Consider the following 56,869-nt stretch of genomic DNA (forward strand, 5'->3'; position numbering starts at 1 on the left):
TCCTGGTGTTCATCATGATGGGGATCTCGTACTACTACGTGCGCCAGACCGTCAAGGAGGAAGAGCTGTGAGCACCCTCAACCCGACCGTCGCGGGGACCGCCACGACGGCACCTCGGTCCTCGGGGAGCGGCCCGCGCAAGACCCGTGAGGGACAGCGCAAGAAGGTCTCGAACGTCGTCTACAGCGTGATCGCCGTGATCGTCTTCGCGGCCTCGGCGTTCCCGGTCTACTGGATGATCAACTCGTCCTTCCTGCCGACGAACATGATCCGCAGCACGGACCTGACGTTCTTCCCCGGCTCCTCGTTCACCTTGAAGAACTACGAGGACGCGATCTTCAACCAGGAGCGCGCGCCGTTCCTGCCCGCCCTGGGCAACTCGGTCATGGTCACGTTCTTCGTCCTGATCGTGTCCATGGTCCTGGCGTTCCTGGCGTCGCTCGCCGTGACCCGGTTCAACTTCAAGGGCCGCAAGGCGTTCATCATCGCGATCCTCGCGGTCCAGATGATCCCGGGCGAGGCCATGATGATCTCGATCTTCCGGATCATCGACGGGTGGCAGCTCCTCAACTCGATCATCGGCCTGGGCATCGTCTACCTGTCGGGCGTCCTGCCCTTCACGATCTGGACGCTGCGCGGGTTCGTCGCCGGGGTCCCGGCCGAGCTCGAGGAGGCAGCCATGATCGACGGCTGCTCGCGCGCCAAGGCCTTCTGGCGGATCACGTTCCCGCTGCTGGCACCGGGCCTCGTGGCGACCGGCGTCTTCGCGTTCATCCAGGCCTGGAACGAGTTCGTGATGGCGCTGATCATCATGACCCGTCCGGAGTCCATGACGTTGCCGCTCTGGCTGCGCACGTTCCAGCAGGCCACGCAGGCCACCAACTGGGGCGGCCTGATGGCTGGCTCGGTGCTGATCGCGATCCCGGTCGTCATCTTCTTCCTCATCGTCCAGGGGCGGATGACCGGCGGTCTCGTCTCAGGTGCGGTGAAGGGCTGACGTGAGCGAGGTGAGCACGGCTGCCTCGTCGCTCGGCGAGGCAGCCGCACTGCCGGGCGGCCATTCGGTCGGGCTGGATGTCGGCGGGACCAAGGTCCTGGGCGTGCTGCTCGGACCGGACGGAGCGATCGAGGGGTCGGTCAAGCTGCCGACCGTCCGCGGCCCGCAGGGCGTGGTCTCGAGCGCGGCCCAGGCCGTCAGGTCCTTGACGGACGCGGCGGGCCTCGCGCCCGCCGCGCTCGCGGGCCTCGGCCTGGGCGTGCCCGGGCTGGTCGACCCGCAGAGCGGATCGGTGATGCACGCGGTGAACCTCGGGATCGAGGGCGAGCCGTTCGGGCTGGCCCGCGAGCTCTCGGCGCTCTTCGGCGGGATCCCGGTGGACGTGGACAACGACCTGAACGTCGCGGCGCTGGGTGCCTCGCACGCCATGGGCCCCGAAGGTCAGGACCTGGCGTTCCTCGCGCTGGGGACGGGGCTCGCGGCAGGCATCGTCCTGGGGGGTGAGCTCCGACGAGGCGTGAGCGGGGCTGCTGGTGAGATCGGACACATCCCGATCAATCCAGAGGGTCCCCTGTGCGCGTGCGGTCAGCGGGGCTGCGTCGAGACCTATGCTTCGGGGACCGCGCTCAGTGCGCGGTGGCCCTCGAGGTTCGGTCGCCCGGCCCCCGCGGAGCTCTTCGAGGCGGCAGCGGCCGGAGACTCGGAAGCGCTGAGGATCAGGGACGAGTTCGCCGCAGCGGTGGCGAGCGCGATCCGCATCCTCGAGCTGACGGTCGACGTCCGGCACGTCGTCCTCGGGGGAGGGGTCACCGGTCTCGGCCGCCCTCTCCTCGACGTGGTGCGCAGCGCGCTCGTCGCGCAGTCGAGCACGTCGCCGTTCTTGTCCTCCCTGGAGCTCGAGAAGCGTGTCTCTCTGGCTCCGAGTGATGTGCCCGTTGCCGCGGTGGGAGCAGCCATCGCCGGCCGTAGGAAGGTGTCCTGATGGAAGTTGTCATTGCCCCCGCCGATCAGCTCGCGGTGCTCGCCGCAGAAGCGATCGACAAGCTGGTCCGCGCGACCCCGACCGCGGTCGTCGGCCTGGCCACCGGCTCGAGCCCGCTGAAGGTCTACGACGAGCTGGTCCGGCGCCACACCGAGGAAGGTCTCTCGTTCGCGCAGGCCAGGGCCTTCATGCTCGACGAGTACGTCGGCATCGCGGAGGACCACCCGGAGCGCTATCGCAACGTCATCGAGAAGGAGATCGCCTCGCGCGTCGACTTCGCCCCCGGTGCGGTGCAGGGGCCCGACGGCAACGCCGAGGACCTGGTCGCCGCGTGCGCCGACTACGAGCACAAGATCGTCGACGCCGGTGGCGTCGACCTGCAGATCCTCGGGATCGGCACCGACGGGCACATCGCGTTCAACGAGCCCGGCTCGTCGCTCGCCTCGCGGACGCGCATCAAGACGCTGACCGCACAGACCCGTGAGGACAACGCCCGCTTCTTCGGCGACGACCTCGCCCAGGTGCCTCAGCACTGCCTCACGCAGGGGCTGGCGACCATCATGTCTGCCAAGCACCTCGTGCTCCTCGCCTCGGGCAAGGGCAAGGCGGAGGCCGTGCACCAGCTCGTCGAGGGCCCCGTGTCGGCGATGTGGCCCGCGACGATCATGCAGATGCACCCGCACGCGACCGTCCTCGTGGACGATGCCGCGGCCTCGCGCCTGCAGCTCGGTGACTACTACCGCCAGACGTTCCTCTCGAAGCCGGAGTGGCAGGGTCTCTGACCCCAGCCCTCCGAAGCCTCCCCTCCTGGGAGGCCGCACGACAACCCGCCGACCCTGGTCACGCCCCTGACCTGGGTCGGCGGGTCTCTTCTTCCCCGACGTAGACTCGAGACCATGATCGAACCCTTGACCATCCCCACCAGCGGGCCCGCCGCAGGCAGCCCGGCCGGACCGGAACCGCTCGTTCCGGACAGCGACCCGAACGGCGGGACGTCGACGAGCGTCCTCGAGCGCACGGAGACCACGGCCGAGGTCGAGCCGGGGGATCACGAGCGTTTTGCGCACTACGTGCGCAAGGAGAAGATCATGCAGTCGGCGTTGTCCGGCAAGCCCGTGATCGCCCTGTGCGGCAAGGTCTGGGTCCCGGGTCGAGACCCCAAGAAGTTCCCGGTCTGCCCCACGTGCAAGGAGATCTACGACGGCCTTCGCGCCCCGCAGGACGGCGAGGGTGATTCCGGCAAGTGAGTGGACAGCCTCTCTCGAACTCGTCCGCTCGCCCGTCCTCGAACCTTCCCCCCTCAGCCCCGCTGGGGGCCTCGTCGGCCGCTGCCTCCCACCTGTCGCCCGCGTTCCCTCGGCGCGCCCCGTGGGGCACGGCGTCCAAGCTGCGCGCATGGCAGGCCGAGGCGCTCGAGCTCTACCGCGCACGTGCGCCGCGTGACTTCCTCGCGGTCGCGACCCCTGGCGCCGGCAAGACGACGTTCGCGCTGCGCGTCGCGACCGAGCTCCTCGAGCAGGGGGTCGTCCGGCGCGTGACGGTCGTCGCGCCCACCGAGCACCTCAAGCACCAGTGGGCCGACGCGGCCGCGCGTGTCGGGATCCGCATCGACCCGAACTTCCGCAACAGCCAGGGCCGCCACGGCGCGGGCTACGACGGGGTCGCCCTGACGTACGCCCAGGTGGCCGCCAAGCCGGCGCTCCACACGGCGCGCACCGAGGCCGAGCGGACCCTCGTCATCCTGGACGAGGTCCATCACGGCGGCGACGCGCTGTCGTGGGGAGAGGCGGTCCGGGACGCGTTCGAGCCGGCCACCAGGCGCCTGGCGCTGACCGGCACGCCCTTCCGCTCGGACACCGCGGCGATCCCGTTCGTCACGTACGAGCGGGGGCCGGACGGGATCCGGCGTTCGTCGGCCGACTACACCTACGGCTACGGCGACGCGCTGCGCGACCACGTGGTGCGGCCCGTGATCTTCCTGTCCTACTCAGGGCAGATGCGGTGGCGGACCAAGTCGGGCGACGAGGTCAGCGCCCGTCTGGGCGAGGCGCTGACCAAGGACATGACGGGCCAGGCGTGGCGGACCGCGCTGGACCCGGACGGGGAGTGGATCCCCTCGGTCCTGGCCGCGGCGGACAAGCGCCTGACCGAGGTCCGTCGGGCGATCCCCGACGCGGGCGGCCTGGTCATCGCGACCGACCAGACCGACGCCCGCGCCTACGCCGGGCACCTGGCGCGCATCACGGGGAAGTCGCCCACGGTCGTGCTGTCCGACGACGAGGGTGCGAGCGGGCGGATCGACGAGTTCTCCGACGGTGACGCCCGGTGGATGGTGGCGGTCCGCATGGTCTCCGAGGGTGTCGACGTGCCACGGCTCGCGGTGGGCGTGTACGCGACCTCGACCGCGACGCCGTTGTTCTTCGCGCAGGCGGTAGGGCGGTTCGTGCGCGCCCGACGCCGCGGCGAGACGGCGTCGGTCTTCCTCCCCAGCGTTCCGCACCTCCTGGCGCTCGCCAACGGCCTCGAGCTCGAGCGGGACCACGCGCTCGACCGCCCGCTCACGGCCGAGGAGCAGGGGGACATGTACAACCCCGAGGACGCGCTCATGGCGGCGGCGAACCGGGAGGACAAGGCGTCCGACGACCTCGCGGACGGCATGCAGGGCTCGTTCCAGGCCCTCGAGGCGCAGGCCTCGTTCGACCGCGTGCTGTTCGACGGCGGAGAGTTCGGGACCGAGGCCGACGTCGGGTCGGACGAGGAGCAGGACTTCCTGGGGCTGCCCGGCCTGCTGGACGCGGACCAGGTCACGAGCCTGCTGCGTCAGCGCCAGGCCGACCAGATGACGGCTCGCTCCAAGAAGGCCAAGAGCTCGGAGGCCGAGCGCAGCGAGCTCGAGCACCGGCGCGCCGCCGAGCTGCGCAAGGAGCTGTCCCAGCTCGTCGGCGCCTGGGCGCGCCGGAGCGGGCAGCCGCACGGCACGGTCCACACCGAGCTGCGTCGGCGGTGCGGGGGGCCGGAGGTCCCGCTCGCGACGGTCGCCCAGCTCGACGCGCGCGTGGCGGTGCTCCGCGGCTGGTTCGTGGGCAAGAAGTAGCGACCGTCGTCGCGGGAGCACGTGCTCCGTGACCGCAGAGGGCCCGCATGCTCGGCGAGCGTGCGGGCCCTCCGGCATCGAGACGTCAGGTCGTGGTTGACCGTCCGGCCCGCCGAGAGAGCCCGTTCACCCGTCGGGAGCGACCGGGAGCCGGGGCACACCGGCAAGCCCGGAGCGCCGCCGCCGTCAGGACCTGACGCGCGCTCAGTCGAGCCGGCGGACGACGGTCGGCAGCGCAGGGTCGCCCGCGGACAGTCGCCGGGCGCCGCGGGGGAGCTCGGCTCGTGCCTCGGCATGGCGTCTCGCCGCGTTGTGCACCCCGTACGCGCCGATCCAGCGGGAGTCGACGGCGCCGTCCACGACGAGCGGGACGTGCAGGGGACGCAGGTCCTCGTCGTCGGCAGGTTCCCAAGCGGTCACGGCCTCGTCGGGTCCGGTGACGAGGACCTCGGCGACGGCTCGCCCGTCGTCGCCGAACTGGCGGGCGGCGGACTTGCGCCCGCCCGTGCTGGTCTTGGCGGTCGACGCCTTGGCGACGGGCTGCAGGATCCCGTCGGCGTCGGCGCGCGACACGAGCTTGTAGACCATGCCGCAGGTCGGGGCGCCCGAGCCCGTCACGAGCGAGGTGCCCACGCCGTAGGCGTCGACGGGCGCCGCCGCGAGCGCCGCGATCGCGTACTCGTCGAGGTCGGAGGTCACGGTGATCCGGGTGTCCCGGGCGCCCAGGCCGTCGAGCTGCTTGCGGACCTCGACCGCCTGGATGCCGAGGTCACCGGAGTCGAGTCGTACGGCCCCGAGCCCGGTCCCGGCCGCCGCGATCGCGTTCTTGACGCCCTGGCGGACGTCGTAGGTGTCGACGAGGAGGGTGGTGCCCGTCCCCAGGGAGGCGACCTGGGCCGCGAAGGCCGAGGGCTCGTCGTCGTGCAGGAGCGTGAACGCGTGCGCGGCGGTGCCGATCGTCTCGATCCCGTACCGGCGCCCGGCCTCGAGGTTGGACGTGCCCGCGAACCCCGCGACGGCCGCGGCGCGGGCCGCCGCGACGGCGGCGTGCTCGTTCGCGCGACGCGAGCCCATCTCGAGGCACGGGCGTTCGACGGCGGCGCTCGTCATGCGCGAGGCGGCCGAGGCGACCGCGGAGTCGTAGTTGAGGATCGAGAGCACGAGCGTCTCGAGCAGCACGGCCTCGGCGAACGTGCCCTCGACGACCATGACGGGGGACTGCGGGAAGAACACGTCGCCCTCCGCGTACCCCGTGATCGAGCCCGTGAACCGGTAGCCGGCGAGGTAGTCGAGGGTGCGGTCGTCGACCACGTCCGCCTGGCGGAGCCAGTCGAGCTCGAGGTCGGTGAACCGGAACGTCGCGAGCGACTCGAGGACGCGGCCGGTCCCGGCGAGCACGCCGTAGCGGCGGCCCGCGGGCAGGCGTCGCGTGAAGACCTCGAAGAGGCAGTGCCGCTCGGCGGTGCCGTCGGCGAGCGCGGCCTGGAGCATGGTGAGCTCGTAGCGGTCGGTCAGCAGCGAGGACTGGGCGGAGGGTGCGAACGGGGCATGGTGAGCGGCCGGGGCGCCGGTGCCCGGGCGGTCTGCGGGACTCATGTGCCCAACCTAGGGCAGAAGCGGCCCGAGGGGCGTGCGCGCCTGCTCCCACGGACGCGCGCCCGGTCCACAGCGTCGCCGTGCACCCCGCGTTCAGCCCTCCCACCTGCGCATGGACGGCGCGCGGTGCGAGGTGGGGCACCGCATAGAGTGGGGTCGTGACTGGAACGGCGACAGCGGGGCCTCGCCTCGACGAGGAGATCGACACGCGGGAGGGGCTCTCCCTCGCCGACACCTGGGTGACCCTCGTGTGGAACGACCCGGTGAATCTCATGAGCTACGTCAGCTACGTGTTCGAGAGCTACTTCGGTTACAGCCAGCAGAAGGCCAAGACGCTCATGCTCCAGGTGCACCACGAGGGTCGGGCGGTGGTCTCGTCCGGCGGGCGGGAGAAGGTCGAGGTGGACGTGCAGGCGATGCACGAGTTCGGGCTGTGGGCCACGATGCAGCGGAGCGGGGAGTAGTGCGCCCGTTCCGTCGGGCACGCCGCGGCTACGTCGCGGAGCTGAGCGCCGCCGAGCGGCTCGTCCTCGCGCACGTCGTGGGTGACGTCGTCGAGCTGTTGCAGGAGCAGGCGGGCCCCGGGAGCGAGGAGGCCGCGGCGCCGTCGGAGGCGGCGACCATCGAGGGCGTCGCGCCGCTCACCGCGCCCCCCGAGGAGGTGCGCGCGCCCACGGATCCCGCGGTCCGCCGTCTGCTCCCTGACGCGGCGCCCGAGGACGCGGGGGTCTCGGCCGAGTTCCGGCGGTTCACCCAGGGCGACCTGGCCGCCGAGAAGTCGCAGCGGCTGCTGCTGCTCGCGGACCTCCTGCTCGCGGGAGACCCGCAGGACGCGGAGGTGCTCACGCCCCTGGTCGTCCGGCCCGACGACGCACGTCGCGTCGCGGGGGCCCTCACCGACGTCCGGGTCGTCCTGGCGGAGCGCCTCGACCTGCGCACCGACGACCAGGTGGAGGACCTGCACGACGAGGTCCTCGCGCGCGAGGCCGCCGACGTCGAGGAGGACGAGGGCGTTCCTGACGCCGCCCGGCGGTTCCTCGCGAGCGTGTTCCTCATGTCCGGCTGGCTCCAGGAGTCGCTCGTGGACCTGATGCTGGCCGAGGTCCGCCGCTCGCCCCGCTGAGCCGTACGCGCCATGTAGCACGCTTGTAAGTCACTCGCCACATTTCTGTCAAGATGCGCAGAGGGTGAAGTGGTGCCAGGATTGTCCTTGTTGAACCGGGACGTCCGCGTCCCGGCCGAGAGAAAGAGGGACAACATGCCTACGTGGCTCATCATCCTGCTCGTCGGAGTCGTGCTGCTCGTGTTCGGTGTGGCCGTCGAAGCAGCGAAGTTCCTGATCTGGCTCGGCATCATCGTGCTCGTCGTCAGCCTCGTCGTGGGGCTGGTCGGACGGGGCAAGGCGAAGGTCTAGGCATCCCGGGCCGCCGTCCTGACAGGCGGGCCCGGGACCAGGACCGGAGGGCGTCGCACGCACGTGCGGCGCCCTTCGTCGTGCCTCGTGGTCGCCTGTGTTCGGTGACACAGAGGGCGCCGGGGCGCCGGGACCACCGAACCGGCGTGGGCGGCACTAGGCTCGACCCCGTGAACGACGCACCCATCGGCATCTTCGACTCGGGAGTCGGGGGACTCACCGTCGCCCGCTCGATCCTCGACCAGCTGCCGAACGAGTCGCTGCTGTACATCGGGGACACCGCGAACAGCCCGTACGGGCCCAAGCCGCTCGCCGCGGTGCGCGCCATGGCGCTCTCGATCATGGACCAGCTGGTCGACGAGGGCGTCAAGATGCTCGTCATCGCGTGCAACACGGCGTCGTCCGCGGTGCTGCGCGACGCCCGCGAGCGCTACACCGCGCGCTACGGGATGCCCGTCATCGAGGTCATCCTGCCGGCGGCACGCCGCGCGGTCGCCGCGACCCGTACGGGGAACATCGGCGTGATCGGGACGCGGGGGACCATCGAGTCGCGCGCCTACGACGACGCGTTCGCCGTGGCCCCGGGCCTGCGGCTCACGTCCCAGGCGTGCCCGGAGTTCGTCCGTCTCGTCGAGGCCGGGGTGACCTCGGGCCCCGAGGTCCTGGAGATCGCGCACGAGTACCTCGCCCCGGTCCGCGCTGCCGGGGTCGACACCCTGGTGCTGGGCTGCACGCACTACCCGCTGCTCGCGGGCGCCATCTCGTACGTCATGGGCGACGAGGTCACGCTCGTCTCGAGCGCCGAGGAGACCGCCAAGGACGTCTACCGCACGCTCGTCGCGCACGGCCTGGAGCGTTCGCGCGAGGCGGGCGCCCCGCGCCACCGCTTCCGTGCGACGGGCAGCGCCGAGCCGTTCGACCAGCTCGCGCGTCGCTTCCTCGGGCCCGAGGTCTCGCTGGTGGAGGCCGTCTGATGCGGCTGGTCGTCGTCGGCTGCTCCGGCTCGTTCGCCGGCCCCGACTCTCCCGCGTCCTCGTACCTGGTCCAGGTGCCCGGCACCGACTCACCGGACGGGCGGGAGTGGAACCTCCTGCTCGACATGGGCAACGGTGCGCTCGGCGCGCTCCAGGGCATCCTCGACCCGCGCCGGCTCGACGCGATCGGCCTGTCCCACCTGCACCCCGACCACTTCGTCGACGTGTGCGGTCTGTACGTGTACCTCAAGTACCACCCGGACCGGCTCGCCGCGGCGGCGGGTACGGCCGCGGAGACGGTCGTGGTGGCGCAGGCGGCGACCGACGGGTCCGTCGCGCAGGACGCCGCGGCCACCCTGCCGGTCTGGGGCCCCTCGAACACGGCCGAGAGGATCGGGGCGACCTACGGTCTGGAGGCGGGGGAGTCGCTCGGGTCCCAGTTCGACTTCCGGGCGTGGGTCCCCGGGCAGGTGGTCACGGTCGGTCCGCTCGAGATCGAGCCGTTCCGCGTCTACCACCCGGTCGAGGCCTACGGCGTGCGGGTGACCGGGCCCTCGAGCCTGGTCCCGGGGGAACGGGTCACGCTCGCGTACACGGGGGACACGGACTTCTGCGACGGCGTGGTCGAGCTGGCCCGGGACGCGGACCTGCTCCTGGCGGAGGCCGCCTTCCACGAGGGGCGGGACGACGCGGTCGACCGCGGCATCCACCTCACGGGCAGGCGGGCGGGCGAGGTCGCCACGGCGGCGGGCGCGAAGCGCCTGGTCCTCACGCACCTGCCCGCGTGGAACGACAAGCAGGCCGCCCGCGACGAGGCCACCGCGGTCTACGACGGTCCGGTGGACCTGGCCGCGACGGGCCGGGTCTTCACGCTCTGAGCCCGGATAGGCTGGCTCCATGACTTCAGCCTCCACCTCCCAGACCGTCCGCGCGGACGGCCGCGCGCCCGACGAGCTCCGCCCCGTCACGATCACCCGGAACTGGCTCGACGCCGCGGAGGGCAGCGTGCTCGTCGAGTTCGGCCGCACGCGCGTGCTGTGCGCGGCCTCGTTCACCGAGGGCGTGCCGCGCTGGCGCAAGGGCTCGGGCCAGGGCTGGGTCACGGCCGAGTACTCGATGCTCCCGCGCGCGACCAGCACCCGCAGCGACCGTGAGTCGGTCAAGGGCCGCATCGGCGGGCGCACGCACGAGATCTCGCGCCTCATCGGCCGTTCGCTGCGCGCCGTGATCGACGTCTCGGCGCTCGGCGAGAACACGATCGTGCTCGACTGCGACGTCCTGCAGGCCGACGGCGGCACGCGCACCGCGGCGATCACGGGCGCGTACGTCGCGCTCGCCGACGCCGTGACCTGGGGCAAGAAGCACGGCGCGATCAAGGGCGGCAAGAAGGTCCTCACGGACTCGGTGTCGGCCGTGAGCGTCGGCATCATCGACGGCACGCCCATGCTGGACCTGCCCTACGTCGAGGACGTGCGCGCGGACACCGACATGAACGTGGTGGTCACGGGCTCGGGCGACTTCGTCGAGGTGCAGGGCACGGCCGAGCACGCGCCGTTCAACCGCACCGAGCTCGACGTCCTGCTGGACCTCGCGCTCCACGGGACGTCCGAGCTCGCGATCATCCAGCAGCTCGCGCTCGACGAGGCGTCGCGGTGAGCGCTGCGTCCGGCGTGAGCGTCCCGGCCGGCGCATTGCTCGTGCTCGCGACCCACAACGTGGGCAAGCTCGCCGAGCTGCGGGCCATCCTCGCGGCCCAGCCGGGCCTCGACCTGCCGCCCGAGGCCGTGGTCTCGGCGCGTGAGGTCGGTGCGCCCGAGCCCGTCGAGGACGGCGTGACGTTCGCGGAGAACGCGCTCATCAAGGCGCGCGCTCTCGCTGCGGCGACCGGCCTGCCCGCCGTGGCCGACGACTCGGGGCTCGCGGTCGACGTCCTGGGCGGTGCGCCGGGGATCTTCTCGGCGCGCTGGTCCGGTCGCCACGGCGACGACCAGGCGAACCTCGACCTTCTCCTCGCCCAGCTGGGCGACGTTCCCGCCGGGCACCGGGCAGCGGGCTTCGTGTGCGCAGCCGCGCTCGTGACGCCCGACGGGGGCGAGTGGGTGCGCACGGGCGAGATGCGCGGCACGCTCCTGACCGCCCCGCGCGGCGAGGGCGGGTTCGGGTACGACCCGATCCTCCTGCCCGACGGCGAGACCCGCTCTGCCGCCGAGCTGTCGGCCGCGGAGAAGAACGCGATCAGCCACCGGGGCAAGGCGTTCCGCGCTCTCGCGCCCCAGGTCGTCGCGGTGCTCACCGGGACGACGGTCGACGAGGTCCAGGTCCAGCAGCTCGCCTGAGCGGTGTCCGGCCGTGGCCCGCCTGATCGCAGGCGGGGGCCCGGTGCCAGGCCACCAGACGTGTCGGCCGAGAACGTCCGAGCGAGCGTGACCCCACCCGGGTCGCGCTCGCTCGGACGTCCGAGCCGCACGTCGAGGACGACGTTCCGTGCGCTCGACCACGACGTCGTGGCCACGAAACTCGTCAGAACGATCTCGACCTCGTCCTGGGCGCCAGGGGGGCAGGGCATCGAGCGGTGACCCGGTGCCGGTGCCCGGTCACGAGACGGGCTACCTGCCCCCGCGCCGCCGGGCACTCCAGACCGACGGACTGCCCTACCGGCGCCCGCGGACCGTGAGCACGAGGAGAGCGACGAGTCGCCAGCCCACGAGCGTCGCGAGCAGGAACGCCGCGGAGACCACGAGGAACGCGCTCGCGAGCCCCTCGCCCGTGGCCCAGCGCAGCGTCATCCCCACGACCCACGTCGTGACCCACAGCACGACCCCGGTCGGCCAGGCCGCGAGCGGCCACCGCCACGCGCGCAGCAGGACCCAGCCCGCCGCGAGGCCCACGAGGAAGGGCCAGGCGATCGACAGGACCGCGGTCAGCGGGCTGTCCGCCGAGTGCGTCGCCCGGCCGCCTGCCGCGAACGCGAGGACCGCGACGACGTCGAGCACGACGGCCAGGGCGACGACACCCGTCCGGACGGTCGGGCGGGGCGGGCTCGGGGCGGTGGCAGGCGTCGAGGTCATGGCCACGACGCTACCGGAGCGCGCCCGCGCCACGGTCCGCCGCCAGGTGTTGCGCGGGCCACGTCCACGGGCCGGGACGTGGCGCGGCAGGAGGGAAGGGCGCGCCTGCCCTTCAGGTCCCTCTAGGGTTGACCCGTGCACCTGGCTGTCGACGACCTCTCCTTCTCCTACCCCGGACGCCCCGTCCTCTCGGGCGTCTCCCTGCGCGTGGCCCCCGGCACGCGCCTCGGCGTGGTCGGTGAGAACGGCAGCGGGAAGTCGACGCTCCTGGGCGTCCTGGCCGGGACGCTGCCGCCGAGCGGGGGCGAGGTGCGCCGTCAGGGCTCGCTCGCCGTCGTCGAGCAGGAGCTCGTCCCGCTGCCCGGCCAGACCGTGGGCGACCTGGTCCGCGAGAGCCTCGCGACCGTGCGGGCCGTGGGAGCAGAGCTCGACGCCGTGACCCGCGACTTCGACCACGAGCACGGCAGCCTCGCCGAGCTCTCGGACGTGCTGGCCCGCGCCGAGCACCTGGCCGTGTGGGACGCCGACCGTCGCGTCGAGGTCGCGCTGTCCCGGCTGGGCGCGTGCCGCGACCCGCACCGCGAGCTCGCGACGCTCTCGGTCGGCGAGCGCTACCGCGTGCGCCTCGCGTGCCGCCTGGCCGAGCGCAGCGACCTCCTGCTCCTGGACGAGCCGACCAACCACCTCGACACGAGCGGCATCGACTTCCTCACGGGCGAGATCGTGGCCTGGGGCGGCGGGATCGTCATGGTCACGCACGACCGCCAGCTGCTCGACGACGTCGCGACCGAGATCCTCGACCTCGACCCGGCGATGGACGGCAAGCCGGTCCTGTACGGGCAGCCGGGCTACCTCGCCTACCGCTTCGCCAAGAACCAGGCCCTGCACCGGTGGCGTCAGCGCTACCGGGCAGAGCGCAAGCGCGCCGAGAAGCTCGCCGAGCGCCTCGACGCGTCGTACGAGGGGCTCTCCGACGAGTGGCGTCCCGCCAAGGGCAGCCAGAAGCACCGTCGCGCGACGCACGCGCGCATCCACGTCAAGGCCGCGGACCGGCTCGTGCAGAAGCTCGAGGCCGAGGCCGTCGAGGTCCCCGTCCCTCCGCTCGAGCTGCGCTTCCCCGACCTGCTGGCCATGTCGCCCGGGTGGGCCCCCGACCTGCCGCTGCTCGAGGTACGCAGCCCGCGCGTCGACGCAGGGCCGCGCGAGCGTCCGGGCGAGCCCGGCGGCCTGCCCGACGACGGAGACGGCCCGGCTCCCGCTGCCGTGCCCACGGGCGCCCGGCTCGACCTGCCCGGGACACGCATCGCGATCCCGCCGTCGGGGCGGCTGCTGATCACCGGGCCGAACGGCTCGGGCAAGTCGACCCTCCTCGCGGCGCTCGCGGGCACGATCGATCTCGATCGGGGCACCCGCTCGGTCGCCGAGGGCGTGCGGGTCGGGATCGTCGCGCAGGAGGGCCCCACGCTCCCGGCCGGCGCCGAGGAGCGCACGGGCTTCGAGGAGTACGCGCAGGAGGCGCTCGACCTGCTCTCGGCGGGCACGCTCGACCCGGACTACCTGGTGCCCGTCGCGTTCCTGGGGCTGCTGACCGAGGAGGACCTGGACCGGCCGCTGCGCGAGCTGTCCGCAGGGCAGCGGCGTCGCTTCGACCTGGCTCGCGCGCTGCTCGCCGTGCCGCACGTCCTGCTGCTCGACGAGCCGACCAACCACCTCTCGATCGACCTGGTCGACGAGCTGACCCAGGCGCTGCGCGTCACCCCCGCGGCCGTGGTGGTGGCGACGCACGACCGCCGGATGCGCGAGGACTTCGCGGACTGGCCCACGCTCGAGCTCTAGCGCGCGCCGCTCAGAACCCGTTCTCGGGGTCTCCCAGGAGCTGGGCCACGTGGTCGGGGACGTAGTTCGCCAGCTCGCGCGGGGGACGCACGTAGCTGCTCGACGCCCGGGGCCGGTCGGGCAGCTCGACCTTGTCGTGCGGCACGTCGACGTACGGGATGGTCGAGAGCAGGTGGGCGATCATGTTGAGCCGGGCGTTCTTCTTGGAGTCCGACTCGACGACGAACCATGGGCTCTCGGGGACGTCGGTGTGCACCATCATCTCGTCCTTGGCACGCGAGTAGTCCTCCCAGCGGTGGATCGACTCCAGGTCCATGGGGCTCAGCTTCCACTGGCGGACCGGGTCGGACAGCCGGGAGCGGAACCGCTTGAGCTGCTCGGCGTCCGAGACGGAGAACCAGTACTTGCGCAGCAGGATCCCGTCGTCGATGAGCATCTGCTCGAAGACCGGGGTCTGGCGCATGAAGCGCTGGTACTCCTGAGGCGTGCAGAAGCCCATGACCTTCTCGACGCCTGCCCGGTTGTACCAGGAGCGGTCGAACAGCACGATCTCGCCCGCCGCAGGCAGGTGCGCGATGTAGCGCTGGTAGTACCACTCCGAACGCTCGCGCTCGGTGGGCGTCGGCAGGGCGGCGATCCGTGCGATGCGCGGGCTCAGGTACTGCGTGATGCGCTTGATCGTGCCGCCCTTGCCCGCGGCGTCGCGGCCCTCGAAGATCACCACGACCCGCGTGCCCGTGGCCTGCGTCCACTGCTGGAGCTTGACGAGCTCCGCCTGGAGCCGGAACAGCTCGGCCTCGTAGACCTCACGGGACAGGGACGGGCCCTTGTTCTTCTTCGACTTCTTCTTCGACGTCTTCGACATGGCGACACGCTACCGCCGGCAGGAGGCGGCTCCGGAAGGCGCGCGAGCCGGTTCGCCCGGCCGTGCGGGTGAAGGTCCGCAGGCGCCGACGGCGCGCGGGACGAACAGGCGTCAGTCCGGTGCGGGGGCGGGCTTCATCCGCCGGTCGACCAGGCCCAGCAGGGCCGCGAGGCCCAGGAACACCACGGCCACGACCCCCGTGTTGAGCACGGCCTGCGGGTACCCGATCTCGGTCACCTCCATGAACGGGTAGGGGTACCAACGGGTGAACGCGCCCTGCACGAAGATGTAGACGATCCATGCGAGCGGCGCGACGACCGACCACCAGATCGTCGCGGAGTCGATGCGCGGGCGGGGGCCCACGACGAGCCACCCGACGACCGCGAGCAACGGACCGGCCTGGTGCATGAACAGGTTCGTGAAGAGGCCCGCGACGCTCAGCTCCTGCAGCCCGGCGAGCACCGTGTTGTAGACGATCCCGGTCACCGCGATGCACAGGAGCGCATCGAGCCGGGCGATGCGGAACACGCGCCCGTCGCGTACCGGGTTCACGAGGAGCATCGCGCTCGTGACCCCGACGAGAAGGTTCGACAGGATCGTGAAGTAGCTGAAGAAGTGGACCACGAGCGTCGCGGTCGAGTCGCCGGCCTCCGGGCCTCGGCCGAGGGTCGCGAACAGCTCCCACACCACTCCGGTCAGCGTCATGGCCGCGACCACGCCGTGCCACCAGCGGGCGGCCGTCACGCCACGCCACCCGGTGCGGGACGGCGTGGCGACCTGCGCGGCGCTCACGTGAGGCGGCCGACGTACGCCATGGCCTGGCGCAGGAGCGTGCCCTGACCGCCGTGCATCTCGAGCTGGACCTGGTCGCTGCACGCCTGCTCGGGCGTGAGCCACGCGAGCTCGAGCGCCTGCTGCTGGGGCTGGCAGTCGCCGGAGACCGGCACGACGTACGCGAGCGAGACCGCGTGCTGCCGCGGGTCGTGGTAGCCCGTGATGCCGGGCGTGGGGAGGTACTCGGCGACCGTGAACGGCTGCGGGGAGGCCGGGACGTGGGGGAGGGCCACAGGTCCCAGGTCCTTCTCGATGTGCCGCAGCAGGGCGTCGCGGATCCGCTCGTGGTACATCACACGGCCGGACACGAGCGCCCGGGTCATCTGACCCTCGGGGGTCACGCGCAGGAGCAGTCCGACCGCGACGACGTCGCCCGAGTCGTCGACCCGGACCGGGACGGCGTCGACGTAGACGAGCGGCAGGTGCGACCGTGCGGCCGCGAGGTCCTCGGCGCTCAGCCACCCGGCCGGCTGGGGGAGCTCACGGGAGAAGTCGTCGGGCGGGAAGTCCGCGGTGTCCGTCACCCGACTGTTCTACCACCCGCGCCCGTCCCGTGCCGCTGCACCGCAAGGCACGGGACACCGGCAGGAGGGGCGCCGCGGCGTCTCGTCGACCGAGCACCGCGACGCCCCACCGACCGGGCGCTCAGAGGGTCGGAGGACCCGCCACCGGCTCGGCGAGCCGGGCGATGAGCTCGACGAGCAGGCGCTCGCCGGCCGCGGACGGCAGCGCCTCGACGAGCGCCAGGAGCGGGGCCATGGGGCCCGTGCCGGGCTCGGGCGCGTCGCCTCCGCGCGTGTCGGCGCCACCCAGCACCGTGCGCTGCACGAGTTCCCAGGCCGTGGCCGAGTCGAGCGACCCGAGCGCCGCGACCGCCTCGGCGGGCTCGACGCCCGGTGCGAGCGTCGAGAGCAGTCCGGTCAGCACCTGCTCGGGGTCGGGTCGCGGTACACCGCGGACGGCGTCGGCGGCCGCGAGGAGCGCGCCACCCAGCTCGTCGACCACGCCCACCGTCACCGGGGTCACCGTGAAGTGCGTCGTGTGCGGCAGGCGCGAGCCGTCGGGCTGCGTGAAGCCCGGCTGGGGCTGGAGGACGAACCCGCTCGCCCGCACCGCGTCCGACCACACGTGCGGGTCGACCCGTCGGTCGGCAGGGACCGACTCGTCGGTCGCGACCGCCACGAGCGGTCCCACGGGGTGCCCCACGATCCGCAGGCCCTCGATCGACCCGAGCACCTCGCGCAGCGCGCTCGTGGCCACGGCGCAGCGTGCGGTCACGGCCCGGTAGCCGGGCTCGCCGAGCGCCTGCGTCACGGCCCACGCCGCGGCGAGCGGCCCTGCCGACTTGGAGCCCATGACGGTCGAGTTCACGACGGGGTAGCCCGGCCAGCGCGTCGTCGCGAACAGCTGGTGGCGCTGGCGGTCGCGGTCGCGCGTCAGCAGGACGGACGTGCCCTTGGGGGCGTAGCCGTACTTGTGGATGTCGGCCGAGATCGAGGTGACCCCCGGGACGCGGAAGTCGAAGAGCGGGACCTGGGCTGCGTCGTCGGGCCAGAAGGGCAGGACCCACCCGCCCACGCACGCGTCCACGTGGACCGGGACGCCCAGGGCGCTCGCGGCCGCCGCGACCTCCTCGACGGGGTCCACGACCCCGTGCGGGTAGGAGGGCGCGGAGACCACGACGAGCGCGACGTCCCGTCCGTCGCCCACGGCCGCGGCGAGGGCCGACGGGACTGCGCGGCACGTGACCGGGTCCACCGGGACGAGCACGAGCTCGAGCCCCAGGTAGGCCGCGGCCTTGTGGAACGCGGCGTGGACGGTCGTGGGGGCGACCACGCGCAGCGCGAAGCCGAGCGTCCCGACCGTGCGCGGCGCGCCGTCGGCCTGCGCGGGCTGGGCGGCGAGGAACGCGTCGCGCGCGGTCTTGACCGCCAGCAGGCAGCTCTCGGTCCCGCCGGACGTCACGGTCCCGACGACGCCGCTCGCGTCCCGCGCGCCGGTCCCGTGCAGCATGTCGCGCGCGAACGCCACGAGCTCGCGCTCCATGACCGCGACCGAGGAGAACGTCGTGGGGTCCAGGGCGTTGAGCGGCTGGACCGCGCGGATCGCGTCCCCGGCGAGGGCGTCGAGCTCGGACAGGTCCGGGTCGTAGACGTAGGAGAGCACACGGCCCCCGTGCGTCGGGGCGTCGGCCGCGCGCAGCGCTGCGAGGCGGTCGAGGATGCCCTCGGTCCGCAGGACGGGCGGGGCGGGCAGGGGGGTGGCGTCAAGGGCGCTCATGCGCGGCGGACTCCTCGGTGGGCACGTCGATGTCGCCCCTGCGCAGTCGATAGCGTACGAGGGCGACGAGGCTCAGCGCGACAAGAACCGCCGGGACCAGCGAGAACGAGAGCGCGATCCCGTCGATCGCTGCCGTCGACTGCTCGGGTGTGAAGCCCGCGCTCGAGGACTGGTAACCCGTGACCCACTGCACGAGGCTCAGCAACGCGGCGCCGAACGCCATGCCCGTCGTCTCGCCCGCGGTCCAGACCCCGCTGAAGGCACCGCCGCGATCGGACGCGCCCTGGCCCGTCATGGGCACCGTGCGCGCGTCGTGCGCGATCACGTCGGGGAGCATCGCGAGCGGCAGCGCCTGCATGCCCGCGTAGCCGACGCCCGCGAGGGCCGTGGGCAGGTAGACCCACGAGCCCGGGGCCCAGGCGAGGGGCACCATGCACAGCGTCGCGAGCGCGAACAGCGCGCTCGCCAGGACGAAGCTGCGCTCCTTGCCCACGCGGCGCGCGAGCCGGTTCCAGAGCGGCATGACCAGCAGTGCGGGGGCGATGAGCGCGGCGAACAGCAGGCTCACCGCGAGGTCCGACTCCAGGACGTACGTCGCGACGTAGTTCGCGGCCGCGAGCATGAGTCCCGTCGCGAGCGCCTGCAGGAAGAACGCCGTGAGGAGCACGCGGAAGGGCTGGCTCCTGCGCAGGGTCGAGACGGCCTCGGCGACCGCGATCCGGAAGGCGCCGAGCGCCGAGGCCGCTGCCACCGGGGCCGCGGCCTGCGCGCCCGGGGGGAGCTGCACCGTCGGGCCGGACGCCCGCGCGCCGCGCGGGGCCACGCGTGACGCCACGAACATGCCGGCCCCGATGACCAGGCCCGCGACCACCCCGAGGGTCAGGTACCCGGACAGCGAGCTCGTCTCGCCGCGCAGCACGGGACCGCCGGCGCCGAAGAGCAGGATCGCGAACGCGAGCGTCGCCACGCGCCAGCTGATGAGGCGCGTGCGCTCGTCGTAGGTCGGGGCGATCTCCGCGGGCAGCGCGATGTAGGGGACCTGGAACATCGAGAACGCCGTGGCCGCGAGCAGGAACGCGACCAGGACCCAGATCGAGGCGGCCACGGTCGACGCCCCTGCGGGCACGGCGAACGTCAGCGCGAAGAACACCGGGATCGCGACCGCACCGATCGTCATGAAGCGCCGCCTGGACCCGGTGCGGACCAGGTCGCGGTCGCTGCCGTACCCGATGAACGGGTCGATCACGACGTCCCAGACCTTGGCGCCCGTCACGACCAGGCCCGCGACCGCGGCCGGGACGGCGAGCGCGTCGGTCAGGTAGTACAGGAGCATGAGGCCCGGCAGCGTGCCGAACCCACCCGTGCCGACCGAACCGATGGCGTATCCCGCGATCGTGCGCGGCCTGAGGCGTTCCACGCGCCACAGCCTAGACGTGACCTCGCTCACGGCGACGCAGGCCAGGCCGACGGCGGTCGTGCGACCTGCCAGCACGCGCGGACTCCCACCCGCCGCGCCGGGAATACCGGGCCCCGACCCGTTGCTGCACCTGGTGAACCCCTCAGGAAGGACCTTCATGGCAACCCAGGAACTCACCGGCGCCACGTTCGAGCAGACCATCAAGGACAACGACATCGTCCTGGTGGACTTCTGGGCGTCGTGGTGCGGCCCGTGCCGCCAGTTCGCCCCGGTGTTCGAGGCATCCTCGGAGACCCACCCCGACGTCGTGCACGGCAAGATCGACACCGAGGCCGAGCAGGGTCTCGCGGCCGCCGCGAACATCACCTCGATCCCGACGCTCATGGCGTTCCGCGAGGGCGTGCTCGTCTTCTCGCAGCCCGGCGCGCTTCCCGCGCCCGCGCTCGAGCAGGTCGTCGAGGCGGTCAAGGGCCTCGACATGGACGACGTCCGCGCCCAGATCGCGCAGGCGCAGGCCGCCGGGTCGAACGGTCAGGCGGACGCCTGACGCTCCGGCTCACGCAGCTCGACGAAGGACCCCGGCTCCGGCCGGGGTCCTTCGTCGTCCCGGGGGGCGCCGGGTCTCAGGACGTGGGCCCGACGGACGTCGGCCCGACGGGCGTCGGGCTCGGCAGGGCCTGCCGGGCGGCCTCCTGCGCGGCCTCTTGCGCGGCCTCCTGCGCGGCCAGGTCGCGACGGCGCCGGGCCGCGCGGTCACGGACGGTCGCCGACGGCTCGGGGAGCTCGGCGGCGAGACGTTCGAGCCGTGAGAGCCAGCGCTCGCGCCGCGCGGGCGAGACCTGGGCCACGCGCGAGTGGTTGACCCACCGGACCCGTCGGACGCCGAGCTGGCCGAAGACCCCGCGGGCGACGACCCGCTGGACGGGGGCGCCGAACCAGGTGCGGTAGAGCGGCCCGGGCGTCGTCATGGTCGTCACGAGCGTGACCCCCGACAGCCCGAGCAGGCCCCGGAGCGCCCCGACCCGGTTCTCGGTGTACGCGAACCCGGGCACGAGGACCTTGTCGAAGAAGCCCTTGAGGCGCGCGGGCATGACCTCCCACCAGACCGGGTGGACGAGGACGAGGTGGTCGGCCGCGGCCAGCCGCTCCTGGTACCCCGCGGCCTGCGGGTCGACGGTCCGCCCCTCGCGCCATGCGCCGAGGTCGGCCCGTCGGACGACGGGGTCGAAGTCGTCGAGGTCGAGGTCGATCACGTCGACCTCGTGCCCGGCGGTGGTCGCGCCCCGGATCGCGGCGGCGGCGAGCGCGCGGCTGTAGCTGCCCTCGTAGGGGTGGTCGATCACGAGCAGGACGCGCATCGGACTCTCCTTAACGTTGTTCGATCTAACAGCGTTAGAGTTGCTGAACATCGTTAAGGTGTCAAGGTGTGGTGGTCCGGACTCGCCGGACGCGCGAGGAGGGTGGGCCCATGGCCGAGAGGCTGGACCGCGAGCGCGTCGTGCGAGCAGCGCTCGCGCTGCTCGACGAGGTCGGCCTCGACGGGCTGACGCTGCGCCGGCTCGCCCAGGACCTGGGTGTCAAGGCGCCCGCGCTCTACTGGCACTTCGCGGGCAAGCGTGACCTGCTCGACGAGATGGCGGCCACCATGCTGCGCGACCTCGTCGCGGGGGCGGCCTGGGACGAGGCCGTGGCGGCTGGGTCCCCTTGGCAGGACTGCGTGCGCGAGTCCGCGACCAACCTGCGCGAGATGCTGCTCTCGCACCGCGACGGGGCGCGGGTGTTCGGCGGGACCTTCGTCACCGACGAGTCGCTGCGGGGTGCGGTCGAGGTGCCCATGGGCATCCTCACGGCGGCAGGGTTCGGGCCCGACGACGCCGCGCGCGCCTGGGGGACGCTGCTCGCCTTCGTCCTAGGCTTCGTCGCCGAGGAGCAAGCGGTCGACCGTCGTGAGCTCGACCCCTCGCAGGCGGCCGCGTTCGAGGAGAGGTTCGGGTTCGGCGTCGACGTGATCGTGGCGGGGCTCGCGGCGCGGCTCGGCTGAGGGTCGTGCTCGACGCTGCCGCTGCGCCGGCGATGATCCTGCCGCTGCGCTGGCGACCCGCGGTTGCCCGGGGGATCGTGGAGGGGAGCGTGGGCGCGACGGGGCGCCCGCCCGACGATGACGGAGGACGTCATGAGCGGCTCGGTGGCGCGTATCACCCAGATCAGTGCACGGTCCGACGTGAGCTTCGACGACGCGGTCACGACCGGGATCGAGCGGGCGAGTTCGACGCTGCGCAACCTCACGGGTGCGTGGGTCAAGGAGCAGAAGGTCGAGGTCAGGGACGGGAAGATCGTGGCCTGGCAGGTCGCGCTCGAGGTCACGTTCGTCCTCGACTGAGCCCGGTGCTCCACCGGGGGGCCGTTCGCCACGCACGGGCGTGCCGACTTGACCGGCGGGCCGGGGTGGGGCTATTTGACCCTGCGCCAGGGATTCCGTAATCTTGAACGTCGGTGCGCTCGGTGCGCACTGGTCCCGTGTGCCCATGGACAGGTCGCACTCGCACGCCACGGTGTGTTGAGTCCTGCCAAGACGACCAGACATGGCGAGCACGCCAAGACTAGAAGAGATGAGCAACAACGTGGTGTACGCGATCGTCAAGGCCGGTGGCCGCCAGGAGAAGGTGTCCGTCGGCGATATCGTCGTCGTCGACCGTCTGTCGGCTGGTGCCGGACAGTCCGTCGAGCTTCCTGCGATCCTGCTGGTGGACGGGGAGAAGGTGACCCACGACGCTGCGGCGCTCGCGAAGGTCAAGGTCACTGCTGAGGTCGTCCGGGACGAAAAGGGCCCGAAGATCACGATCCTCAAGTACAAGAACAAGACCGGCTACCGCAAGCGCCAGGGTCACCGTCAGCAGCTGACCCGCCTCAAGGTCACCGGCATCAAGTGACTTCCCTCGGTGGCTCGTGAGAGCCGCCGCAGGTGATCCCACCCCCTCTTCTTCCAGCACGAAAGCAGGTTCGACATGGCACACAAGAAGGGCGCGAGCTCCTCGCGCAACGGTCGTGACTCCAACGCCCAGCGCCTCGGCGTGAAGCGCTTCGGTGGCCAGGTCGTCAGCGCCGGCGAGATCATCGTCCGCCAGCGCGGCACCCACTTCCACCCGGGCAACAACGTCGGTCGCGGTGGCGACGACACGCTGTTCGCCCTGACCGCCGGTGCCGTCCAGTTCGGTACGCGCCGTGGTCGCAAGGTCGTCGACATCGTCTCTGCCGAGGCCTGATCCACGACGCAGCACATGCTTGACAGGAGGGGCGCACCGACGCGGTGCGCCCCTCCTGGTGTTCTTCCCCCCGCTCGAGAGGACCCTTTCCATGGCCACGTTCGTCGACCGCGTCGTTCTGCACGCCTCCGGCGGTGACGGCGGAAACGGCTGCGCCTCCATCCGTCGGGAGAAGTTCAAGCCGCTCGCCGGCCCCGACGGCGGCAAGGGTGGGGACGGTGGGAGCGTGCGGATCGTCGTCGACACGCAGACCACGACGCTCCTCGAGTTCCACCACTCTCCCCACCGCCACGCCGCGTCCGGGACCCAGGGCATGGGCGACTACCGCGCGGGCTCCAACGGCGAGGACCTGATCCTGCGCGTGCCCGACGGCACCGTGGTCAAGGACCGTCAGGGGAACGTGCTCGCCGACCTCATCGGCGAGGGGGCCGAGTACGTCGCCGCCGCCGGTGGTCGCGGCGGCCTGGGCAACCACGGCCTCGCGTCCCCGCGCCGCAAGGCCCCGGGCTTCGCACTCCTGGGCGAGCCCGGCGAGGAGGTCGACTTCGTCCTCGAGCTCAAGTCGATCGCGGACGTCGCGCTCGTCGGCTTCCCGAGCGCGGGCAAGTCCTCGCTCGTCGCCGCGATCTCCGCCGCGCGCCCCAAGATCGCCGACTACCCGTTCACGACCCTCGTCCCGAACCTCGGCGTCGTCCAGGCCGGCGAGGTGCGCTTCACGGTCGCCGACGTCCCGGGCCTCATCCCCGGCGCGAGCGAGGGCAAGGGGCTCGGCCTCGAGTTCCTGCGCCACATCGAGCGCACGGCCGTGATCGTGCACGTGCTCGACTGTGCGACGCTCGAGCCCGGTCGCGACCCGATCTCCGACCTCGAGGCCCTCGAGGCCGAGCTGGCCGCCTACTCGGGCGACCTCGACGGTTCGGGCGTCGTGGGCGGGCTCCCGCTCAACGAGCGCCCCCGCCTCGTCGTGCTCAACAAGATCGACGTCCCCGAGGCGCGCGAGCTGGCCGACCTGGTCCGGCCCGACCTCGAGGCCCGCGGCCTGCAGGTCTTCGAGATCTCGGCGGCGAGCCACGAGGGCCTGCGCCAGCTGACCTACGCGCTCGCCGGGCTCGTCGACAAGGCGCGACGCGAGACCCCGGCCCCCGCTCCGGCCCGCACGATCCTGCGCCCCAAGGCCGTCGACGACGCCGGGTTCACGGTCACCCGCAAGAACGCCGGCGACGGCACGTTCTACTTCGAGGTCCGCGGCTCCAAGCCCGAGCGCTGGGTCCGCCAGACCGACTTCGCGAACGAGGAGGCCGTCGGCTACCTCGCCGACCGTCTGGCCCGCCTGGGCGTCGAGGAGAAGCTCTTCAAGGCCGGGGCCGTCGCGGGCGACGAGGTGCGCATCGGGTCCGAGAAGAACGCCGTGGTCTTCGACTGGGAGCCCACGCTCATCACGGGCTCCGAGCACCTCGGCGGCCCCCGTGGCACCGACCTGCGCTTCGACGACCACTCGCGTCCCACGCGCAACGACAAGCGTCGCGAGTACAACGAGCGCATGGACGCCAAGGCAGAGGCCCGCGCCGAGCTCTGGACCGAGCGCGAGTCCGGCCACTGGACGGACCCCGAGAAGGACTGACCGTCCGCTCGGCGTCAGGTCACGACGTCCGCCCGCAGGGCGGGTACGGTCCCTCGGGTCCGTGCCCGCCCTGCGGCGTCCCGGTCGAGCGACGACCACCGCCCTGGCGGGGCGAGCGCGGGAGGGGAGCGACGTCGTCGGGCCCACGTCGTCTCACGGCGGGGTGTCACACGGTGAAATGACGCCCCGTCCCGGCGCCCGGCGCGCGATGATGTCCCGGTGAATGCGCTCTCCGCACGCTCCCAGGTCGCCACGGCCCACCGGGTCGTCGTCAAGATCGGCTCCTCCTCGCTCACCGGACCGGACGGGCACCTCAGCGTCCCGGCCCTGCACGCGCTCGTCGACGTCATCGCCGCGCGGCACGCCGCGGGCGGGCAGGTCGTGCTCGTGACGTCCGGGGCGATCGCGGCGGGGATCGGGCCGCTCGGCCTCAGCGCCCGACCACGCGACCTCGCCACGGCCCAGGCCGCGGCCTCGGTGGGCCAGGGCCTCCTGGTCGCCCGGTACGCCCAGGCGTTCGCCGAGTACGGCATCCGCGTGGGGCAGGTCCTCCTCACGGCCGAGGACACCATCCGCCGCGGGCACTACCGCAACGCGCAGCGCTCGCTCGAGCGTCTCCTGGACCTGGGGGTCGTGCCCGTCGTCAACGAGAACGACGCGGTCGCGACCGACGAGATCCGCTTCGGCGACAACGACCGTCTCGCCGCGCTCGTCTCGCACCTGGTCCGCGCCGACGTCATGGTGCTGCTGACCGACGTCGACGGGCTCTACGACGGCCCGCCCTCGCGCCCCGGTACCCAGCGCATCCGCGAGGTCCGCTCGCCGCTCGACCTCGAGGGCATCGAGGTCACGGGACGCGGCAGCTCGATCGGGACGGGCGGCATGCTCACCAAGCTCGAGTCCGTGCGCATCGCGACCGGCTCGGGGATCCCGGTCGTGCTGACCAAGGCCGCGAACGCCGAGGGTGCGCTCGCCGGGCGCGAGGTCGGGACCTGGTTCGCCGTCACGGGCAAGCGCACCACGCGCCGACGCCTGTGGCTCGCGCACGCCGCGCGCACGCGCGGGCGGCTCGAGCTCGACGAGGGGGCCGTGACCGCGGTCCTGGGCGGGCGGGCCTCGCTCCTCCCGGCGGGCGTCGTCGGGGTCACGGGCGACTTCGACGCGGGCGACCCGGTCGAGCTCGTCGCACCCGACGGGCGAGTGATCGCGCGGGGGCTCGTGGCTTTCGACTCGACCGACATCCCCGACCTCCTCGGGCGCTCGACGCACGAGCTGCGCGACAAGCTCGGCGAGGGCTACGACCGCGAGGTCGTGCACCGCGACGACCTGGTGCTCGTGGGGCGCAGGCGCAAGGCGTCCTGAGGGCAGGCAGCGCCGCAGGGCGCGGGCGCGGCGCCCGGTCCCACGACGGGGCCCGGAGACCTGGAACGGTCTCCGGGCCCCGTTTCTCGTTTGCAATGTCTCATGGAGTGGGACGCCGCTCTCACTCCTTGACTACATGGCGCCGGGAGGCTTTCCTGTGCGGCAGGTGAAGAGCGCCAGCGCCAAGACCCGGCTCGCTGGTCAGCAACCCTTCGATGTGACGGGGTGCTCCGGGCAGGACCTGACCGCGCCGACAGGTCGCGGTAAGCACACGACGTGACGAACGACCCCGTCCACGGGTTCCTGTGGCGTGCCCGGGGACGGGCGGGACCCGCACGTCGTCCGACCGAAGGACGCACCACCGTGAGCCAGAGCACCCCGGCGATCTCCTCGCTGGCCTTCCTCACCCCCGGGAACTTCCCGGACGACGACCCCTACAGCGGCCTCGAGGCGACGCTACGGCTGTTCGAGCGCGCCGAGGCCTGGGGGTTCGACGGAGCGTGGGTCCGCCAGCGGCACCTCGAGCACGGGATCTCGTCGGCGACGGTCTTCCTCGCCGCCGCCTCTCAGCGCACCTCCACGATCGAGCTGGGCACGGGCGTCATCCCGATCGGCTACGAGAGCCCGTTCCGCCTCGGAGAAGACCTCTCGACCGCCGACGTCCTCTCGCAGGGGCGCCTCCAGGTCGGCCTCAGCGCGGGGCGTCCGCCGCACGCCGACCTCATCGGCGACCTGGTCTTCGACGGGGACTGGGAGTCCCACGACTTCTCGCACGCGCGCATCGAGCGGCTCGCGGCGAACCTGTCGGGCGGCTTCATCGGTGACGAGGACACGGTCGTGCACTCACCCGGGAACGTGCAGCGCCCCCGGCTCCAGCCGCACAGCCCTGGGCTCGTCGACCGCCTCTGGTACGGGGCCGGCTCGCGCCGGTCGACCGAGTGGGCATCGCGCAACGGCCTCAACCTGCTGACCGGGAACATCGTGGCGGGCGAGGAGTCCGACGACTTCGTCACGGCCCAGCTCGCGAACCTCGCCGCGTACCGCGCGGGGCTCGGCGGAGGGCGATCGACGAGAGTCGCGCTCGGGCGCGTCGTCGTGCCGACCGACAGCGCCGACGCCTCGTCGCGCCGACGCTACCGAGCCTTCGAGGAGTCGCGGCGGGCCCGGACCCTCGCCCCGCAGGGCGAGCGCCGGACGCTCTTCGCGCCCGATCTCGTCGGCCCGAGCGAGCAGATCCTCGAGCGGCTCGTGGCGGACGCCGTCGTGGGCGAGGTCGACGAGCTGCGTCTCGAGCTGCCCTACGAGTTCAGCGACGAGGAGTACGAGCAGATCCTGCACGACGTCGCGACGCTCGTCGCCCCAGCCCTCGGATGGACGCCGACCACGAGCCGTGACAGCTCGACGGTGGCCACGGGCGCGGCCGCACCGGGGTCGTCGGCCGCTGCGCGCCCGGTCGCCGTCGTCGGCGCCTGACGAAGGAGGAGAACCACCATGGGACGCTATCTCGCGACGCGACTGGCCCAGGCGGTCGGCGTGCTCTGGGCCGCCTACACGGTGTCCTTCATCGTGCTCTACGCCCTGCCCGGCGACCCGGCCCAGCTCATGGCCGGGGCCGACGCCAACGACATCACCCCCGAGCAGCTCGACGCGCTCCGCGCCGAGCACGGCCTGGACCGCCCGCTCGTGGTCCAGTACTTCTCCCAGCTCGCCGGGCTGTTCCGCGGGGACCTCGGCCAGTCGATCAGCACGGGACGGCCCGCCGCGGACCTCATCGTCGAGGCGATCCCGCCGACCGTGCAGATCGCCGCAGCCGGGCTGCTGCTCGCGATCGTGCTCGGTGGGGGGCTGGCGATCGCCGCCACCTACACCCGGTTCCGCGGTCTCGGGCAGCTCCTCCTCGGGCTGCCGCCGCTCGGGGTCGCCATCCCCGCCTTCTGGTTCGGCCTCCTGCTCATCCAGTGGTTCTCCTTCACGCTGCCGATCTTCCCCGCGATGGGGAACAAGGGGTTCGCCTCGATCGTCCTGCCCGCGATCACTCTCGCCGTGCCCACGGGGGCGACGATCGCCCAGCTGTTGTCCAAGAGCCTGGCGACCACGTTGCGCGAGCCCTACATCGACGCGGTCTGGGCCAAGGGGGCCGGGCGCCCGAGGGTCTTCTTCTCGCACGCCCTGCGCAACGCCGCCCTTCCCGCGCTGACGATGACCGGCCTGATCGTCGGCCAGCTGCTCTCCGGGACGGTCGTCACCGAGACCGTGTTCTCCCGACCAGGTCTCGGACGCGTGACCGCCTCCGCGGTGCAGACCCAGGACATCCCGGTCGTGCAGGGGATCGTGATCTTCGCCGCGGTCGTGTTCGTGGTCTCCAACCTGCTCGTCGACCTCGCCTACCCGTTGCTCGATCCCCGCGTGGTGACCGGGCGTCGACGGGGCACGACCACGCCCCGGGGGACGTCCGGGCGAGGCGGCGTCGCCCCGGCGAGCGAGGTCGGACCCGCCCGATCGTCGACCTCCGAGGTCGCCGTCCTTCACGGAGGTGCAGCATGACCGACACAGTCCTCGCCCCGCACGAGAAGACCGTCCTGCCGGACGGAGGGACGCTCGAGGGTGCCGCTACCGTCGGGGGCTCCGGTTCCGGCGCCGGCCCCGGCGGAGCCGAACCGTCACGACGGGGCCGCGGGCTGTCGAGTCTGCTGTCGACCCTCGGGTTCGTGGTCCGACGTCCCGGGCTGCTCGCCGCAGCGGTCTGGATCGTCGTCGTCCTGCTCGCGGCGTTCGCCCCGGCGCTGCTCGCGCACTCCGACCCGCTGACCGGGGTGCCGGCCGACAAGCTCCAGCCGCCCTCCTCGGCGCACTGGTTCGGGACCGACCAGCTCGGCCGCGACCTCTACTCGCGCGTGGTCCACGGCACGGCGCTCACGCTCCAGGCCTCGCTCATCGCCGTCGGGCTCGGCCTCGTGGTCGGATCGACGCTCGGTCTGCTCGCGGGATTCTTCGGGTCCTGGGTCGACGACGCGGTCATGCGGGTCGCCGACGTCCTGCTCGCGATCCCGAGCCTGCTGCTCTCGCTCGCCCTCGTGACGGTCCTCGGCTTCGGCACCGTGAACGTCGCGATCGCGGTCGGGCTGGCCAGTGTCGCGAGCGTCGCACGCATCATGAGGTCCGAGGTCGTGCGCGTGCGCAGCTCGGCGTACGTCGAGGCGGCGCAGGCCTCGGGGAACCGCTGGCACCGGGTGCTGCTGCGGCACGTCCTGCCGAACTCGGCCGGACCCGTCGTGGTCCTCGCGACCCTCGAGCTCGGCACGGCGATCCTCGCCGTCTCGTCGCTCAGCTTCCTGGGGTACGGGGCGCCGCCCCCGGCCCCCGAGTGGGGGCAGCTCGTCTCCACCGGGCGTGACTTCCTGCGCAACGCGTGGTGGCTCACGACCCTCCCCGGGCTCGCGATCGTGCTGACCGTCCTGTCGGCCAACCGCATCTCGCGCGCCCTCGACACGGAAGGACGGCGGAACCGATGAGCACGGACCGGAGCGCACCGTTGCTGCGCATCGACAACCTGGCGGTCGAGTACCGCGCACGCCGCGGGACGGTCGCGGCCGTCCGGGACGTCTCGTTCGACGTGCTCCCCGGAGAGACCGTGGCGGTCGTCGGGGAGTCGGGCTCGGGGAAGTCCACGACCGCGCACGCGATCGTCCAGCTCCTCGCGTCGTCCGCGGCGATCACGCACGGCCGGATCGTCTTCCAGGGGACCGACCTGGCGACGGCCTCGCCCGCGACGCTGCGCGCGTTCCGTGGCCGGCAGATCGGGCTCGTCCCGCAGGACCCCACGGTCTCGCTCGACCCGGTCAAGCGCATCGGCCACCAGGTGGCGGAGGTGCTGCTCGTCCACGGTCTGGCCGACCGCCGGTCCGCCAGGTCGCAGGCGGTCGAGGCACTCAGGGCCGCAGGGCTCGAGGACCCGGAGGTACGAGCACAGCAGTACCCGCACGAGCTCTCCGGTGGCATGCGCCAGCGGGTCCTCATCGCGATCGCGATCATCGCCGAACCCGCGCTGCTGATCGCCGACGAGCCCACGAGCGCTCTCGACGTGACGGTCCAGCGACAGATCCTCGACCACCTCGCGGCACTGACCCGACGGACGGCGACGAGCGTCCTCCTCGTGACTCACGACCTCGGTGTGGCAGCGGACCGGGCTGACCGGATCGTCGTCATGTCGCAGGGGCGGGTCGTCGAGGTCGGCACCCCGCGCGAGGTGCTCGAGCACCCTGAGCACCCCTACACGCGAGCACTCCTGGCCTCGGCCCCGAGCCTCAACGCGCACGGTGAGCTGCGTCGGACGGCGACCCCCTTGCCGCGTTCCGCGCGCGAGCGGACGTTCGGCGGACGTGCCGGCGACCCGTTCGTGCCCCGCGCGACCGGCGACGGGCCGGCAGGCCCGGCGGCGGACCGGCCTGAGCAGGACGTCCTCGTGGCGGAGCACCTCGTCAAGGACTTCCCTCTCCCGCGCGCAGCCGGGGGCGGCACCCATCGCGCGGTCGACGACGTGAGCTTCCGGATCCCGCGCGGTCACACGTTCGCGCTCGTGGGGGAGTCCGGCTCCGGGAAGTCGACGACCGCACGTCTCGCCCTGCGTCTGACCGACGTCACGAGCGGGACCGTGTCGTTCGACGGTGACGACATCACCCATGTGCGGGGCACGCGGCTCCGCGACCTCAGGCGCCGGGTGCAGCTCGTGCACCAGAACCCGTTCGCCTCGCTCAACCCTCGGTTGTCGGTGGGCGAGGTCGTGACCGACCCGCTCGCCGCGTACGGCCTGGGGTCGCGCAGCGAGCGGCGAGCGCGCGCTCTCGAGCTGCTCGACGTCGTCGCCCTGCCGTCCACGGCGCTGGACCGCAGGCCGTCCGAGCTCTCGGGCGGGCAGCGCCAGCGGGTCGCGATCGCACGGGCTCTCGCGATCAACCCTGAGCTCCTCGTGCTCGACGAGCCCGTCTCGGCCCTTGACGTCCAGGTGCAGTCCCAGATCCTCGGGCTGCTCTCCGGGCTCCAGGAGTCGCTCGGTCTCAGCTACCTGTTCATCTCGCACGACCTCGCGGTCGTCCGGGAGATCGCGCACACGGTCGCGGTCATGCACCGAGGGCAGGTCGTCGAGACGGGGCAGGTCGACGAGGTCTTCCGCTCGCCCCGGCACGACTACACCCGCAACCTGCTCGACGCCATCCCGGGCGCCCGAGCGCTCCACCAGGGCTGACCGGAGCTTTCCGCACCACCCACCACCGGACCTCGGTCCACGACGAAGGAGAATCATGAACGCACGTATCCGACGGGGAGGAACCGCCCTCGCGACGTCCGTCGCCGCCACCCTTGCCCTGACCGCGTGCGGTGGGGGGACCGGGACCGGCTCGGTCGCGGACGACGTCTCGGCCTCGACCTCGAGCCCGGTCGACGGAGGTGAGCTCACCTTCGCGATCGGGAACGACCCGATCTCGCTCAACCCCTCTGGCACGGGGTCGGGCAACGACACCCTCTACGTCACCCGGCAGGTCGTCGACTCGTTGCTCTACCAGAACCCGGACACGAACGAGCTCGAACCGTGGCTCGCGACGAGCTGGAGCGCCAACGCGGACGCCACGACCTTCACGTTCGAGCTGCGCGACGACGTCACGTTCTCCGACGGCACGCCCCTGACGGCGGCCGAGGTCAAGGGGACCTTCGACGACATCGTGGCAGCTGGCGCGAAGAGCGGTGCGCTCAGCTCCTTCGTGGGCTACGAAGGGACGAACGTGATCGACGACGACACCGTCGAGGTCGACTTCGCGACGCCCAACGCGGCCTTCCCCAGCTCGACGGCGTCGCCCGCCCTGGGCATCGTCGCCGCATCGACGGTCGCGATCCCGTTCGACGACCGGGCGACAGGGGAAGGGGTCGTCGGGACCGGGCCGTTCGTCCTCGAGTCGCACACCAAGGACGTCGAGACCGTCCTGACGCAGCGTGCCGAGTACGCCTGGGCGCCCTCCGCGCTCGGCAACGACGGCGCTCCGCACCTCGCCAAGGTCACGTTCCAGGTGGTCCCGGAGGCCGGCGTCCGCACCGGCAGCCTGACCTCCGACCAGGTCGACGTCGCAGGCGGGATCCAGCCCACGGACATCGAGACGCTCGAGGCCAGCGGGTTCCCGGTGATCAGCCGCGCCAACCCGGGCAACGTGTTCGGTGTCTACTTCAACAACTCGCGCCCGATCGTCTCGGACGTCGAGGTGCGCAAGGCGATCTCCTTCGCGATCGACGCCGAGGAGATCCGGGACACCTCGCTCAACGGGAGCTTCGCGGTCGCGACGAGCGTCCTCGCGAGCACGACGCCCGGCTGGGCCGACCAGAGCTCGTACTTCGCGTTCGACCGAGCCAAGGCCGAGAAGCTCCTGGACCAGGCCGGATGGACGGTCGGCTCCGACGGCGTCCGCGAGAAGGACGGACAGAAGCTGTCCCTCAAGGTCGCGTGGATCACGAACTTCGGCCCGAACCAGACGTCGCTCGAGCTCCTCCAGCAGCAGCTCAAGGCAGTCGGGATCGAGATCACCCTCGAGGGCGGGACGGTGCCGGAGTTCCTCGAGCGCCAGCAGGGCGGGGACTACGACTTCGCCTGGCACAACCAGTCGCGTGCTGACGGGGACATCCTGCGGACCGCCTTCTCGACCGGCGCGACGAACTACCCCCGCATCACGGACCCCGAGCTCGAGTCCCTGCTCCAGGCCCAGCTGGCGGCCGGTGACCCGGCCGAGCGGGCGGAGATCCTGGCGCAGGCCCAGGAGCGCCTCGCGAGCCAGTACTACCAGATCCCGGTGCACGAGCTCACGAGCGTGATCGGCACCCAGACGACCGTGCACGGGCTCACGTTCGGGGCCGACTCCCGGCTCGACTCGCTCGTCGGCACCTGGAAGGACGCCGACTAGCCGCGATCCGCGGTGGGGCCGCCCCTGCCGGGGCGGCCCCACCGCGGCCCACCGCAGCCCCTGGTCCGCCCCGACCGTCGCGCCCGGCGGGCGTGCCCCGACGACCACCACGGAGCAGAGCACACCATGCCGAGACGGCTCGTTCCCGTCACCCCCGCCCGCACCCCGCTCCAGACCGGCGTCCTGGTCGTGTGTCTCGTCACGGGGTTCGCCACGCTCCTGGACTCCGCGGTGCTCACGGTCGCCGCCCCCGCACTGCGGGACGGGCTCGGGGCGAGCACGGCGCAGCTCCAGTGGATCCTCGCGGGCTACTCGTTGACGTTCGGGCTCGCGCTCGTCCCGGCGGGGAGGCTGGGCGACCGCTACGGACGCCCGTGGTTCCTCGTGGCCGGTCTCGTGCTGTTCGCCCTGACGAGCATCGTCGGGGCGAGCGCGCAGGACGCCGACGTGCTCGTCGTCGCGCGACTGGTGCAGGGGATCGGGGCGGGCACGGCCAACCCGCAGGTCATCGGGCTGCTCCAGGACCACTTCGAGGGTCCCGCCCGAGCACGCAGCCTCGGCGCCTACGCCTCGACCGGGGCGTTCGCGGCCGTGATCGCCCCGCTCGTCGGTGGGGTCGTGCTCGCTGTGGCGGGTCCCTCGGGCTGGCGCGTCTCGTTGCTCCTGACCCTCCCGTTCGCGCTCGTGGCCGCGGCGCTGTGCGTGCGCCTCGTGCCGCGCGCAGACCGTGCGGTCCGGGCCGCGCCCGGCCTCGACCCGGTGGGTCTCGCGCTCCTCTCGGTGACGGCGCTCGGTCTCCTCGTGCCGTTCGTCCTGGCCGGCCCGCTCGCCGCCCGCGCGCCCTGGGGCGCGGTCGTCGTCGTGGGCGCGGTGACGCTCGTGTGGTGGGAGCGGCGATACGCCCGCACGGGCCGGACGCCGGTGCTCTCGCCCGAGCTGCTCCGGGCGCCGGGCTTCGCGCTCGGCTGTCTCGTGGCGACGTTCACGTTCGGCTCGGCGCTCGGGTTCTCGGCCGTCCTCATGATCTATCTCCAGGAGGGGGCAGGACTCGCTCCGCTCCAGGCGGGGCTCGTCACGACCCCTGGCGCCCTCGCGTCGGTCGTCGCGGCCCACCTCTCGTGGCGGCTCGTGCGACGCTTCGGCCGCGCGGGGGTCACCGCGGCGCTCGGGGCCAAGATCCCGGTCGCGGTCGCGCTCCTCCTGGCGGTGCTGCTCCTGCCTGACCGGTTCGTGGTGGTGAGCCTCGTCGTCGGGCAGGTGCTCACCGGTGTCACGGGTGGACTGACCATCTCCACCAACCAGGCCCTCACCCTCGACCGGGCACCGACCGGGCAGCACGGCGTCGCGGCCGGGATGCTCCAGGTCTCGCAGCGGCTCTCCGCGACCGTGTGCATCGCCGCGATGACCGGCGCGTTCGTCGGCGTCGCGGCCGGCCCCGCAGGGCACGGCGCGGCGCTCGCGGGCGCGGTCGTCGTGACCGCGCTCCTCGCCGTGGCGGCCACGGCGTGCTCGGTGCTCGACGACGTGCTCGCGCGCCGTCGTCGGGCCCGAGCAGGGAGCCCCGCTGCCGAGGCCGCTCTCCAGCCCGTGTGACCCTCTCGCGCGTCACACGTTCTCGAACGGTGGGAAGAACGGGCAGGGGCCTTGTCACCCGGCCCGCGGGGTGATCGCATGCGGGCATGAGCCTTCCCACCCGCACCCTCGGCGGCGCCGCCCCCGCCGGTCCGCTCACGGTCTCCGCGATCGGTTTCGGCGGCATGTCCGTCACGGACGCCTACGGACCGGCCGACGAGCGTGAGGCCACCGACACCCTGCACGCCGCGCTCGACGCCGGCGTCACGCTGTTCGACACGGCCGACGTCTACGGGCACGGTCGCAACGAGGAGCTGCTCGGGCGGGTCCTCGGGCCGCACCGGGACCGCGTGGTGATCGCGTCGAAGCTGGGCCTGCCCCCGGCCGGGGGCCACCCGGACGGGCGCCCAGTGGACGGTCGCCCTGCCTACGTGCGCCGCGCGATCGACGCGAGCCTGAGCCGGCTCGGCACGGACCGGCTCGACCTCTACTACCTGCACCGCGTCGACCCTCAGGTCCCTGTCGAGGACACGGTCGAGGCGCTCGCCGAGCTGGTCGACGCGGGCAAGGTGCTCCACGTCGGGCTCTCGGAGGCCTCGGTCGAGACGGTCCGGCGCGCGCACGCCGTGCACCCGGTGACGGCGGTCCAGAGCGAGTACTCGCTCTGGACCCGCGACCCCGAGGACGAGGTGCTGCCCGCCCTGACCGAGCTCGGGATCGGGTTCGTACCGTTCTCGCCGCTCGGGCGCGGCATCCTCACGGGGACGGTCGACCTGACCGAGGGCTTCGCCGCCGACGACGTCCGTCGCGCCCACGCGCGCTACCGCGGCGAGGACTTCGCGCACAACCGGGCGCTCGTCGCCCGGCTCGAGGAGGTCGCCGCAGGGCGCAGGGTCACGACGGCGCAGCTCGCCCTCGCGTGGATCCTCGCCCAGGGGGAGCACGTCGTCCCGATCCCTGGCACCAAGCGCACCGCCTACCTCGAGCAGAACGTGGCTGCGGCGCTCGTGGACCTGAGCGCGGACGAGGTCGAGTCCATCGGTGCGCTGTGGCCGCGCAGCGCGGTCCGTGGGCAGCGGCACCCTCAGATGGAGCTGCTCGGCGGATGAGCGCGTCAGTCCCCGGACGCCGCAGACAGGTCCGGTCCGTGCGACGTAGGCTCGTCGCATGACCGCGCTGATCCCCGACTCGGACCTCGACCAGACCGCGACCACCGCCACGGGCGCCCCGCAGGCGCCCGGCGCCCCGGCCCCCACGGTCGCGGAGGCCGTCGAGGCGACGGCCCGGCGCGCCAAGACGGCCTCGCGCACGCTCGCGACCGCCACGCGCGCGACCAAGGACGCCGCTCTGCTCGCGCTCGCCGACGCCCTGGTCGAGGCAACCGAGGAGATCGTCGCGGCCAACGCACAGGACCTCGAGCGCGGCCGCGAGAACGGGACGTCCGCCGGCCTCCTCGACCGCCTCGCGCTGACCCCCGAGCGCATCGCCGCGATCGCCGACGCGCTGCGCGACCTCGCGTCGTTGCCGGACCCGGTCGGCGAGGTCGTGCGTGGCTCGACCCTGCCCAACGGTCTGCGACTGCGTCAGGTCCGCGTGCCCATGGGCGTCGTCGGGATGATCTACGAGGCGCGCCCCAACGTGACCGTGGACGCGGCGGGCCTGGCGCTCAAGAGCGGCAACGCCGTGATCCTGCGCGGCGGCTCGGCTGCGGCGGCCTCGAACGAGGTCATCGTCGGCGTGCTCGGGCGTGCGCTCGAGGCCCAGGGGCTGCCCGCGGACCTCGTCCAGTCCATCGACCGGCACGGACGCCCGGGCGCCGTCGCGCTCATGCACGCGCGGGGTCTGGTCGACGTGCTGGTGCCGCGCGGGGGAGCGGACCTCATCCAGACCGTCGTGCGCGAGTCGACCGTCCCCGTGATCGAGACGGGCGTCGGGAACTGCCACGTGTACGTCGACGCCTCGGCGGACCAGGCGAGCGCGCTCGCGATCCTGCTCAACTCCAAGACGCAGCGCGTCGGGGTCTGCAACGCCGCCGAGACGCTGCTGGTCCATGCCGACGTGGCTCCCGAGTTCCTGCCCTCGGCGCTCGCCGCGCTCGACGGGGCCGGGGTCGTGCTGCACGGTGACGCGCGCACCGCGGAGCTCGCCCCCGCGGGCATCGAGATCCTGGCAGCGACCGACGACGACTGGGCGCGGGAGTACCTCGCGCCGGAGATCGCGGTGCGCGTCGTCCCGGACCTCGACGCAGCGCTCGAGCACATCCGCACCTGGACGTCGGGGCACACCGAGGCCATCGTCACGCGCGACCTGGCCTCGTCCGAGCGGTTCGTCGCCGAGCTCGACTCGGCCGCGATCATGGTCAACGCCTCGACCCGCTTCACCGACGGTGCCCAGTTCGGGCTCGGGGCGGAGATCGGGATCTCGACCCAGAAGCTGCACGCGCGCGGGCCCATGGGCCTGGCCGAGCTCACGACGACCAAGTGGGTCGTCCACGGCGACGGTCACGTGCGTCCCTGATCACAGGCTGCCCTGCGTCCAGCACGACCGTGAGAGACTGGACGACGATCGGCGCCCGGCGCCGGTCATCCATTGATCCACGCACCACGCACCAGAACTAGTAGGAGGACATCGTGCTCGCTGCTGCCGCACAGGTTGCCCAGGAGAACGCCGAGGCCGTCACCCACCTTCCGATCCCGCCGGTCGGGTTCGGCATCGTCGGGTTCGGCGTGCTCGTCGGCCTCCTCCTCGTGACCTACGCCTTCCGTAGCGTCGGTACCCGCCACTGACCCGGTCGCTGGTGGACCCGTCGGACATGACGTCGAGCAGGCCCCGGCTCGGGGTGATGGGTGGCACGTTCGACCCCATCCACCACGGCCACCTCGTCGCGGCGAGCGAGGCAGCAGCCCGTTTCGGTCTCGACGAGGTCGTCTTCGTCCCTACGGGCAAGCCCAGCTTCAAGCAGCACCAGAAGGTCACGGCTCCCGAGCACCGCTATCTGATGACGGTCATCGCGACGGCCTCGAACCCGCGGTTCACGGTCAGCAGGGTGGACGTCGACCGACCAGGGCTCACCTACACGGTCGACACGCTGCGCGACCTGCGCGCGCAGCGCCCGGACGCGGACCTCTTCTTCATCTCGGGAGCGGACGCGATCGAGCAGATGCTGACCTGGAAGGATGCCGACGACCTGTGGAAGATGGCACACTTCGTGGCGGTCTCCCGTCCGGGTCATCAGCTCAGCGTCGAGGGACTGCCGCCGGGGGTCGTCTCCACGCTGGAGATCCCCGCGCTCGCCATCTCGTCGACGGACTGTCGGCAGCGGGCGGAGGCCGGCCAACCGGTCTGGTATCTGGTACCGGACGGTGTCGTCCAGTACATCGCGAAGCACGGTCTGTATAGAGGTCAGCACCATGAGTGATCAGCACGGGGGCAACATGCAGCCCGTCCGTCCCTTGACGCGCCGAGAGATCCGCGAGCGCGAGGCCGCTGCGGCCGAGCAGGCCGCCGGCGCCGCACCGCCCGCCTCGGGCGGGTTCCCGCCGCCGGCGCCTGCTCCCGCGCCGGCTGCCCCCGCGGGGCCGCCGCCGTCGCGTCGCTCGATGCGTGAGCCGGTCGGCCCGACGGCGGGCGACGCCTTCCCGAGCCCGGCCCCGGTCGTGCGGCCGCCGCACATGACGGGCGGCATGCGAGGGGTCGACCAGACGGGCCGGCTCACTCCGATCCAGGAGACCGTCGAGCACGTCGCGATCCGACCGAACCAGGCACCGCCGGCAGGGATGACGCCCCCCGTCCGGCAGAGCATGCGCGCCCCGTCGACCGCGCCGTCGCCGTTCGAGGCCCCGGCCTCACGGCCCAACCCAGCTCCCCAGGCTGCGCCGCCCGCAGCGCCCGTCCCCTCGCCGTTCCCGCAGTCCCAGACAGCGGCCCCTGCTCGCGAGTCCGTGTCCTCGCGGATCCAGCCCTCGGAGACGCCGCGTGCGGCGGCGACGCCTGCGCCGGCACAGCCCACGCTGCCCTGGCAGCAGGCGACCGCACCGGCCGCGCCAGCTCCGGTGCAGGCCCAGGGCCAGGCAGCCGACGCGCCTCCGGCACTTCCCTGGGAGACCGTGACCACGGGGTCTGCAGCGGGGGCGGCGGCAGCTCCTCCTTCTCCGTTCGGTGCGCCGACGGCCGCGCACGAGGAGCAGGGCGGCTCGCCGTTCCCTCCCGCCGGAGGTGCGCGCCCAGGCGGCGCTGGTCGTCGCGCGGCGGACGACGAGCTTGACGAGGACGAACGTCCCCCGGGCCACGCCTACACCTGGCTCCACTACCTGATCCTCATCGCCGTCGCGTTCGTGCTCGGCCTGCTGATCTGGCAGATGCTCCTCAACGGCAGCGCTGCAGGGGCTGCAGCCGCTGCGCCGCGCGAGATCGCGGCGAGCGCCACCCACCCATACGTCGGCCTGTCCTCCTGACAGGCCTCGGAACACACAACGGAGAGTCGTGACTGCAACGGAACGCGCTGTCGAGCTTGCGGTGATCGCGGCTCGCGCCGCATCGGACCGCAAGGCCGAAGAGATCATCGCCCTGGACGTCAGTGAGCAGCTCGTGCTCACGGACGTCTTCCTGATCGCCTCGGGGACGAGCGAGCGGCAGGTGTCCGCGATCGTGGACGCCGTCGAGGAAGAGCTGCACAAGGTCGGCGTCAAGCCCATCCGTCGCGAGGGCAAGGCGGAGGCCCGTTGGGTCCTGCTGGACTTCGGCGACATCGTCGTGCACGTCCAGCACGCCGAGGACCGGGTCTACTACGCGCTCGAGCGCCTCTGGAAGGACTGCCCTGTCATCGAGCTGCCCGAGGACGCACGGGGCGGAGAGGGGACGTCGAGCACCGACGTCACCGACGCCGCGGACGACGGCGCCATCTACCTCGCGGAGGACTCGCAGGCGTGAGCGCGCGCACCGTCGTCTTCCTGCGCCACGGGCGCACCGAGTACAACGCGGCCATGCGCCTCCAGGGGCAGGTCGACATCCCGCTGGACGCCGTCGGGCACTGGCAGGCCGAGCAGGGGGCCCGGTCGCTCGCGGCCGCGCACTCCCCGACGCTCGTCGTCGCGTCGGACCTGACGCGTGCGGCCGAGACGGCCGGGTACTACGGGAAGGCGACGGGCATGCCCGTCTCCCTCGACGAGCGTCTGCGCGAGCGCGGGTTCGGCGAGTGGGAGGGCATGACGGGCGAGGAGCTCTCCGAGCGCTGGCCCGACGAGTACGCGGCGTGGCGCCGTGGCGAGGAGCCCGCTCGTGCGGGCGCCGAGTCGCGGGCCGACGTCGCGGCGCGCATGGTCGCGGCCGTCACCGAGCACGCCGACGCACTGGACGAGAAGGACACGCTCGTCGTCGTCTCGCACGGTGCGGCGATCACGTTGGCCATCACAGCCATGCTCGGTCTGGACCCGACGGGCTGGCGGGGGATCTCGGGACTGAACAACGTCCACTGGTCCCAGCTGCAGCGCTCGGGAGCGAACGCGTACCCCTCGTGGAGGCTCGTCGCGCACAACGTCGGAGCCGACTTCTCGCTCGACGAGTGGAGCTCTGGACCCGATTGGATTTTCCAGCCGACTTCGGCATAAACTAGCGATGCTTCCGAGGGGGAAAACCTCAAGGAAGTGCGGGACCAGCAATGGTTCTCGGGGCTGTGGCGCAGCTGGTAGCGCACCTGCATGGCATGCAGGGGGTCAGGGGTTCGAGTCCCCTCAGCTCCACATTTGAAGACGTACTAGAACACCTGACATCGGTCGTATCCGGTTCTGGTGCGAGGGCGGCGAAGGGCTCAGCGAGCCGGATCGTCGCCCTTTCGTCTTCGCTGATCTCGATGCCGTTGGTGAGGGCCTGGTTCGCCAGCCGCTTGCCTTGGTCATTGGTGTGGGCGTAGAGCGTGGCGCAGTCGACCAGCAGGCTCAGGGCAGTGCTCAGTTGCCTGCGTGCTCCGGTGTGCTGGTCGCGCTCGTCGGCGAGCCGCCGGTCGATATCGGCCAGGCCGGCGCGGATGCGGTCTTGATGCCGCTTGAGTGTGTCCAGGTCGATAGCGTCCGCGAAGTGCGCGGCGAGGAGCTTGTCGCTCTCGTTCTGGAGCCGCTTCCGGTTCTCCGTTAGCTCGGCGAGTTCTTGGGAGCGGGAGGCCAGGCGCTCATCGAACGCGGCCTCGACCTGCGCGGCGAGGGCGGTGTACTCGTTCTCGGTGATGGCGATGTCTCGGTAGCAGTCCGCGACGAGCTGCTCGGCCACCCCGACCGGTACAGCGCGGCGGGTGCAGTTCTTCCGCTTGGACGCGCGGCCGGAGCAGACGTAGTAGGCGTAGCGGACGCCCTGCTTGTTCGCGGGGTAGTCCAGCTGCAACCTCGATCCGCACTCACCGCAGAACAGCGAGCCTTTGAGGTAGTGGTCGTGGTTGCGACGCCGTTCGGAGGCGATCTTGCGTGCATCCAGGAGTCGTTGGACCCGCTGCCAGGTGTCGATGTCGATCAGCGGCTCGTGGGTGCCGGGCTGCTCGGCGCCTTTGTAGCGGACGATGCCTACGTAGTAGGGGTTGCGCAGCAGTTTGAAGAAACCCGACCGTGCCACGGGACCCGACGCGCGTTTGGGTGTGGGCACGGTCGTCAGGCCGCGGGTGGTGACCTCGGCGAGTAGGTCCACGACGGTGCGATCCCCGGTGGCGTATTGCTCGAACACCCACCGCACCAGCGGTGCGCGTTCGGGGTCGATCTCCACGGTGCGGTACTCGCGGCCCTGTTCGTCACGCTTGCGGACGTTGAGGTAGCCGATCGGTGCGCGCATCGGGGTGCCGCCGGTCTCGAACTTCTGCGTCAGACCTTTGGTGACCTCGGTGGCGAGGTTCTTGGAGTAGAACTCCGCGATGCTCGACATGATCCCGTGCAGCAGCATCCCCGACGGGGTCTCGTCGATGTTCTCGGTCGCCGAGACCAGTGTCACCCCGGCCTCGACCAAGCGGCGGTGGATCTCCACATCGTCGAGGCGGTTGCGGGCGAGGCGGTCGACCTTGTGCACGATGCAGTAGGTGACCTGGTGGGTGGCGATGTAGTCCAGCATCCGTTGCAGGTCTGGCCGGTCGGCCGAGCGCGCGGATTCGCCGGCGTCGACGAACTCCGCCACCACCCGCGCGCTGAGCATCCCGGCCTTGCGGGCGTTGGCCTCACGCTGTGCCGGGATCGAGAAGCCCTCGTCGCGTCCGCCCTTGGATGCCTGTTCTTTGGTCGAGACCCGCTGATAGGTCACCGCCGTCAGCAGCAGCGGCGCCTCGGTCTCGGGAGTGGGGGCTATCAGTGTCATCGTCCGCGTCTCCTTGCTCACCCGCGAACGTCGCGGCGGGCGGTGAATCGTCGTTGTCTCGTTGGGTGTCGATGCTTCGCTGCCGCTCATCGAGTTCGTGGGCGTAGAGTTCGTCCGCGATGCGCAACACCAACGCGACCAGCCGCTTGCGGTCGGGCGCGGAGCGCACCCGAGCCTCGGCCGAGATGCGCCGGCCCGTGCTCGTGGTGCGGTAGTGCTTCATGCCCGGTAGGTGCACACCGGGACTGCTCGGGCTGGGGGTCGGGCTGGACGAGGTCCGACTCGGTGTTACTCGCGTCCGGTGCCCGGCGCTTCTGACGCCGCTGCTCACGGTGCTCTGCGAGTCGGGCCTTGGCGAGCAGGATCACGCTGACCGGCCCCATGATGAGGAACTTTAGGCCGGACCAGCAGGCGACCAATACGACGAGGTGGAGCCACCCAGGTCCGCCCGCGTCGATCACCGTGGTGCACCAGTAGGCGAGGGCGAAGTACGGGATGGCGATGAGCATCGCAGGGATGCCCCACCGGAGGCCGTCGCGGCGGCGGATGCGGTCGAGCAGGATGTTGCTCGGCATGTACGCGCGGAGGTAGCCGGCGATGTGGCTGCTGGCGGTCCAGATGAATCGGAGCATGATCAAGTCCTCCCTTGGCGGCGACGCCAATGCGGGATGGACTTGCCCGGGCGGATTCCCGAGGTTGTCGTGCCACCTGCGCCCGAGGGCTGGTGGCCTAGCTGATTCTCTGTCGCCTGTGCCGCCAGTTTACGCTTCGGCGCCGACATGGGGAAGGGAACGCTCGGTGGGCGCTGAACATGCTGTCCGCGTGTGGGTTGTGCGGAGAAGGGATCTCGATTCGAGCGCAGACAGAAGGCCCGAGACCGGCGGTGCGGTCTCGGGCCTTCGGCGTGGGCTGGGTTCAGGTGACCTCGCCGGTGTCGGGGTCGACGCCGAGGGTGGCGAGGAACTCGTCTTCGGCTTCGCGGCGGCGTGCGACGTCGGCGATGACGAAGGCCACGAAATCCTCGTCGCGGTGGACGATCTCGACGTCCTCGATAGGCTCGGCGGGCTCTTCTCCGGGCCAGACGGTCTGGCGGGTGGGTCGATCACGGTCCAACCGTGTGCCCGACGCGGCCACCCAGTCCCGCAGCCGCTGTTTGGCGTCGGCGAAGTCGCGGTGCCAGCCGATGGGGGCGCTGCCGGACTGCTGGGGATCGTAGGCGCATTGCCAGTGGGTGTAGAGCGCGGACAGCTCCCAGACCAGCTCGGGGTGCCGGTGCCACAGGGGCGGGAGCACGCTGGCCGGTAGGCCGTAGGTGGCGCGGAGCCAGTCGATCCACTTGTTCAGTTCCAGCCAGGTGTGCTCGGCCTCGTCTGCCCGGAGCAGGTTCCAGTTGATCGGGCCGGGCGGCTCGTCGAGCATCGGCTCGATGTCACCGCGGTCACCGGTCGGGTTCGCTGGATCGAACTCGGGGTCCGGCCGATCGTCGGCGTCGAAGTCGTCGTCGTTGGGGTCGAGGGTGTCGTCGGTGTCCATGACGATGCCGCCGTTCAGCGGGCGAGCGCCGCGGGCTCGTGGGCGGGCTGGTCATGTTCGGGACGCTCGAACGCCTTGCCGTGGTCCACACCGACGGCTTCCTGGTCGATCCCGGTGGTTTTCTCGCGGGTGACGGCGTAGTCGGTCGTGGTGGGGTTGTGGCTGATCGTGGTCGCCCGGAACTCCTCGCGTTCGTTGTTCTCGTCGTCGGTGAACGTGCGGAAGTGGCCGGTGGCGATGAAGTCGTCGCCCCTGGCGAACTTCTGGTGGGCGACCTCGGCGAGGTCGTAGCGGACCACGACATCGTGGAAGCTCTGGTTCTGCTTGGTGAAGGTGCCGTCGTCCTCGCGCTGCCAGTGGTTTACCCGCGCCCTTGCGTAGAACCGGGGTATCCCGGACTTCTCGCCGTAGGTCAGTCGGGGGTCGCCGGCGATGCGGCCGACCATCACGGTCTCGTTCTTGATGCCCATCTCGCATCCTCCTGTCCCTTTCCCGGCCCGGTCGAGCGGCGCCGGCTCTGACAGGCAGGTGCGCTCACATCCACCGCGTGAACGAGTCCCGGCCGGCACCAGGCCCGCCGGGAGACTGGTCCGGTGAGGTCGGTGTGCGTGCCGGGTCGGGCCGGACGCCGAGCGCGGGCCGATGCGCCCGCACTGCCTCGACGCTCAACGCTTCGCTGGGCGCCGCCACGGGGTCGCCCGCCGGTGGCGGTGACTGGGATGGCTGGTCGATGTCTTCTTGCATCGCGGCGAGTTGGGTCTCGACGCGGGCGAGGTCTTCTTCTGCTTGGGCGAGGGCGCTGGCGTGCCGGAAGGGTTGTCCGATCCGCTGCTCGGCATCGGCGATCGCCTGCTCGGCAGCGGTGAGGTCCTCGCGCGCGTGACCGAGCAGGCTGGGGATGCCTGCGGCCCGGTTCTCGATGCGTTGGATCACGCCGATGCCGCCGTCGAGGAAGGTGTCGCGGGCGATCAGCGTGCCGCTGCGGGGCACCCCGGCGAGACTGATCTCGATGAACGGGTCGCCGCCGGTCGCGGGCCGGGTGACAAGGGCGATGTCGAAGCCGCTGATCTGTCCGATGGTGCCGTATTCGCGAGACGTATAGCGCGAGGCCCACTTCAGGTCCGACGAGTGCGCCCACTGCGCGAGTGCCTCGGCGGCGTCAGCGCGGGAGGTGTAGGTCCGCTCGCCCAGGGTGATGCGGAACCGGTCGCCGCCGGTGTCACTCACCCGCGGGAGCGCGGCTTCCAGGGCAGCGACGTCACTCTCGGCGCGGCGGGCCGAATCTTGGGCGCGGTCGCGGGTGTGGACGAGCACGGACTCGTTGCGGTGGTAGGCCCGCTCCAACCGGCGCAGCCGGGTGACCTCGTTGTTGATGGTGGAGTGCTCCAGCAGCAACGGGTTCCCACTGGAGATGGCCTTGGCTTCGGCTGCCGAGAGTGCGGAGGAGTCGATCTCCTCGATCTCGCGGGTGTCGAGCCGGCCGCGCATGAGCTGGGCGATGAAGGTCGCTTTTCGTTCCACGCCTTGCCACATGTAGGAGTCGAAGGACCGCTCGGTGACGAACCGGACGATCGCGACCTCGGAGTTCTGGTTGCCCTGCCGCAGAATGCGACCCTCTCGCTGAGCGATATCACTCGGGCGCCAGGGGCAGTCCAGGTGATACAGCGCCACGGCCCGGTTCTGCACGTTCGTGCCGACGCCCATCTTCTCGGTGGAGCCCATCAGCACGGCGATGTGGCCGTTGCGGGCGGCCGCGAACAGCCGGGCTTTGTCGGCGTCGGTCTTGGCCTCGTGCATGTACCGGATGGCCTCGGCGGGCATGCCGCGCTGCACGAGTTGCAGGTGCAGTTCGTCGTAGGCGTTCCACCGCTCGGTTGTCGGGGTGCCGATGTCGGAGAACACCAGCTGCAATGCTCCCCGCACCGCCGACGGCTGCCCGGTGATGACATCGAGGTACTCGTTGTCACGGGTCTGCTCCCAGACCCGGTGGATCGTGTCCGCGGCCGTGTCGACCTTGGTCGGACCCGACGGGGCACTCGGAGCGGTCGGGGTGGTGGGGATGATCATGCGGATGTCGAGGGCGGCTTTGCGGCCGTCGGTGGAGATGACCAGCATGTTGTCCTCGTTCGGGGACACGGTCTTGGCCGTGACCTTCTCGGCCCGTTCCCCCAGGTGCTCGATGAACCGCTCCAGCTCGACGGTCGGCTGCACCGCGACCGTCGCCGGAGCACGCTTGCCGTCGTCGCGGACCGTGAGGTCGGGGGTGGGCAGGTCGAGGTCGTCGGCGGTCTTCACGTCGGCGAAGATCGACCACATCTTCAACATCTCCGGGACGTTGGAGAACTTCGCGAACCGGGTCTTCATGCGGAAGGTGTTGTTCCCGGTGGGCGCCATCTCCATCTGCGTCACCGTCTGCCCGAAGGTGGCCGCCCACGCATCGAACGACCCGATCCCCGCCTTCTCCAACAGGTCGGGACGCAGGTACCGCTGCATCACGAACGCCTCCGTGACGCTGTTGGAGATCGGTGTGGCGGTCGCGGCGGTGACGACCCGCTCACGGCCCTGACCGCGGAGGTATTCGAGCTTCATGTGCAGGTCCGAGGCCCTGCCGGAGCCTTCGATGGAGGCGTCGCGGATGTTGGACTCGGTGGCGAGGTTCTTGTACATGTGCGCCTCGTCGACGATGAGGTAGTCGATCCCGGTGTCCTCGAAACACACCCCGGCGTCCCGGTCGGCGTCGACGCGGGCCTTGACCTTGTTCTCCAGTTGGAGCAACTTGCGCTGGATGCGTTTGACGCTCATCCGGTCCTCACCCTGCGCGTCCTCCAGCACGGAGCGGACCTGTTCCACCTGGGCGTCGATGTAGGCCTGCTGGGTCTCGGCACGCAGTGGGATCTTCGCGAACGCGCCTTGGGTGAGGATCACCGCATCCCACTCGTTCGCCGAGGCGCGGGCGACGAACAGGCGCCGCTTGTCGGCGGTCAGATCGGAGCTGGAGGCGGCGAGAATCCGCGCCCGCGGGTAGATCTGCAACCACTCTCGCCCGACCTGTTCGAGCATGTGGTTCGGGACTACGACGACCGGCTTGGACACCAGCCACATGCGGCGCATCTCCATCGCGCCCATCACCATCTCCGCGGTCTTGCCGGCACCGACCTCGTGGAACAGGCCGGCGGCGGGCTCGGCGATCATCCGGGCGACCGCGGCCCGCTGGTGCGGGCGCGGGGTGAAGGTCGCGGCCATGCCCGGCAGCGACAGGTACTCCCCGGCGCCGGTGTAGTCGCGCAAGACGATGGAGTTGAACCGGCGGTTGTACTCATCGGTCAGGGTCTGGGCGCGTTCGGGGTCTTCCCACACCCACTCGCCGAAGCGTTCCTGGATCGCGTCGGCCTTCTCCTGCGCGGCGGCGGTCTCGACGGGGTTGAGCACTTGGTGCTTCTTGCCGTCGATGCCTTCGATCTCGTCGTAGACCAACAGCGTTCGTTGCTCCATGACGGCTTGGGCGATGTCGGGCGCGGGGCGGCGTTCGGTGCCCCATTCGCTGGTGGCCAGCAGGCCCGCCCGGCCGCCGCGGACCTCCCACATCCCGGATAGGGGGTTCTCCACCCGCACCTCAGCTGTGCGGAGCAGCTCGGACAGGAACTGCTCGTGGACCTCGGCGCTGATCCACACCGCACCCAACCGTGCGGTGATGTCCTCGACCCCGAGGGTCTCGGGCAGCACGTCGGTGAGTGCGTCGACGTTGCCCTGGAACGCGGGATCGTCGCCTGCCCGTTCTCGCGCGGCGTCGAGCTTGGTGCGCACGTCGCCGGAGAGGTAGGCGGGTGCGTGGACGAGCTCGTCGGTGTCGGGGTCGGTGAACACCAGCGCGTCCAACGCCGCGCGGGCTTCGGGTTCGGGCATGCCGAGCATGTCGGCGATCAGCGGCAGGTCGATGCCGCCGGTCTTGTCGAGGCTGACCGCGATCGCGTCGGCCGGGGTCTCCACACCTTGGATCTCGGCGCGGGGCGCGACGACCCGGCGGGTCATGATCGCGGCCGGGCTGGCCGTCTGGTCGGTCTCGTCGAACTGCTCCAACGCCAGCACCAGCGGCCCGAACGGATCAGAGCGCAGCATCCGGATCGGGGTAGGGACGATCCGGGCGTATGTGTCCTTGCCGGCGTCGTTGGTGCGTCCGGTGCGGCGCAGCGTGTACCGGTTCAACGGCCCGTACCTGCCGACGTACTTCTGGTAGCCGCGCGCCAGGTCAGCGCGGGCGTCGTCGATCTCGTCGGTGTCATCGACCGTCGCGGCCTCCAACGCCAGCAGCCGGGTCGCCGCGTCCCGCAGGCCCAGCAGGGCACGCAGCTCGACGGCGGCCGACTTGGGCACCTCCAGCGGCTCGATCGCCCCGGCGGCGACGACCCCGAACCCGCTCCCGTCCCTGCCCCTGTCGCCGATCTGGGCGGTGGTGTCGGTGGGGACGATGCTGCCGTCCCACCGCTCCGGCGGTGCCGGGGTGTGTGCGGCCCGGCGGGTCTCCTGCGCCGCGGTGCGCGGGCTCATGGTCAGCCCGGTGCGGCGGGCGGTGAAGGTGACCTGCTCGATCACGTCTCGCAGGTCGGCGTCGAGCCGCTCCAGGTCCCCGGTGACCGTCAACGTTTGTGCGCCGTGCATGCCGTGTCCGATGCCGAGGTTGCCAAGAACGTGCTCGGGGTGATGGTCGAAGTAGGCGTTGATCTTGATCTTCTTCCCGTCCAACCCGATCGGGGTGACGGTCTCCCACAGGTCATCGGCCGGCGGTTGATGCTCCTCGCGGCGGCGGAAGATCAGCAGATCGGTCACCACCTCGGTCCCAGCGGTACGGCGGTGCGCTCCGGAAGGCAGGCGGATCGCGCCGACCAGATCGGCCAGCGCGTTCATCTCCCGCCGCGCGCCGGGGTTCTGCGCGTCCATCGTGTAGTGCGAGGTCAGCACCGCCACCAGCCCGCCCGGCCGGGTCAGCCGTAGCGATTTGAGGATGAAGTGGTTGTGCATCGACTGCCGCGTCGCATTGTGCACCGGGTCATGCAGGGTGATGTTGCCGAACGGGACGTTCCCGATCGCGGCGTCGAAGTGCCCCTCGGGCAGACGGGTGTCGGCGAACGACTCGGCGCGGACATCCGCGTGCGGATACAGGGCGCGGCTGATCGTCGCGGTGAGTGGGTCCAGCTCGACGCCCGTCATCTCCGCGCCCGCGGGGGCGAGGCCGATGAAGGTGCCCAGCCCCGAGCCCGGCTCCAGCACCTGCCCGCTGGTGAATCCGAGGCCGTGCAGCGCCTGCCACATCTCGGCTGCGATCGGCGGGTCGGTGTAGTGCGCGTTGATCGTCGTGCGCGCCGCGGCGTCCCACTCCGTCTCGTCCAGCAGGGCGCGCAGCTCGGCCCGCTCACTGGCCCACTCGGGTTTGGCGGTGTCGAAGACCTCCGGGATGGCACCCCACGACGACCACCGGGCCAGCACCCGCTGCTGCTCGACCGTGGCCGCATGCCCCTCGGCAGCCAGCGACCGCGAGAGGTTGACGGCGGCGAGGTTCGCCCGGAACCGCACCTTCGCGCCCGAGGGCGCGAGGTCGTCCCGCGAGGCCGGGACGAACCGCGGCCCGACGGGCGCCGACGGGCCAGGGTCTAGCGGACCTCGCGCAGGAACCGGATCGTCGCCGCCTCCGCCAGCACGTCCGCGTGCTCTTGCAGATACCGGCTCGGGATCTCCGCTGTCAGCAGCCCATCCAGGAACTCGGTCGGCAGCGCCCACTCGGTCGCCTTGTCCTCGATCTCGACCGTCGAGTACATCGGGTACGGGGAGTCCTGTGCTCGTTCGGCCCAGGCGATCAGGTTCTCGTCGGCCGGTCGGGTCTGCTCCCACTCCTCGCGGGCCTGATCCAGCGGCAGGCTCGGGTCGTGGACCCAGGCGAGCTGGTTCATCACGACCTCCTCTGCGATCCTGCGCGCCGTCATCCGACGAGCCGCGTCCTGCAAGTAAGTCTGCTCCGAAGAGCGTGTCATCTCTAGGCGCAGCGCCGGATTGGTCTCCAGTCTCGCCGACAGGTCCGACACCTGACTCGCGATCTCGGCGCCCAGGTCGGTGAAGAACGCCTGCGGGTGCTCCAACGCCGCCACCCGGTCCGGGGCGTACCTCCGCCAGTGCTCCATCGCCCGTGTCCCGTACCGGTTCATCTGCTTCCCTCTCCTGCTGTGACGTCGGCGGCCCGGGCGAGGTCAGTGATGCCACCGTCATCTCGGCAGGAGTCGCCGCGGTCGCGCTCGCCTCGATCGTCGTGGTCTCGGTCGCGGTCGTCTCGGGTGCGGTGGTCTCGGCTGTGGCCGTGGTCAGGTTCTCGGTCAGGGTGGTGTCGGCGGTGTCCTCGTCGAGGCCCCACAGGTCCAACTCGAGCTGGCCCGGTGGTGGCGTCCGGCGCCGAGCCATCACCGCCACCCCCGCACCGTGGACGTCTCACCCTCACGGGGCCTCATCGGGTGTCCTTTGCAGCAGTGCCTCGACCTGTGCCCGGTCGGTGCGGAGCTGGGCGGCGTCGGGGCGTGAGGGCCAGGCGCGCAGGTCGGTCACGATCGGTGGCGCGGAGCGCAGGATAGTCACGCCGGTCCCGAACGGCAGCGTCCTGATCCGGTCCGGCGGCAGGATCGGCACGCGCCGCACCGAGCGTTGGTTGGAGCGGGAGCCGTGATCGCCGAGGGTCACGCTGTCGGTGTATTCGTCGCGTTCCCCGATCAGCGTGGACAGGTCTTGCAGGTCGCGGGAGTTGGAGGCGCCGCCGAGGATGATCTTCACGATGGAGGCGTCCCAGATCGCGCCGGCCGCGTTCTCGTTCCACTTGTCCCGTGCTTGGGCCATAGACTGCAACACCGGCATCGTGGTGATCCCGGTGCCACCGCCCTCGGCCATCAGCGTCGGCAGGCTGGGCAGGGGGGCCAGGTTGCCGATCTCATCCAGGGCGAGCAGCAGCGGCGGGTCGAGACGGGCGCCGGGTGAGCGGGCGGCGATCGTGCGGGCGGTCTCGATGAGGTCTTCGACGAACGCGGCCACCAGCGCCGCCGAGGCGCCGGCGCCGGCCCCGGTCGCCAGCAGATACAGCGTCCCGCGGCCGGTGATGAACTGTTCGGGATCGAACCCTTCACCGGGCGCCGGGGACACGGCGTCGAGGACGCGGGGGTCAGCCAGTGCGCCCAGGGCCAGGGAGACTCCTTGCCAGATGGAGTCGCGGGTACGCGGGTCGGAGTCGATCATCGCGCCGAGCGAGTCGGCCCACCCGGTCGCCGCGTCGGTGTGGTTGTTCAAGATCGCCACCGCGGCGGCGGCGGCGGTCGGGTCCAGGGTCCAGCGGAACAACTCCGCGGGCGGCCGGGAGTCCAGCGCTGCCGCATGCAGCAGGGATTGCAGCGCGGTGCGGGTCATGCCCTCCCAGAACCCGCCGGACTCGACCCCGCCCGCGGACAGGCCGGTCGCAGCGGCGAGGCCGTTCGCGCGGATCATCGCGGTCAGCGGGTTCTCACAGCCCCGCACCGGTGACCACCGCATCCCCGCCGGTACGCCCTCGGCAAGATGTTGCGGGTCGAATACCGCCACCGGTCGCCCGCCTCGTCCGCGGGCTTTCAGAGTGGCGGTGAGGTTGTCCGGTCGTGTCGAGGTCGTCACAACCGCGCCGGGAGCGTCGAGGATCGCGTTGATGACCACGTGCAGGCCCTTGCCGGAACGGGGTGGGCCGATCAGCAGGATCGAGTCCTCCACACTCGCCCACACCTGAGCGCCCTTGGAACGGCCCAGCAGATAGCCCGCATCGGCCGCCGACGGCTGGTCGAGTGAGGGGCGCAGGGTGACGGCTCGTCGCAGCAGCGCCTTGCCCGAGGCGAGGGTCTTCACCTCGTGGCCGGTGGCGGTCCCAGCGAGCCGGCGGGGGTCGGTCTCGATCTTGCGGGTGTGCCGGCGCAGCCGCACCCACACCCACCCGGCGCCCGTGCCGAGCCCGGCCAGCAGAACGATCGTGACGATCCAGTACGCCACCGGGCTCAGACCCTCGGCGGCGAGTGCGGTGGCCGGGTCGGAGGGGTGGAACAGCACCCCGAGCCCCGCGGCAGGCCCGGCGTCCGGCTGCGGCGTGCCGGTGACGAAGGCGGCGACCGAGCCGGCGCCGCGCAGGATCAGCGCGACGCCGAACATGGCGATCAGGCCGACGAGGGCGGCGTTGGTCAGCTCGTCTCCGAGCGAGCCGGTCTGCCGGCCCTGCGGGCTGCTCACGACACCCGCCTGACCACGACGGTCCCGGAGATACGCCCGTACAAGACCACCTCGTGCGGACTCTTGGCCAGGGAGTCGAGCTGACGTTGGTCGAGTAGGGCGCGCGCCGCCCCGGTGCCGGTGGCGTCGGTGTGGGAGACGATGACGGCGGCGGCGATGTCCTCGCCAGGGACAAACCCGTCCCCGGTGACCTCGATGAGGACGGGGGTTCGCGTGTGCTTGGCGCGGCGGGCACGCCGGGTCTCAGGCGCGGCCGCATCGTCATCGGTGGGTGGGGGTGTTGTGCGTTTGCGGGAGCGGATGAGGTCGGTGAACACGGTCCCGTCGACCTCGTGGACCTCGATCCGCACGGCGATGGTGCGGTCCTTCGTCACCGCGTCCATCAACGGACCGAAGGTGCCCCGCGTCCACTCCGTCCCCGCCGCCGGTGGCGGGAACGCCGTCCCGTCCACGGTGACATCCAGGGCACCGCTCTCGGTGACTGTGATGAGGACGTGTGGCAGCACGACCGGCGTATCATCCGGCTGCTGAAACGTCGCTCGGCGCGTGGGCTTGCGAGTCATCACGCCACCCCCGAGGTGAGCCGAGAGCTGGTGTCGAACAGCTCCAGCTCGACGGGATGGAGCTGGTGCTGCGAAATGAAGCTCCTGGACTTGATCTTCCACAGCCCCTGCCCGACCCCCAGGGTCGGGAGGAGCTTCTGCTCGGTCCCCGTCAGTCCGAGCGCGGCGGCGGTGGGGCCGAGCTGGTCGGATTCTTGCCGGTAGATGATCCGGGTCTCGGCGTTGGCGAGCAGGCTGTTGGCGAGTGAGCGCATCGCGGAGCCCTGGTCGCCGACGTTGTCGAGGTCGGTGAGCTTGTGGAAGATCAACATGTTCGCGATCCCGTAATGCCTCGCCAGCCGCCAGTGCGCATCCATCCGCCGCAACAGCGCGGGGTGGGACATCAACCGCCAGGCTTCGTCATAGATCACCCACCGCTGCCCACCGTTGGGGTCCAGCAGCGCCGATTCCATCCACGCCGACGAACAAGTCATCAGCACCGAGATCAGGGTGGAGTTCTCCGTCACCCGCGACAGGTCGAGGCTGATCATCGGCAGTGACGCATCGAATGCGACCGTGGAGGGTCCATCGAACAAGCCCTGAAGGTCGCCAGCGACCAGGCGGCGTAGAGCGTGGCCGACGAGTCGCCCGTCCTCAGCCAGCCGCCCGTCGGCATCCAGAGGAGGGGACAGAATGCGGTCCACGACCATCGGGAGGACCGGCACCGTGTTCTCGGCAACGGTGGCGGTCAGGGCGAGGTCGATCGCAGTGTGCTCCAACGGCGTCAACCCGCGCGCCAGAACGGTCTCGGCGAGGGCGCCGATCAGGTCACGACGCCGTGAGGCGACCGTGGAGGACCATTGCTCATCCGACAGGCCGGAGGGTCGGTGGCCTTCATCGAGGGGGTTCAGCCTTGTGTGAAGTCCGTGGCCCAAGACGATCGCCCGGCCGCCCACCGCTTCTGCGACGGCGGTGTGCTCGCCCTTGGGGTCGCCGGGAACGTAGACGCGGCGGCCGAATGGCAACGACCGAGTGTAGAGACTCTTGGCGAGGGAGGATTTGCCGGAGCCCACGATCCCGGCCAGGACGATGTTGGGTGCGGTGATGATGCCGCGGGCATACAAGACCCAGGGGTCGTAAACGAAGCTGCCGCCGGAGTAGAGGTCTTGCCCGACGAAAACCCCATCACTCCCGAGGCCGCCTTCGGCGACGAACGGATACGCCCCAGCCAACGTCGCGCTGGTGTCCTGATGCCGAGGGAGCCGGAATCGGCCCGGCGACCGGAGCGCCGTCGGGCCGGGCTCGCCGGCGGCGGGCAGGTAGGCCGTCCCGCGTCGCTCCGCCTTCTCGGCCTCGGCCTTGGTCCGCGCGGCCAGATTCTCCGTCTGGCGTCGCTCAGCCTGGAGGCGGGCGGCGGCCTGTCGGCGCTGCTTGCGCAGCCGCCGTCGCTCGGCGGCGGGGGCGACCAGGACGGAGGTGTGCAGCCGCTCCCGTTCACTGTCGTTCACAGCGAGAGTCCTCGGGACTGCTTCACCGCGGCCGCGCCGGGGTGAACGAACCACGACGGATCGGGCGCCCTCCGCGACCGCTCGGACGCCGCCTGTCTCGCTTCCGACTCAGGGGCGGGGCCGCCGATCCCGGCGATCGCCTCACGCGCCGACACCACGCCCGCATCGTCGAGGGCGTCGGCGGGCAGAGTGTGGTGCTCGCGGAGGAGGCTGACATGTCCGGCGAACGGGTTGTAGGTCAGGCTGTAGCCAGCGCCGTCGTCGGTGACCACCCGGTCCAGCGCTCCGGTCGGGGGCTCGTCGTAGACGTAGCCGTTCTCCAGCGCCGCCCGGGTGGTCTCTTCCCCGTAGTCCCAGCCCTTCAGATGCTCGATCGCCGCAGCGGTGCCATCGGCGTCGATCACGTCAAGAACCTGGTCGGCTTCCTCGCCTTGCAGGAACACCACGCTGATCCACCGCCGCTCAGGTCGGGACGCCTCAGCTGGAGCCGTCTGCTCGGCGACATCGGTGAGTTCGATAAGGGCGTCGGCGTTGACACGGGCAGCCTCCGCCACCCAGCCCGGGAACAACCCCGCGTGCTCGGGCTCGCTATCGGGATGGTCGAGGGCGTACTGGCGGGCCTCCCCGGCGGCACCCAGGAAGGTCGCAAGATCCCGCATCGCGCGGTCGGGATCGACGGGCTGGCCGGCGCCGGTGAACAGATCCCGTCCCTTCACCTCCCCACCATCGGTGGTGTCGGTGATGCGATAGGCGTAGCGCTGGTGCTCACCCACCGGGGTATCCGGCCAGACCGTCAGCCTCAACGTCCCTGCCGACACCGTGCGGGTGGCCGCGACGGCGTCGTTGCCGATGCCAGCCGTTGGTTCGGGGTGCCAGGCGATCCGCCCGGAGTGGGAGAACGCGGCGTTAAGGTGGTCGTGGGCCTGGTCGAGCAAGGTGCTGGCCTGGTGCAGTTCGGCGGCGGCGAGCGCGGAGCGGTCACCGGCAAGGTGGTCGCCGTCATCGTGGTGCGCCCGGTCCCGGTGGGTGAGGTGGGTGGCAGCGAGCTGGTCGAGTACCTGCCGCAGCGATCGCATGGCCGCGGTGAGGTCGCCGAACAGGGTGTAGGTGTCGGTCGGGTCATCGAACACACGGCTGGCGTGGGAGAGACCCCGCATCGCCTCGGACGCCTCGGCGGCATCGGTGAGCGGGTCGTGGAACGTGGGCATGGCGGCCTCCCTGGACGCGGGCGAGCACCTCCGCGATTCGGAGGCCACCGGTCAGGTGCACCCGCCAACCCCTGCTGAGTACAAGTGCGGTCAGATGCGGCGGCAGAGCGGGAGCGCGGCAGCGGTGAACGCCGCGGCCTGCTGGCCGACCAGGAGGCGGGTCTCGCAGGAGGCTTGGATGGCGGCCTGTTCGATCGCCGCCACGCCCGCGTCGAGTTCTTCCACGGTGGCCGCGGAGACGGAGATGAGGCCGGTGTAGCGCAGGACGCCGTGGCCGGCGGTGAGGTCGGCTTCCTGCTGGAGCACGTCGTGGTACTCCGCGGTCTGGGCGGCGTCCTCGATCTGTCCGATCTTGGCCCGCTGTGCCTGATCGCTGATGTGCTCGACCTTCTTCTTGCGGATGTCGCGGGCCGCTTGGTCGGAGCGCATCGGCGTGCACAGCAACGAGAACGACCGCTGAATCCCCGTCGAGAGGAGCACCGGGGACAGGAAGCCGGGATAGACCAGCGAGCGGGGCCATTCGGAGACCCACAGCACCGCGTGGTGGGCCGAGTCGGTGCGCAGCCGCGACCAGGACTCGTTGACCGCGACCGGTCCGGCGGTGGCGAGGGACTGACCGAGCTGCCCGTGGCGCTCCAGGGTCGCGGCGATCGCCGGGTCATACGCGCTGCGGAGGATCACCGCGATCTGCCCCGGCGAGAGCCACCCGGACGGTGCCAGGTCGGCTGAGCGCAGCGCGGCGATCAGGGTGTTCATCTCTTGCCGCAGCACCGCGGCCGCGCCACGCAGGCCGCCGCCGGCGGTCCTGATCTGCCGCGCGCTCGCGTTCATGTCCAGCGCCAGCGACAGGGTGGTCGCGTGTCGCTCGCCGGCCGGCCCGGCACGGTCGATCAGCTCGGCGTACGTCTGTGCAGCCCAGGTGTCGTCGGCTGTGCCGTGCGCCTCCCACCACTCCGCGAGCCCGGTGCCCGAGTCCGGCAAGGTCCTCTCCAGCACCTGCAAGGTGGCGATCCGCCCGGACCGGCAGACAGTCGCCAGGACGCGCCCCCAGGAGGTGACGCGCCGTTCCTGCTCACCCGGATCGAGGAGCACGAACGCCGGATGCGTCACCTCACACACCACCGTCAGCGTGCCGGAGGTGGGGTCGTGGATCATCCCGGCACCGGTATCGGGGTCGGTGTACTCCCGCAACCGCGACTGGTCGCCGGGCAACGCGAGCGTGCCCACCGGCCGGGGCTTGACCACCCTGCGTCGGTAGAGGAGCTGGCCGCCGGTGGAGCGCCACAGCCACCAGCACGCCACCGGCAGCCACTCCACCGCCGGCCGGCCCACCACAGGTATCCACGTCAAGCAGGCGGCGATTACCCAGACGGGGGCGGTGTAGACGAGCAGGATGCCGCCACCGGCATACAGGGCACCGACGATCGACAGTATGCCGATGGCGAGGGTGATGAGCTGCGCCAGCGACAGCCCCAGGAGCACTCCGCGGCGGGTCAGGCGGGAGAACTTCACCGGCACCAGCTCCGCCGACGACGCGGCGGGCTCGTTCTGCTTCGCGGACATCAGAAGTCACTCCTTTCCGGTCGGCTTCGGTACCGGCGGCGGGGGCTGCTTCGGCGGACGCGACTCCGGCTGCGACGGCCCGGACGAGAGGCCCGCCGTGGGCGTCTTCGGCGCCGGGGTCGACGGTCGGGGGGCCTGTGCGGACGGTGGCGGGGCATTACCGCTCTGGCCCGCGGAGTCGGCCGCGCGCTCACCCTGGTTGCCGAGGGCCTTGCCTGCCTTGGGGCCTGCCGTGGCGGCGTCCTTGGCAACCTTCGCTGCCACCAGCCCGGCCGCAGCCGGCCCGGCCGCAGTTGCGGCACCGGCTCCCGCGCCTGCACCGGCTCCCGCGCCTGCACCGGCAGACCCGCTGCCGCCCGCGGTCGCGGCCGCACTCCCGCTCGTGCCCGCGGTGCCGGTGGGGCCGCTGGTCGATGTGGGGGCGGGGTGCTTAGGCTCCGGCGGCTTCTTCCCACGACCACCGCCGTCGTTGCCGTCGAGGACCTTCTTCGGCTCGCTACCGCCGTTGCCGCCGGGCTTGGAGGGGACCGGGACGGGCCGGTTGAGGGCGTTCTTGGCGTCCTGTTCGGAGCCGATCGCGTGGTACATGTCGAACCCGACGAACGCGATGAACTTGTACGTCAGATATGGCGCGAACGCGGCCATCGCCATCAGCACGATCCCGGCGATCGGGTCGGCCACCGAGGCCAGGTCTCCGTCGATCGGCGCCGAGACTTGGGTGATCGCGACCAGGAACATCACAACCAGCACGAGCTTGGACACGATCAGGGCGATCACGAACATCGCCCACTTGCTGATCCACCCCCGC

At 71.7% G+C, this 56,869-nt stretch carries 53 protein-coding genes, 1 tRNA gene, 1 pseudogene and 1 riboswitch (2 of these 56 cut by a window edge); of the genes and pseudogenes, 35 read left to right on the forward strand and 20 right to left on the reverse strand.

The features are described 5' to 3' along the window. The 6 genes from ACFWGN_RS18120 to ACFWGN_RS18145 form a co-directional block, all read left to right on the forward strand. A protein-coding gene (locus tag ACFWGN_RS18120; protein WP_377618825.1) for a carbohydrate ABC transporter permease crosses the window boundary here: on the forward strand, positions 1–71 show its 3' portion. The gene continues 883 nt to the left of window position 1, outside the view; 71 of the gene's 954 nt are visible here — the last part of the coding sequence; its start codon lies beyond the left edge, outside the window; its stop codon occupies positions 69–71. Beyond that, complete coding sequence (locus tag ACFWGN_RS18125) at positions 68–997, forward strand: carbohydrate ABC transporter permease (RefSeq protein ID WP_377618827.1); 930 nt, start codon at positions 68–70, stop codon at positions 995–997. The genes ACFWGN_RS18120 and ACFWGN_RS18125 overlap by 4 nt, the downstream gene beginning before the upstream one ends. A gap of 1 nt (position 998) precedes the next feature. Continuing rightward, positions 999–1,979 (forward strand): ROK family protein, encoded by a 981-nt coding sequence (locus ACFWGN_RS18130; protein WP_377618829.1) that lies wholly within the window; start codon positions 999–1,001, stop codon positions 1,977–1,979. Beyond that, positions 1,979–2,761, forward strand: coding sequence for a glucosamine-6-phosphate deaminase (gene nagB, locus ACFWGN_RS18135; protein ID WP_377618831.1), 783 nt, complete (start codon positions 1,979–1,981; stop codon positions 2,759–2,761). The genes ACFWGN_RS18130 and nagB overlap by 1 nt, the downstream gene beginning before the upstream one ends. A 114-nt stretch (positions 2,762–2,875) precedes the next feature. After that, positions 2,876–3,226 carry a DUF3039 domain-containing protein gene (locus ACFWGN_RS18140; RefSeq protein ID WP_068625120.1) on the forward strand — a complete coding sequence of 117 codons (351 nt, stop codon included), beginning with the start codon at positions 2,876–2,878 and terminating at the stop codon, positions 3,224–3,226. Positions 3,227–3,288: 62 nt separating this feature from the next. Continuing rightward, complete coding sequence (locus ACFWGN_RS18145; protein WP_377618929.1) at positions 3,289–5,073, forward strand: DEAD/DEAH box helicase; 1,785 nt, start codon at positions 3,289–3,291, stop codon at positions 5,071–5,073. A gap of 204 nt (positions 5,074–5,277) precedes the next feature. Here the strand turns inward: ACFWGN_RS18145 and ACFWGN_RS18150 are convergent, their stop codons facing one another. Next, positions 5,278–6,669, reverse strand: a complete 1,392-nt coding sequence (locus ACFWGN_RS18150) for a nicotinate phosphoribosyltransferase (protein WP_191803595.1) — start codon at positions 6,667–6,669, stop codon at positions 5,278–5,280. A gap of 200 nt (positions 6,670–6,869) precedes the next feature. Here ACFWGN_RS18150 and clpS point away from each other — a divergent pair, with 200 nt between their 5' ends. The 7 genes from clpS to rdgB all read left to right on the forward strand — a co-directional run bounded on the left by clpS (position 6,870) and on the right by rdgB (position 11,393). Then, positions 6,870–7,133 carry an ATP-dependent Clp protease adapter ClpS gene (gene clpS, locus ACFWGN_RS18155; RefSeq protein WP_056651395.1) on the forward strand — a complete coding sequence of 88 codons (264 nt, stop codon included), beginning with the start codon at positions 6,870–6,872 and terminating at the stop codon, positions 7,131–7,133. Further along, a complete protein-coding gene (locus ACFWGN_RS18160; protein WP_377618833.1) occupies positions 7,103–7,792 on the forward strand; it encodes a DUF2017 family protein in 690 nt (229 codons plus the stop codon). Before clpS ends, ACFWGN_RS18160 begins: the two co-directional genes overlap by 31 nt. Positions 7,793–7,927: 135 nt before the next feature. Continuing rightward, entirely contained in the window at positions 7,928–8,083 is a 156-nt protein-coding gene (locus ACFWGN_RS18165; RefSeq protein ID WP_191803591.1) for a hypothetical protein, read from the forward strand. A 170-nt stretch (positions 8,084–8,253) separates the two neighbouring features. Continuing rightward, positions 8,254–9,057 (forward strand): glutamate racemase, encoded by an 804-nt coding sequence (gene murI, locus ACFWGN_RS18170; protein WP_056650490.1) that lies wholly within the window; start codon positions 8,254–8,256, stop codon positions 9,055–9,057. Beyond that, positions 9,057–9,935, forward strand: coding sequence for an MBL fold metallo-hydrolase (locus ACFWGN_RS18175; protein WP_377618835.1), 879 nt, complete (start codon positions 9,057–9,059; stop codon positions 9,933–9,935). Before murI ends, ACFWGN_RS18175 begins: the two co-directional genes overlap by 1 nt. Positions 9,936–9,954: 19 nt before the next feature. After that, entirely contained in the window at positions 9,955–10,713 is a 759-nt protein-coding gene (rph, locus tag ACFWGN_RS18180) for a ribonuclease PH (RefSeq protein ID WP_056650494.1), read from the forward strand. Between the two features lie 14 nt (positions 10,714–10,727). Beyond that, entirely contained in the window at positions 10,728–11,393 is a 666-nt protein-coding gene (gene rdgB, locus ACFWGN_RS18185; RefSeq protein WP_377618931.1) for an RdgB/HAM1 family non-canonical purine NTP pyrophosphatase, read from the forward strand. Positions 11,394–11,708: 315 nt separating this feature from the next. Here the strand turns inward: rdgB and ACFWGN_RS18190 are convergent, their stop codons facing one another. After that, a complete protein-coding gene (locus tag ACFWGN_RS18190; RefSeq protein WP_377618837.1) occupies positions 11,709–12,125 on the reverse strand; it encodes a DUF3054 domain-containing protein in 417 nt (138 codons plus the stop codon). Between the two features lie 135 nt (positions 12,126–12,260). On the opposite strand from ACFWGN_RS18190, the gene ACFWGN_RS18195 reads away from it, so the two are divergent. Next, on the forward strand, positions 12,261–13,961 hold the full coding sequence (locus tag ACFWGN_RS18195) for an ABC-F family ATP-binding cassette domain-containing protein (RefSeq protein WP_377618839.1): 1,701 nt from the start codon (positions 12,261–12,263) through the stop codon (positions 13,959–13,961). A 10-nt stretch (positions 13,962–13,971) separates the two neighbouring features. Here ACFWGN_RS18195 and ppk2 read toward each other — a convergent pair whose 3' ends face one another. The 5 genes from ppk2 to ACFWGN_RS18220 all read right to left on the reverse strand — a co-directional run bounded on the left by ppk2 (position 13,972) and on the right by ACFWGN_RS18220 (position 19,357). Then, complete coding sequence (gene ppk2 / locus ACFWGN_RS18200; protein ID WP_377618840.1) at positions 13,972–14,826, reverse strand: polyphosphate kinase 2; 855 nt, start codon at positions 14,824–14,826, stop codon at positions 13,972–13,974. A gap of 111 nt (positions 14,827–14,937) precedes the next feature. Beyond that, on the reverse strand, positions 14,938–15,618 hold the full coding sequence (locus tag ACFWGN_RS18205) for a Pr6Pr family membrane protein (protein WP_377618842.1): 681 nt from the start codon (positions 15,616–15,618) through the stop codon (positions 14,938–14,940). Further along, on the reverse strand, positions 15,615–16,184 hold the full coding sequence (locus ACFWGN_RS18210; protein ID WP_191803581.1) for an NUDIX hydrolase family protein: 570 nt from the start codon (positions 16,182–16,184) through the stop codon (positions 15,615–15,617). Before ACFWGN_RS18210 ends, ACFWGN_RS18205 begins: the two co-directional genes overlap by 4 nt. A 121-nt stretch (positions 16,185–16,305) precedes the next feature. After that, positions 16,306–17,940: a pyridoxal phosphate-dependent decarboxylase family protein gene (locus ACFWGN_RS18215; RefSeq protein WP_377618844.1), complete on the reverse strand. Its 1,635-nt coding sequence runs from the start codon at positions 17,938–17,940 to the stop codon at positions 16,306–16,308. Beyond that, a complete protein-coding gene (locus ACFWGN_RS18220) occupies positions 17,927–19,357 on the reverse strand; it encodes an MFS transporter (RefSeq protein WP_377618846.1) in 1,431 nt (476 codons plus the stop codon). Before ACFWGN_RS18220 ends, ACFWGN_RS18215 begins: the two co-directional genes overlap by 14 nt. A gap of 157 nt (positions 19,358–19,514) precedes the next feature. On the opposite strand from ACFWGN_RS18220, the gene trxA reads away from it, so the two are divergent. Continuing rightward, positions 19,515–19,904, forward strand: a complete 390-nt coding sequence (gene trxA, locus ACFWGN_RS18225) for a thioredoxin (protein WP_056650509.1) — start codon at positions 19,515–19,517, stop codon at positions 19,902–19,904. 76 nt (positions 19,905–19,980) lie between these two features. On the opposite strand, the gene ACFWGN_RS18230 is transcribed toward trxA, so the two are convergent. Beyond that, the gene (locus tag ACFWGN_RS18230; protein WP_377618848.1) at positions 19,981–20,715 is read right to left on the reverse strand and encodes an NAD(P)H-dependent oxidoreductase; all 735 of its coding nucleotides are present in this window, start codon (positions 20,713–20,715) and stop codon (positions 19,981–19,983) included. A gap of 110 nt (positions 20,716–20,825) precedes the next feature. Here ACFWGN_RS18230 and ACFWGN_RS18235 point away from each other — a divergent pair, with 110 nt between their 5' ends. The 20 genes from ACFWGN_RS18235 to ACFWGN_RS18330 all read left to right on the forward strand — a co-directional run bounded on the left by ACFWGN_RS18235 (position 20,826) and on the right by ACFWGN_RS18330 (position 39,851). Continuing rightward, entirely contained in the window at positions 20,826–21,398 is a 573-nt protein-coding gene (locus tag ACFWGN_RS18235) for a TetR/AcrR family transcriptional regulator C-terminal domain-containing protein (RefSeq protein ID WP_377618850.1), read from the forward strand. Positions 21,399–21,530: 132 nt separating this feature from the next. Then, entirely contained in the window at positions 21,531–21,737 is a 207-nt protein-coding gene (locus ACFWGN_RS18240; protein ID WP_377618852.1) for a dodecin family protein, read from the forward strand. A gap of 241 nt (positions 21,738–21,978) precedes the next feature. Then, positions 21,979–22,287: a 50S ribosomal protein L21 gene (gene rplU / locus ACFWGN_RS18245; protein ID WP_191789147.1), complete on the forward strand. Its 309-nt coding sequence runs from the start codon at positions 21,979–21,981 to the stop codon at positions 22,285–22,287. 75 nt (positions 22,288–22,362) lie between these two features. Beyond that, complete coding sequence (rpmA, locus tag ACFWGN_RS18250) at positions 22,363–22,620, forward strand: 50S ribosomal protein L27 (protein ID WP_030151568.1); 258 nt, start codon at positions 22,363–22,365, stop codon at positions 22,618–22,620. A 91-nt stretch (positions 22,621–22,711) separates the two neighbouring features. Continuing rightward, the gene (gene obgE / locus ACFWGN_RS18255) at positions 22,712–24,241 is read left to right on the forward strand and encodes a GTPase ObgE (protein WP_377618854.1); all 1,530 of its coding nucleotides are present in this window, start codon (positions 22,712–22,714) and stop codon (positions 24,239–24,241) included. A gap of 219 nt (positions 24,242–24,460) precedes the next feature. Beyond that, a complete protein-coding gene (gene proB, locus ACFWGN_RS18260; RefSeq protein WP_377618856.1) occupies positions 24,461–25,603 on the forward strand; it encodes a glutamate 5-kinase in 1,143 nt (380 codons plus the stop codon). A 165-nt stretch (positions 25,604–25,768) separates the two neighbouring features. Then, positions 25,769–25,879, forward strand: a riboswitch (SAM riboswitch). 87 nt (positions 25,880–25,966) lie between these two features. Next, entirely contained in the window at positions 25,967–27,076 is a 1,110-nt protein-coding gene (locus tag ACFWGN_RS18265; RefSeq protein WP_377618858.1) for an LLM class flavin-dependent oxidoreductase, read from the forward strand. A gap of 18 nt (positions 27,077–27,094) precedes the next feature. Beyond that, positions 27,095–28,147, forward strand: coding sequence for an ABC transporter permease (locus tag ACFWGN_RS18270; protein ID WP_377618860.1), 1,053 nt, complete (start codon positions 27,095–27,097; stop codon positions 28,145–28,147). Further along, positions 28,144–29,115, forward strand: a complete 972-nt coding sequence (locus tag ACFWGN_RS18275) for an ABC transporter permease (protein WP_377618861.1) — start codon at positions 28,144–28,146, stop codon at positions 29,113–29,115. The genes ACFWGN_RS18270 and ACFWGN_RS18275 overlap by 4 nt, the downstream gene beginning before the upstream one ends. Then, positions 29,112–30,845 carry a dipeptide ABC transporter ATP-binding protein gene (locus tag ACFWGN_RS18280; protein WP_377618863.1) on the forward strand — a complete coding sequence of 578 codons (1,734 nt, stop codon included), beginning with the start codon at positions 29,112–29,114 and terminating at the stop codon, positions 30,843–30,845. The genes ACFWGN_RS18275 and ACFWGN_RS18280 overlap by 4 nt, the downstream gene beginning before the upstream one ends. Before the next feature lie 55 nt (positions 30,846–30,900). Continuing rightward, positions 30,901–32,541: an ABC transporter substrate-binding protein gene (locus ACFWGN_RS18285; RefSeq protein ID WP_377618865.1), complete on the forward strand. Its 1,641-nt coding sequence runs from the start codon at positions 30,901–30,903 to the stop codon at positions 32,539–32,541. A 126-nt stretch (positions 32,542–32,667) separates the two neighbouring features. Continuing rightward, positions 32,668–34,134 (forward strand): MFS transporter, encoded by a 1,467-nt coding sequence (locus ACFWGN_RS18290; protein ID WP_377618867.1) that lies wholly within the window; start codon positions 32,668–32,670, stop codon positions 34,132–34,134. Positions 34,135–34,220: 86 nt separating this feature from the next. Next, a complete protein-coding gene (locus ACFWGN_RS18295) occupies positions 34,221–35,222 on the forward strand; it encodes an aldo/keto reductase (RefSeq protein ID WP_377618869.1) in 1,002 nt (333 codons plus the stop codon). Positions 35,223–35,280: 58 nt separating this feature from the next. Then, complete coding sequence (locus ACFWGN_RS18300) at positions 35,281–36,630, forward strand: glutamate-5-semialdehyde dehydrogenase (RefSeq protein WP_377618871.1); 1,350 nt, start codon at positions 35,281–35,283, stop codon at positions 36,628–36,630. A 113-nt stretch (positions 36,631–36,743) separates the two neighbouring features. Beyond that, the gene (locus ACFWGN_RS18305; protein WP_377618872.1) at positions 36,744–36,899 is read left to right on the forward strand and encodes a hypothetical protein; all 156 of its coding nucleotides are present in this window, start codon (positions 36,744–36,746) and stop codon (positions 36,897–36,899) included. A 26-nt stretch (positions 36,900–36,925) separates the two neighbouring features. Beyond that, entirely contained in the window at positions 36,926–37,531 is a 606-nt protein-coding gene (gene nadD / locus ACFWGN_RS18310; protein ID WP_056650547.1) for a nicotinate-nucleotide adenylyltransferase, read from the forward strand. Then, positions 37,524–38,567: a hypothetical protein gene (locus tag ACFWGN_RS18315; protein WP_377618873.1), complete on the forward strand. Its 1,044-nt coding sequence runs from the start codon at positions 37,524–37,526 to the stop codon at positions 38,565–38,567. The genes nadD and ACFWGN_RS18315 overlap by 8 nt, the downstream gene beginning before the upstream one ends. 28 nt (positions 38,568–38,595) lie before the next feature. After that, positions 38,596–39,042: a ribosome silencing factor gene (gene rsfS / locus ACFWGN_RS18320; protein ID WP_377618874.1), complete on the forward strand. Its 447-nt coding sequence runs from the start codon at positions 38,596–38,598 to the stop codon at positions 39,040–39,042. Beyond that, a complete protein-coding gene (locus ACFWGN_RS18325) occupies positions 39,039–39,719 on the forward strand; it encodes a histidine phosphatase family protein (RefSeq protein ID WP_377618875.1) in 681 nt (226 codons plus the stop codon). Before rsfS ends, ACFWGN_RS18325 begins: the two co-directional genes overlap by 4 nt. Before the next feature lie 59 nt (positions 39,720–39,778). Continuing rightward, positions 39,779–39,851: transfer RNA gene (locus ACFWGN_RS18330), tRNA-Ala, on the forward strand. A gap of 511 nt (positions 39,852–40,362) precedes the next feature. Here ACFWGN_RS18330 and ACFWGN_RS18335 read toward each other — a convergent pair. The 12 genes and pseudogenes from ACFWGN_RS18335 to ACFWGN_RS18390 form a co-directional block, all read right to left on the reverse strand. Then, positions 40,363–41,526, reverse strand: a pseudogene (locus ACFWGN_RS18335) (recombinase family protein); the annotation flags it as partial. Continuing rightward, positions 41,523–42,068: a sulfate permease gene (locus tag ACFWGN_RS18340; protein WP_377618877.1), complete on the reverse strand. Its 546-nt coding sequence runs from the start codon at positions 42,066–42,068 to the stop codon at positions 41,523–41,525. The gene ACFWGN_RS18340 and the pseudogene ACFWGN_RS18335, both read right to left, overlap by 4 nt. A gap of 283 nt (positions 42,069–42,351) precedes the next feature. Continuing rightward, positions 42,352–42,969, reverse strand: a complete 618-nt coding sequence (locus ACFWGN_RS18345) for a hypothetical protein (RefSeq protein WP_377618878.1) — start codon at positions 42,967–42,969, stop codon at positions 42,352–42,354. A gap of 14 nt (positions 42,970–42,983) precedes the next feature. Further along, the gene (locus ACFWGN_RS18350) at positions 42,984–43,439 is read right to left on the reverse strand and encodes a single-stranded DNA-binding protein (protein WP_377618880.1); all 456 of its coding nucleotides are present in this window, start codon (positions 43,437–43,439) and stop codon (positions 42,984–42,986) included. A gap of 64 nt (positions 43,440–43,503) precedes the next feature. Continuing rightward, entirely contained in the window at positions 43,504–48,537 is a 5,034-nt protein-coding gene (locus ACFWGN_RS18355) for a helicase-related protein (protein WP_377618881.1), read from the reverse strand. A 77-nt stretch (positions 48,538–48,614) separates the two neighbouring features. Then, positions 48,615–49,163, reverse strand: coding sequence for a hypothetical protein (locus tag ACFWGN_RS18360; RefSeq protein ID WP_377618883.1), 549 nt, complete (start codon positions 49,161–49,163; stop codon positions 48,615–48,617). A gap of 283 nt (positions 49,164–49,446) precedes the next feature. Then, positions 49,447–51,240: a type IV secretory system conjugative DNA transfer family protein gene (locus ACFWGN_RS18365; protein WP_377618885.1), complete on the reverse strand. Its 1,794-nt coding sequence runs from the start codon at positions 51,238–51,240 to the stop codon at positions 49,447–49,449. Further along, positions 51,237–51,803 carry a hypothetical protein gene (locus ACFWGN_RS18370; protein ID WP_377618887.1) on the reverse strand — a complete coding sequence of 189 codons (567 nt, stop codon included), beginning with the start codon at positions 51,801–51,803 and terminating at the stop codon, positions 51,237–51,239. The genes ACFWGN_RS18365 and ACFWGN_RS18370 overlap by 4 nt, the downstream gene beginning before the upstream one ends. Further along, on the reverse strand, positions 51,803–53,290 hold the full coding sequence (locus tag ACFWGN_RS18375; protein WP_377618889.1) for an ATP-binding protein: 1,488 nt from the start codon (positions 53,288–53,290) through the stop codon (positions 51,803–51,805). The genes ACFWGN_RS18370 and ACFWGN_RS18375 overlap by 1 nt, the downstream gene beginning before the upstream one ends. Beyond that, entirely contained in the window at positions 53,287–54,498 is a 1,212-nt protein-coding gene (locus tag ACFWGN_RS18380; protein ID WP_377618890.1) for a hypothetical protein, read from the reverse strand. Before ACFWGN_RS18380 ends, ACFWGN_RS18375 begins: the two co-directional genes overlap by 4 nt. 90 nt (positions 54,499–54,588) lie before the next feature. Further along, positions 54,589–56,061, reverse strand: a complete 1,473-nt coding sequence (locus tag ACFWGN_RS18385; protein WP_377618892.1) for an SCO6880 family protein — start codon at positions 56,059–56,061, stop codon at positions 54,589–54,591. A 6-nt stretch (positions 56,062–56,067) separates the two neighbouring features. After that, positions 56,068–56,869 carry the 3' portion of a conjugal transfer protein TrbL gene (locus ACFWGN_RS18390; protein WP_377618933.1) on the reverse strand. The gene runs 641 nt beyond the window's last position, so 802 of the gene's 1,443 nt are visible here — the last part of the coding sequence; its start codon lies off the right edge, out of view; the stop codon is at positions 56,068–56,070.

Origin of the sequence: Oerskovia sp. NPDC060338 (assembly GCF_042726295.1) — a bacterium.
Classification (GTDB): domain Bacteria; phylum Actinomycetota; class Actinomycetes; order Actinomycetales; family Cellulomonadaceae; genus Oerskovia; species Oerskovia merdavium.

Bases quoted from the DNA above. Each gene is read 5' to 3' on its own strand.
- nagB (WP_377618831.1), top strand. From the start codon at position 1,979: ATGGAAGTTGTCATTGCCCCCGCCGATCAGCTCGCGGTGCTCGCCGCA.
- ACFWGN_RS18140 (WP_068625120.1), top strand. From the start codon at position 2,876: ATGATCGAACCCTTGACCATCCCCACCAGCGGGCCCGCCGCAGGCAGC.
- ACFWGN_RS18150 (WP_191803595.1), bottom strand. From the start codon at position 6,669: ATGAGTCCCGCAGACCGCCCGGGCACCGGCGCCCCGGCCGCTCACCAT.
- ACFWGN_RS18165 (WP_191803591.1), top strand. From the start codon at position 7,928: ATGCCTACGTGGCTCATCATCCTGCTCGTCGGAGTCGTGCTGCTCGTG.
- ACFWGN_RS18175 (WP_377618835.1), top strand. From the start codon at position 9,057: ATGCGGCTGGTCGTCGTCGGCTGCTCCGGCTCGTTCGCCGGCCCCGAC.
- rph (WP_056650494.1), top strand. From the start codon at position 9,955: ATGACTTCAGCCTCCACCTCCCAGACCGTCCGCGCGGACGGCCGCGCG.
- ACFWGN_RS18190 (WP_377618837.1), bottom strand. From the start codon at position 12,125: ATGACCTCGACGCCTGCCACCGCCCCGAGCCCGCCCCGCCCGACCGTC.
- ppk2 (WP_377618840.1), bottom strand. From the start codon at position 14,826: ATGTCGAAGACGTCGAAGAAGAAGTCGAAGAAGAACAAGGGCCCGTCC.
- ACFWGN_RS18215 (WP_377618844.1), bottom strand. From the start codon at position 17,940: ATGAGCGCCCTTGACGCCACCCCCCTGCCCGCCCCGCCCGTCCTGCGG.
- trxA (WP_056650509.1), top strand. From the start codon at position 19,515: ATGGCAACCCAGGAACTCACCGGCGCCACGTTCGAGCAGACCATCAAG.
- ACFWGN_RS18230 (WP_377618848.1), bottom strand. From the start codon at position 20,715: ATGCGCGTCCTGCTCGTGATCGACCACCCCTACGAGGGCAGCTACAGC.
- ACFWGN_RS18235 (WP_377618850.1), top strand. From the start codon at position 20,826: ATGGCCGAGAGGCTGGACCGCGAGCGCGTCGTGCGAGCAGCGCTCGCG.
- ACFWGN_RS18240 (WP_377618852.1), top strand. From the start codon at position 21,531: ATGAGCGGCTCGGTGGCGCGTATCACCCAGATCAGTGCACGGTCCGAC.
- rpmA (WP_030151568.1), top strand. From the start codon at position 22,363: ATGGCACACAAGAAGGGCGCGAGCTCCTCGCGCAACGGTCGTGACTCC.
- obgE (WP_377618854.1), top strand. From the start codon at position 22,712: ATGGCCACGTTCGTCGACCGCGTCGTTCTGCACGCCTCCGGCGGTGAC.
- ACFWGN_RS18270 (WP_377618860.1), top strand. From the start codon at position 27,095: ATGGGACGCTATCTCGCGACGCGACTGGCCCAGGCGGTCGGCGTGCTC.
- ACFWGN_RS18275 (WP_377618861.1), top strand. From the start codon at position 28,144: ATGACCGACACAGTCCTCGCCCCGCACGAGAAGACCGTCCTGCCGGAC.
- ACFWGN_RS18280 (WP_377618863.1), top strand. From the start codon at position 29,112: ATGAGCACGGACCGGAGCGCACCGTTGCTGCGCATCGACAACCTGGCG.
- ACFWGN_RS18285 (WP_377618865.1), top strand. From the start codon at position 30,901: ATGAACGCACGTATCCGACGGGGAGGAACCGCCCTCGCGACGTCCGTC.
- ACFWGN_RS18290 (WP_377618867.1), top strand. From the start codon at position 32,668: ATGCCGAGACGGCTCGTTCCCGTCACCCCCGCCCGCACCCCGCTCCAG.
- ACFWGN_RS18295 (WP_377618869.1), top strand. From the start codon at position 34,221: ATGAGCCTTCCCACCCGCACCCTCGGCGGCGCCGCCCCCGCCGGTCCG.
- ACFWGN_RS18300 (WP_377618871.1), top strand. From the start codon at position 35,281: ATGACCGCGCTGATCCCCGACTCGGACCTCGACCAGACCGCGACCACC.
- nadD (WP_056650547.1), top strand. From the start codon at position 36,926: ATGACGTCGAGCAGGCCCCGGCTCGGGGTGATGGGTGGCACGTTCGAC.
- ACFWGN_RS18315 (WP_377618873.1), top strand. From the start codon at position 37,524: ATGAGTGATCAGCACGGGGGCAACATGCAGCCCGTCCGTCCCTTGACG.
- ACFWGN_RS18340 (WP_377618877.1), bottom strand. From the start codon at position 42,068: ATGCTCCGATTCATCTGGACCGCCAGCAGCCACATCGCCGGCTACCTC.
- ACFWGN_RS18345 (WP_377618878.1), bottom strand. From the start codon at position 42,969: ATGGACACCGACGACACCCTCGACCCCAACGACGACGACTTCGACGCC.
- ACFWGN_RS18350 (WP_377618880.1), bottom strand. From the start codon at position 43,439: ATGGGCATCAAGAACGAGACCGTGATGGTCGGCCGCATCGCCGGCGAC.
- ACFWGN_RS18360 (WP_377618883.1), bottom strand. From the start codon at position 49,163: ATGAACCGGTACGGGACACGGGCGATGGAGCACTGGCGGAGGTACGCC.
- ACFWGN_RS18370 (WP_377618887.1), bottom strand. From the start codon at position 51,803: ATGACTCGCAAGCCCACGCGCCGAGCGACGTTTCAGCAGCCGGATGAT.
- ACFWGN_RS18380 (WP_377618890.1), bottom strand. From the start codon at position 54,498: ATGCCCACGTTCCACGACCCGCTCACCGATGCCGCCGAGGCGTCCGAG.
- ACFWGN_RS18385 (WP_377618892.1), bottom strand. From the start codon at position 56,061: ATGTCCGCGAAGCAGAACGAGCCCGCCGCGTCGTCGGCGGAGCTGGTG.